This window comes from uncultured Flavobacterium sp., assembly GCF_951805225.1.
Classification (GTDB): domain Bacteria; phylum Bacteroidota; class Bacteroidia; order Flavobacteriales; family Flavobacteriaceae; genus Flavobacterium.
Genome location: NZ_OX638201.1, coordinates 1787816 through 1845486 on the forward strand (window position 1 = coordinate 1787816; position 57671 = coordinate 1845486).

Consider the following 57671-nt stretch of genomic DNA (forward strand, 5'->3'; position numbering starts at 1 on the left):
TTAAAACGGGAGATTATGAAAGATTGGTTTTTAATAAAGTTGTAGACATGAACGCTAACGGAATCCAGGCTCCGGACCTTATTGGCTGGGAAGGCGGACAACCAATTACATTAAGTGACGGAACACAACTTTCGATTGGTTTTAGCGGTTTTAGAGGCGCAACAGATTTAGAAATTGTAACCAAAGCATTCAAAAAAATATAACAATCATAATTAAAAAAACATGACTTATTTACCAGATTCAAACCGATATCAAAAAATGGAATACCGTCGTTGTGGCAACAGCGGATTAATGCTTCCAGCGCTTTCTCTTGGTTTGTGGCATAACTTTGGCGCGATCGATAATACCGAAAACGCAAGAAACATATTGCACACTGCTTTTGATAATGGTATTACACATTTTGATCTTGCCAATAATTACGGTCCTCCGGCGGGATCTGCTGAGACTACTTTTGGACAAATATTCAAACAGGATTTTAAACCTTTTCGTGACGAACTTTTGATTTCTACAAAAGCCGGATGGCCAATGTGGGAAGGTCCTTATGGAGATTTCGGTTCTAAAAAGCATTTGATTGCCAGCTTAGACCAAAGTCTGAAACGTATGGATTTAGAATATGTGGATATTTTTTATCACCACAGACCGGATCCAAACACACCAATGGAAGAAACTATGGCAGCGCTGGATTTAATTGTCCGTCAGGGAAAAGCACTTTATGTAGGTGTTTCGAGTTATAGTCCTTCCGAAACTCAAAAGGCTTTTACAATCTTGAAACAATTAGGAACTCCTTGTGTGATTCATCAGCCAAAATATTCGATGTTGGAGCGTTCTGTTGAAGATGGATTATTGGATGTTCTGGAATTAAATGGTATTGGCGGAATCGCTTTTTCACCTCTTGCACAAGGTCTTTTGACAAATAAATATCTAAACGGAATTCCCGAAAATTCAAGAGCTACAGCACATCGCGGAAATGGCGCAATCGAAGAAGACGCAATCACGCCTGAGAATATTGCCAAGGTTAAAAAGCTTAACGAAATGGCATTAGAACGCGGACAAACATTGGCACAAATGGCGTTGTCATGGGTCATGAAAGACAAAAGAATTTCATCGGTTATTATTGGCGCAAGTAAACCCGAGCAAGTAATTGATTCTGTGGGATGTCTTAAAAACACTTCGTTTTCTGCAGAGGAACTTAAAGCAATCAATCAAATTCTGATATAAAGCAATTACAAATTGGCGCAAGTTTTAAATAAAAAAATCAGCGCCAATCCGCTTAATCCGCAAAATCAGTGGGCAATTTACAAGAAACAAAAACTAACTATCTAACCCATAATTATGAAAACATACCATTTTACAACATGCCTGACCATCATGTTATCGGGATTTTTGACCAATAATCTCGTCGCTCAAAAAAGTCCTTCAAAAACGGATTATAAAAGCGTTACGGTTTATGTAACAGCAAAAAATACCAATAACAAACTAACAAAAACAGAAACTTTATCTTTTATAGACAAACCACAACCTATAGAAAAAGAATTTTCGGTATTTGTTGATCCTTCAAAGACTTATCAAACTATGTTGGGAATTGGTGGCGCTATTACTGATGCTTCCGCCGAAGTTTTCTACAAGCTTTCTAAAGAGCAACAAGCAGAAATCCTGACTGCTTATTATGATAAAGAAAAAGGTATTGGCTATACTTTAGCACGAACAAACATGCAAAGCTGCGATTTCTCAAGTGATATCTACAGTTATATTGCCGAAGGTGATAAAGACTTAAAAACCTTTGATATTAGCCACGACAGAAAATACCGAATTCCGTTAATTAAAGAAGCTATTACAAAAGCGGGCGGAAAACTAACTTTATACGCTTCGCCGTGGAGTCCGCCAGCGTGGATGAAAACCAATAATAATGTTTTGCAAGGCGGAGCTTTAAAACCGGAATACAACCAAAGCTGGGCAAACTTTTTTGTGAAATTTATAAAGGAATACGAAAAAGAGGGAATTCCAATTTGGGGTTACACGGTACAAAACGAACCTATGGCGGTGCAAAAATGGGAATCTTGCATTTTTACGGCGCAAGAAGAACGCGATTTTATCAAAAACTTTCTTGGACCAACAATGCAAAAAGCGGGTTTGTCTAAAAAGAAATTGATTATGTGGGATCATAATCGTGATTTAATGTACCAACGTGTGAGTACGGTTTTGGAAGATAACGATGCAGCAAAATATGTTTGGGGAATTGGATATCACTGGTACGAAGATTGGCATAAAAACGGAATGAACTTTGAGGCTGAGCGCCGTGTGGCAGAAGCTTTTCCGGATAAATCACTTATCTTAACAGAAGGTTGTGCGGCTGATTTTGACCAAAAGTTATTGACGGATTGGACTTATGGCGAAAAATATGGTATGTCGATGATTAACGATTTCAATATTGGAACGGTTGCCTGGACGGACTGGAATATTTTACTAGACGAAAAAGGCGGACCAAACCACGTTCAAAACTTTTGTATGTCGCCTATTCACGCTGATCTTTCAACCGGAAAATTGATTTATACAAACGGATATTATTATTTAGGTCACTTTTCTAAATTCATTCATCCGGGCGCAAAACGTGTGGCGTGCAATTCCAGCAGTAATAAACTTTTGTCTACAGCATTTGTAAATCAGGATAATAATCTTGAAGTTGTCGTGATGAATCAATCTGATGATAACGTAGATTATTTTCTTTGGATAAAAGGTAAAGCTTCAAAAATAACAAGTCTCGCACATTCGATCGCTACTTTAGAAGTAAAATAAATTTTCTAATACATAGGTTTCACGTTTATACCTAATCTATGTGAAGACGCACTGCTGTGCGCCTCTACGAATATTCGATGTCAATAAATATTGTTGACTACAGGGTTTTATCGTGGATATCCAAAACCGTACGCCTTGTTTGTGTTCAATATAAACCCGACAGGTTTTTAAAACCTGTCAGGTCTAAAAACGCAAAAATAAAGAAAGAAGTCATAGATTGTATTGTAGATATGCAAAACCGTGCGCCTTGTTTGTGTTCAATATAGACCCGACAGGTTTTTAAAACCTGTCGGGTCTAACAACACTAAAATAAAGAAAGAAGTCATAGATTTTATCGTAGATATGCAAAACTGTACGCCTTGTTTGTGTTCAATCCAGACCCGACAGGTTTTAAAAACCTGTCGGGTCTAACAACGCTAAAATCAATGCGTTGTAATAATCCAAAAAAGAATAATATGAAAAGAATATTAACAATCCTGAATATTTTCATTTTGATTGGCACATCGGCAATAGCCCAAACATCGGCTGAAAAGTCAAAACCAATGAAATTACAGCAGATTCCGGGAAAAATAGAATGTGAATTTTATGATCTTGGCGGGGAAGGCATTGCGTATCACGATACTGATGAAGTCAATAATGGCAGCGGAAAACTGAATCCCGTTAACGGAAATCCTTTGAATGAATTCCGAATAAAAGAAGCCGTGGATATTTCGTATACAAAAACAGATAGTATTGATGATACATCTTATACCAAAGTTCCTCTCAAGATGAAACAGCTTTATGTGGGCTGGACGCAACCTTCAGAATGGATAAATTATACGATTCTGGTTAAGAAATCCGGAACGTACAAAATTGGTGTTTTGTATACCGCAAATGGTGATGGCGCAATTTCTATCGCAGTAAACGGAAAAGACGCCACAGGAAATATGAAAATTGAATCAACACATGACGACAAAGATCCCGTTGCGTGGCGACAATGGCATCATTGGAATAGTTCGGAAAACATAGGAACTATTAAACTCGAAAAAGGCACACAATTACTAACCTTGCATATTGTCGAAAACGGGAACATGAATTTAGATTACCTGACTTTTACTCCCAATTAATTTTTTCACCATATAAGTTATGTAAGTTTATTTAAGCTGTACGCATATTTACAATTCAGCTTATATTTTCTTATATCACTTATATGGTGAAAATAACTTATATGGTGGAAATCTTCAAATCAAGTATTTCTACCTAAAACCAGTTCATTCTATCTTTCTAAATTAGCTCAATAAAATAATCGTCATTTTAATTCTCTTATAAAGATCTTATGAGCAATCCCATTTTTACCGCACTTTTACCAATCCAAAAAGAATTTTCGCACTATTTACCTAACAGAAATTTCCTTGAATTCAATGGAAAACCTGTTTATCAATATATGATTGAAAAACTACTGAAAATTGATGCATTCGAAAGTATTGTTATCAATACAGATTCTGACGATGTGAAGGAATATTGCAAAAGCAACGGAAAATTAAGGATAATCGACCGACCAAAATCTTTAATTGGCGAAGACATAAAATCGGATTTAATTACAGCTTATACTCTTGACAAAATTGGTGGAGAACATTTTATCGAAATTCAAAGCTTTAATCCATTGCTTACGCAATTTACAATAGAAAGTTTCATTAAAGAATATACGGATCTTATAGTGAACGGAGAATATTATGATTCGTTTTTTAGCATTCAGCGTTACGAGTTGAGAAATTACGATTTAGATAAAAGGGAAATGAAAGATGACTTCCCGTTTTCAATAATCGAAAACGGAATTCTTTACGGATTTAATCGTACCACTTTCCGTAAAAATCGAAAAAAAATTGGAAAAATGGCAACACTTTCTGACGTAAAAGAAATTGAGAATACACTTTTGGATTCAGAAACTAACTATGAATTAGTGAAACTGGTTTTTGCGAATCAGGATAAATTTCCAGCTATTTTTCATAGTGGCGTTTAGATAAAAGAAATAGAATTAAAAAAGGGATTATTTCATTATTAGTGAAATAATCCCTTTTTTTATAAAACCTCAAAAGCTATCTTCTCGAAATAATCTTAGAATTTAAATGTAACATTTGCTGTTATACGAGTTGGATTTTGAGCTGCAAGTCTGTAAGACCAATATTTTTCGTTGGTAATATTATCTACTTTAAGACCAAGTCTGTATTTTGGCTGATCGTAGAAAAGTGAAGCATCTAATACCGTATACGACGGAATAGAAAACTTGAACGCTGCGGTATTTGTCTGGTTATATTTACTACCATAAATACCTCCAAAACCAATTCCTAAACCTTGCGCGCCACCTGTCGTAACTCTATAACTTGCCCATAAATTTGCCGTAGTTGGTGATCCGGCCGTTGATGGTCGTAAACCTTGGAAATTAGGATTACTCTTTTCAAATTTACTATCATTATAAGTATAACCTGCAACGATATTTAATCCTGAAATTGGGTTGGCAATAAACTCCGCTTCGAAACCTTTACTAACTTGAGTTCCATCCTGAACTGAGAAGTTTGAATGATCCGGATCGTCACGAGTAACATTTGTTACCTGAATATCGTAATAACTTAATGTAGCCGAGATTTTATTAAGGTCAAACTTAAATCCTCCCTCCCATTGATTCGCCTGATTTGGTTTGAATGTATTACCATAAAAATCAGAACCCGAAACGTTGCTAAAACCATTCATATAATTACCAAAAACCGAAATTTTTTCTTTCATAATTTGGTAAACTAATCCAAATTTTGGAGATAAAGCCGTTTGGTTATAATTTCCGGCGATCGAATCTTTGCTTGGATAATAAGTTCCGTTGTTCATATAGCGATCCACACGAATTCCTCCCATTGCCAATAATCTATCTGTAACATTCAAAACATCCGAAACATAAGCACTATAGGTTTCTTCGTCATTCGATACATAATTAGTAAACTTAGCGGTAACAAACATTGGCGCCACTTTATCCACATTAAAATTATTATAAGCATCACCCGGTTTTTTATAATCCATTGCCGGCATGTTTACAATTGCATCATTACGTGTTGCGCGCAAACTATAATAATCAACTCCCGCTACAACTCTGTTTTTCAGCTTTCCGATATTAAATTTACCAATAAAATTTTGCTGAATATCAGTTCCGTAAAACGGAGATTCCTGATACGTAACTTGTTGTCTTAATGTCGTTGGTGATGTCATTTGCAATGCTACCACATAACCATCAGATGATGATCTTGTTCTAGATAAGATGGTTTGGGACGTCCATTCATCAGAGATTTTATACTTTAACTGCGCAAAAACATTGTATTGCTGACTTGTATAATTGATGGTATTATTGGCAAAAGATAATTTATAAGGAATATCAAGCGCTTCAATACTCGTTAAAGCTCCTTTTCCCGCAAACGGAGTAAGTCTGGTTGGCGAAGTTGCTTTGTATAAACTAAATTCGGCGTCGATTAAAAGCGTTAATCTCTCGTTGATTTCATAAGAAAAACTTGGAGCTATAGAAAAGTTTTTGTTGAATCCTGCGTCCTGAAAACTTCTTTCGCTATGAAAAGCCGTATTTACTCTCAACAAAGCCGTTTTATCTGCGTTAATTGGCGTATTAATATCTGCCGTAAAACGATTCAAATCCCAACTTGCTGCTGAGTACGAAATTTCACCTTTGAAGGAATCAAAAGGCTTTTTGGTAACACGATTAAATAAACCTCCAAATGATGATAATGTACTTCCAAAAAGTGTTGCAGATGGTCCTTTGATAACCTCAATACGCTCTAAATTTGCAGGATCAATACTCGTATAAGTAAAACTACCAACACCGTTTCTAACAACTTGAGGCGTTGCAAAACCTCTCGAAATAGAAGTTGTTCGGCCTTGATTTCTTACTTCGGCAATACCGGCTCCGGGAACGTTTTTAAAAGCACTATTATAATCTGTAATAACCTGCTCTTTCATTAATTCCTTGCTTACGACGATATAAACCTGTGAATTTTCAATGTTTTTTAAAGGCATTTTTGCTACATCAAAACTTTCTTTTTTAGCAAAACGATTTCCTCCAGTACGAATTACAACATCATCAAGATTCTCTACAGATGAGTTTACTCTTATGTCAACATCTGCAGTTGGAGCTTGTTCTGTAATCTCAGCAGTTTCGGTAGATGACGCATATCCTGCCATCGAAACTTCTAAAGTATATTTTCCAAAAGGTAATTTTTTGAAATCATATTTACCTGCTGAATTGGTTACAGCACTTTTATTTATTTCGATCAATTTTACCACAACTCCCTGACTTGCATTACCGTCGTTTGTGATAACAGTTCCGGAAATTTGTCCTGTAGTTGCTGTTTGCGCCTGAATAAATCCAACATTCAAAACTGAGAATATCAGAATAAGAAATGCTAAATTATATTTTGATTTTTGTTGTTTTTTTTGATTAATCTCCTTTAAAGAAGACATTATTAGTAATGGTATTTTCATCTGATTATTCTTATTTAAACTGATTCTAAATTAGATCGCAAATGAACAATATTTATTTGAATTTATTCGCATAAGAATATAATTTTTTTCGAAATAAATAATCTAAAATCAGTGTGTACAAACACACTGAAAAAAGCTGCAAGTTTATTCTGACTCTACAAACTTTTTCTTTAATTTTGAGAAGAGTTTAAATATAATTTGAGTCTTTGAGGAATTATTGAAACAGTCAAATTCGCAAAACACAACTGTCAAATACTTATCTGTAACTTGCTATTACAGATCTGTAAAACAGGTATTTTTACTTACATAACATCACTATTTTTTGAATACTTTCGATGTGTTCAAACACCGCTCTTTTACTACGCCAAAATCGGAAGATAATCTACACGCCGCGCCACAATAAAGCTAGAATTAATGGATTTCAATTTAGAAAATGCGATCCTTTTCAAATAATACATATTAACATTAGAATATAATTATGGAATCATCTGAACTTATTCTGAATTTACTAATTGGAGGAATCTTAGGTCTTGTAGGCCAAATGTTGAGATTTCTAGTTGGCTATAAAAAGCTATATGATGTAGCTGCAAAAGAAAGTATAGCGCCTTCGCAAATGTTTGATACCAGCAGGTTTGTCATTAGTCTTATTATTGGTTTTGTGGCAGGTATAGTTGGAGTTGTATCAATATCAGATTTTAAGTCAACTATTTTTAGTGCAACTCCAAAAGAAACCATAATGACGCTTATCGGAATTGGTTATGCAGGAACCGACTTTATCGAAGGTTTTATAAAAAAATCTATTCCCTCAAATACTACAGAATCCGTTGCCGATGACGGAAAAGCGCCTCGCCCCGGAGCGTCTGAACAACCAGGATAATTTGATACGAACCAACCCCAAAATATAACCAACATGAACAAAATTACAAAACTGCTATTTCTTTTAATATTATTCTTAAACTGTACTGGCTATGCGCAGCAAGACGACAACTATTTGAAAGAAGCTAATCTTATTAAAACGATCGCTAAAAGAGTTGCACTTAAAAGTAAAATAAATATCACACTTAACGATAAAGGCATACTTGAAGTAAAGTCTCAAGATATTAAAGCTTTTAACAAACTTCTTGATAATAAGACAACTCCAAAAAAAATAGCCCAGTCCGATTCAAAAAAGAAAAAAACCAAAAAGCAAAATGGTCCACCAGAAACCGGTGGTGGTGAACAACCGGCAGCAGATGATGATAACGGTACCAAAGACAATAGTAAAAACAGCAATAGCAAAATAAGTACAGCTGAAAAAGATGAATTAACCAAAAGCACAGAGGAAAACGAACTTAAATACATTCTTTTTATTGCCAATACAGATGATCCGAATGAATTACTAAAGATCGCTTCTACGTGTCCTAAACGATTTGAAAATTTAGAAAAACTCTCCAAATTTGGTGATTTGCAAACTGAAGGCGTAAAAACTAACTTCGCCTTTTCAGAAGCAGAAATAATATACGGTATTGTAGATTTTACCATCAGCCGGGCAAAAGAGCAAATGGTTGAAGTTTACCTTTCAAAATGGTATAACACGTTGAAAGAAGATCCTATAATTAAACAACTTCTTCCGCAAACTTTGGGAGTTTTAAATGCTTTCAATACTACCCAAAGCCTAAATCTTGCGCAATACGGTGATAAATGGAAAGCTGCATTTCAGGAAGATCTTCGCAATTTTCCATTACAACTCCAAAATGAAGAATTCGTTGCCCTGCTTCTAAATAAAACAAATTTAACTGAATGCTCAGAAGTAAAAGCATCAGAAATAAAAGCAACTATCACAGGAGGTAGCCGATTGGTTTATGATCTTTATCTCAAGAAACATCTGGTAAATATTCTTAGCGATATGAGTGCCGAATATCTTCTAAAACCTAAACCTAAAAATGAAGTTTTTAAGAAATTAGCCGTATTGTCTGATATTCTCCTAAAAGCTGGTGGCACAATGGATAATAACGATGTCTACATATCAACTACTACAGAAGATATCAATCGAATGGATTTTGCTTCTTGGAAGATTTTCGCTAAACTAATATATATAAGACATTTAGACGCAATAAACTATATCTCTGATGGCGAAAGCAATGATTTCTTAACCCAACTTTTAATAGATTCAAATCTTAATAAATTTTCTGGCTTATATCGACAAACCATAAATATGACTTCTACTTACCAAAATGCAGTTAATAATTCAGGAAATGTAAAAACAAACGAATTAAATTTTGAAGAAAGCAGAAAGCTTTTTGAACTAAGTTTTCAACTCACAGATCAAGTTGTAAATTATATTCCGATCGTTATAAAAGATGCCGCCGTCGCAAAAAAAATAACAGACACTCATGCTAAAATAAAACAGTACTATTCTGCACTATCCGAAATTGGAGAAGGTATTGCAAACAGACGTTATGGCGCTGTCGTAGATGGTACTGCAGGAATTATCAGAATGATGGGCACAAATGAAAAAATGGAAACCACATTAAGTAACTTTCAAATATATGGTAGTTTCATGGTTAATATAATTAATGCCAAAGACTCAGAACAGGTTAAATCTGCGTTGGATGAATTGATACCCCGAAATTTATATAAGTTAAAGAATACGCATAAATACAATATATCGCTAAGTGCTTTCCCGGGCGTATTGGGTGGAGCAGAAAGAATTTATAAATTTAAGGAGAATGCTGATGGTACGCCTCAAACAGATCAGCCAAAAGAAAGTAGCTGGGCTTTTACACCAGCTGTCTATTTGCCTATAGGAATTGATTTGAGTTTAGGAAGTAAGTGTAAAGAAAAGAATTTTATCAGTACAAACCTTTTCATCCAAATTCTTGATCTTGGTGCGGCATTAAATTATAGAATAACATCAAATGATTCTGATGAAGAACCTGCTCCTAATGTCACTTTTAAACAGATGCTTTCACCAGGATTAGCAATTATGCGACATTTACCAAACTCACCAGTAGTATATGGAGTCAGTATGAACTATACTCCATCGCTAAGAACTATCAATCAATCAGGTAACGAATATCAATCTAATGCTTTCAGAGTAGGTTTATTTATTGCTATTGATGTCACTTTTCTTAATCTATACACTTCAAACCAAGTACCATAATGGCAACAGTTATTTACAATACTATGCAAATATGCCGCGAAGGAGCTCTTGAAGCAGGCACATTGGGAGGCTTTTTCACCTTTGGCGGAAAGGATGTTTTTGCAATCTCCAATAATCATGTAATAGCAAACCTTAATAATTGTTCTGTTGGGGATGCTATTTTTCAGGCCGGTTCTGACGTTCAAATAGGAACGCTTCAATACTGGATCAAACTCAATAATCAAAAGAATTATCTGGATATTGCATTGTTTAAACTTTTACCCGATATCGAACCATGCTGGAAATTACCGGGTAAAATAATATATCCGCCTTCTATAGAACAAGGTGTTGAGGAACAAATCGTATATATAATAAAAAATAATGGATCAATCAGGAAAGGTAAAGTATCAACACTTTTTATAGATGAAGAGATTATTTTTACTCATTCCGGCAGAAACTTTCCTTTTACGGGGCTAACAGAAGTCGATCCTCTGGAGGGAAGGCCATTTTCTATTCCAGGAGAATCCGGCAGTCTCATTTATGATGAAGACTATAATGTTTTAGGCGTTCTCATTGGTGCAAATCAGGATAAATCCAAAAGTTATTACGTTCCATTTATTCATGATAATTTGGGAATTGACGCAAAATATGAACTTGAAATCTGGAGGAAGAAGCGTAAATAATTCTCTTTTTATCTATAAAACTTACTTCAACGCCTCATAAAGTATTTCTACCGGATGTTGCGCTTTTCGTCCTGTACCGTCAGCGATTTGATGTCTGCAGCAAACATACAATCAATATGTAGTTGTATTATATATCATCCCTTAAACCCATTCTTTCTAATCTCATCTTTCCGTAATCAGTTGAAAAATAGTCGAACATTTCATTACCGCATCTCGGACAAATATTAAGATTCTCAAATCCTAATTGTTCGCTCGGCAGATTCTCTTTTTCTCTTTTTTGTCTCTCCCATGTAATACCGAGTTTTGTGGTAAAATAATCCGAGGAAGTTGGTTGTTCCTCTGGATTAACATTGAGAATGACTCCTAAATTATTTCCGCCGAAATGATTTGGACATTGTATGTTTTCAAAGTTCAATCCAAGTCCGTACACCTCCCTAATCATCCACCAAAGACTAAAACTTGAAAGTCCTAAAGAATTATCTCTGTTTCCCCCTACATCACTATGATAACCTGGAAACCAATGTTGTGCAAAACTTTGTTGCGCCCCTTTTTTAAATAAAATTGGCCGAAATGAATATCTTCTTTCATTTATTGAAACAGCATGTCTAAAATGTAGAATTCCTTTTTCAAGTTTTGATGAATTTAAATGAAAACTATTATTTCGCAAAAGATATAAATAGTTGCCAGGGACGCAATCAAATAAACCCAAAAAATGAACTTCCTTTTTAACATTTTCACATGACTTATGGCAGTTAGCCAAATATTCTCTAAAACCATCCTCTATTCTTCCTTGATATGCACTTGTACCATATCTAACAATCATAGATGCAAGATGCCTTGCGGCAAAAGCACCTCTACTAAATCCAAAAATGTATATTGCATCTCCATCTTCATAATTATTAGCAATATCCTCCCAAGCTTTACGAACAGCTCCAAAAACACCTTTCCCAAATGCTCCCCATACAGCTCTATTTACTTTTCCAATATTCTCTCCAACTCCAACATAATAAAATTGGACTTGGTTAACTTTTGAAATTGAAAGCTTAAGTGCATTAATATTCGTATCACAATTTCCTTCAATACCATTATTCCATGTTCCATCAAATAAGATGGTTATTTTTTTAGGCATAGCTACAATATTTAAGATTATTAAAAAAAATAAGACTAAATTTTCATATGTAAAAAAAAACAAAAATCACTGATTATCAGTATTTTAAATTTTACGAAATTACAATAAAAAAAGACTGCATTCATTTAAGAATGCAGTCTTTTTTAAAGAAAAAACTTAACTAAATTATTTTATTCTCTTATAAAACCTACTTCAAAGCTTCATAAAGTATTTCTACCGGATGTTGCGCTTTTCGTCCTGTACCGTCAGCGATTTGATGTCTACAACTTGTTCCTGAAGCCGAAATCAATGTCGCAGCTTCTTCCGAACGAATCGTTGGAAACAAAACCAACTCTCCTATTTTCATAGAAATGTCATAATGTTCTTTTTCATAGCCAAAAGAACCCGCCATTCCGCAACATCCACTTGGAATATTCAGAACTGTATAATTCTTTGGCAACATTAAAATTTTCTTTAACGGAACCAATGACGACAAGGCTTTCTGAAAACAATGTCCGTGCATTCTAACTCGTTCTGTTTTATCTGTAAAACTATTTGATGAAATTCGTCCTGCGTCTAATTCTTTGGCTAAAAACTCTTCGATTAAAAAGGTTTTGGTTGCAAATGTTTTCGCTTTTGCTTTTAAATCTCCACGGCACAAATCAGGATATTCATCACGAAAACTCAATATCGCCGAAGGTTCTATCCCGATTAAAACACCATTTTCTGGAATTGAAATTTCGAAATCTCTAGTATTTTGTTCTGCAATTTCTCGTGCTTGTTTTAGCATTCCTTTCGAAAGATATGTTCTTCCACTGATTCCAATTTTAGGAATTTCAACTTCATATCCTAAACTATTCAGAAGCTTAACAGACGTCTGCCCTATTTCAACATCATAATAATTCAGAAATTCATCATTGTATAAATACACTTTGCCATTTACAAAATCTCCTTTTTGAAGGTAATTTTTCATCCATTTTTCAAAAGTAATTTTGTGCATCAAAGGCAATTTTCTTTCTGTAGCAAAACCAGTTGCTTTTTTAATCACATTGCCCAAAACCCCTTTTGTTGACAAATTATACATCCACGGAATTGCGGCAAACAAATGGTTTATTTTTGGCGTATTTCCAATCAATCTTGAACGGAATTTTACGCCATTTTTATCATGATATTGTTGTAACGTTTCGGCTTTTAGTTTTGCCATATCAACATTCGACGGACATTCAGATTTACAACCTTTACAACTTAAACACAAATCGAGAACATCAAGCAGGTTTTCATCATCAAACCTGTTCGCTTTTTTCGAAGTTGTAATCGTTTCTCGCAACATATTTGCTCTTGCACGCGTAGTATGTTTTTCATCGCGCGTTGCCATATAACTTGGGCACATTGTACCGCCGCTTTTCTCTGTTTTTCTACAATCTCCAGATCCGTTGCACATTTCGGCAGCACGCAGGATTCCGTTATGTTCAGAGAAATCAAAATACGTTTCCGGCATTGGCGTTTCCTGACCCGCCGTATATCTCAAACTAGAATCCATTGGTGGCGTATTGACAATTTTCCCCGGATTAAAAACTCCCCAAGGATCCCAAACTTGCTTTATTTGAATAAACAATTGATAGATTTCTTCGCCCAACATCAACGGAATAAATTCTCCTCGAAGTCTTCCGTCGCCATGTTCTCCGCTCAAAGAACCTTTGTATTTCTTTACCAAATGCGCAATATCTGTTGCAATAGTTCTAAAAATTGCGGTGCCTTCTTTAGTTTTTAAATCTATAATAGGACGCAAATGCAATTCTCCCGTTGCCGCATGCGCATAATGCACGCAGTTTAAGTTTCGCTCTTTTAATATAGCATTAAAATCTTCGATAAAATCCGGCAAATCATTAACATCTACAGCAGTATCTTCGATTACGGCAACCGCTTTTGCGTCACCTGGGATATTCGATAATAAACCCAATCCTGCTTTTCTCAATGCCCAAACCTTGTTCGTATCGTCGCCATAAACAATCGGGAAATGATATCCCAGGTTTTTAGAACGCATCAAAGCTTCCATTTCTTTTGCAACAGCGTCAATTTCTTCTTGCGAATCTCTTAAAAATTCAACCGCCAAAATTGCCTGAGGATCTCCTTTTACAAAAAAACGATTCTTGCTTTGTTCTATATTTTCTTTGGTACATTCCAGAATATAATGGTCAATTAATTCGACACTATCCGGATTAAATTTCAACGCTTCTATATTTGCTTTTAGCGATTCATTTATGCTTTCAAAATGTACACAAACCAAAGCTGCGTAAGGTTTTAGCGCATCAACTAAATTCAATTTTATAGCGGTAGAAAAAAACAAAGTTCCCTCAGATCCTGCAATTAATTTACAGAAATTGAATTTCTCGTCGAAAGTTCCAAAAGGCATCGAATCCGCCAATAAATCCAAAGCATAACCTGTATTTCTCCTCGGAATTGTTTTCTTAGGAAAATTATCATCGAATAAAATTCTGTTACTTTCAGAAGATAATATTTCTTTTGCCTGAACATAAATCGCTTGCTCTAAAGGACTCACAACATTGATTCCATTACATTTATCTTCAAATTCAGCATTTGTTAAAGAACCAAAAGTAACTTCATTTCCATCTGCCAAAAAACCTTTGATTTCCAATAAATGTTCACGCGTAGATCCATAAATAACAGATCTTGCGCCACAAGCATTATTTCCAACCATTCCGCCAATCATACAACGATTACTGGTAGAAGTTTCCGGACCAAAAAAGAGTTTATATTGCTTTAAATGAAGATTTAGTTCGTCACGAATTACGCCCGGTTCTACCCAAGCCGATTTATTTTCCTGATCAACTGAAATAATTTTTGTGAACTCTTGCGAAATATCAACAATAATTCCGTTCCCAACCACTTGTCCCGCAAGCGAAGTTCCAGCGGCACGAGGAATCACACTGCTATTATTTTCTCTTGCAAAGGCAATAATCTTCTGAATATCTTCCTTCGTTTTCGGAATCGCAACCGCCAAAGGCATTTCTTTATAAGCGCTGGCATCTGTTGCATAGAGCAAACGCATCGTGTGATCGTAAAATAATTTACCCTCTAATTGCTTTTCTAAACCTTCAAGATTAATAGAACTCTTGGAAAGGATATTATTGTTATTCATTTTGATATTTTGATATTTTGATATTTTATTATGTAATTATCGATGCAAAGCTTAAACACTATATTGTCATTTCGACGGAGGAGAAATCTTCGCGAGAAGCTCCACAAAGATTGGATTTGCGTTGCGGAGTTACTTGTGAAGATTTCTCCTCCGTCGAAATGACAAAAATGCGTTTAAAGCTTCGAATTATGTATTAAATATTTTTTTCTACAATTCGCTTAAAGCGATATCTAAAAATTTCACCATTTCGTCAGCATTTTGTTTACTGAAAGTCATTGGTGGTTTTATTTTTAATACATTATGTAATGGTCCGTCTGTGCTTAATAAATAGCCATTTGCTTTCAATTTTTCGACTACGATATCTATTTCCGGAACTGCGGGTTCCTTTGTTGTTCTGTCTTTTACCATTTCGGCACCAATAAACAATCCATGTCCGCGAACATCACTTATTATTGAATATTTCGACATTAAACCTTTAAGTCCATCCATTAAATGATTTCCAACTTCTAAAGCGTGTTGTTGCATTTCTTCCTCCTGAATAACATCCAAAACCGCTAAACCTGTTGTCATAGAAACGGGATTTCCGCCAAAAGTGTTAAAATATTCAAGTCCATTATTGAAAGAATCTGCAATTTTTTCTGTAACAATTACTGCTGCAAGCGGATGTCCGTTACCAATTGGTTTTCCTAAAACGACAATATCAGGAACTACATTTTGCAATTCAAATCCCCAGAAATGATCTCCAATTCTCCCGAAACCAACCTGAACTTCATCGGCAATACAAACGCCTCCGACTGCTCTGACATAATCGTAAGCGGTTTTTAGATAATTTTCCGGTAACGGAATTTGCCCTCCAACTCCCAATAAAGTTTCACAGATAAATACGGCTGGCGCTTTGTCTTCTTTCTTTAAATCTTCGATGATTCTTTGTACATCTTCGGCATATTTTTCACCTGCTTTTTCGTCGCCATATTTATACGGACCACGATACAAATCCGGATTTATCGCTTTGTGAATCCAAGGCATTTGACCGGAACCGCCTTTGCTGTCAAATTTATACGGACTCATTTCCATTGCTACAGTCGATGTCCCGTGATACGCATGATCGAGCACAATAATATCTTTTTGTTTGGTATAATGACGGCTCATTCTGATTGCTAAATCATTGGCTTCACTTCCTGAATTTACGAAGTAGCAAACGCTAAGTTTTTCCGGTAATGTTGCTGTTAATTTTTCGGCATATTCTGTTATGGCGTCATTCAAATATCTTGTATTGGTATTTAAAGTTGCGATTTGCTTTTGCATTTTTCGAACTACAACCGGATGACAATGTCCAACATGCGAAGGATTATTGACGCAATCTACAAAGGTTCTTCCTTTATCATCGTATAAATATTGCAAAGCTCCTTTTACAATTTTTAGTTTGTCTTTGTAGCCAATGCTCAGATTTCGACCAATTTTCTTTTTACGAATTTCTAATAAATCACTATAATCATCTTCATTGATTAATCCGGCAAAACCGCACGCTTTTCTAAAAGCATCCTGAGCTTTGATTGGGTTAATTTCGATTAGTTTATACAACAAATCCCAAGCTGGTTTTTCTGTAATAAAATGATGCTCGTTATTACTGTCTAATGAAGCATTATAAGCAGATTGCGTCACGCTTATGCAAAGTCTTCCGGCAATTAAATAGTACAACAAATCTAATTCCTGCTCTGTCAATGCGTACGCTTTGTGATATCCAGCAACAATTGATGCGGCAACTTCCAACGGATTTTCTTCGTCGAGCATTGCATACGTACAGGCAATTGCCAAATTATTGATGAGTGCGGTATAAACCATATCGCCAAAATCGATCAAACCGCTGATGCGATTTTCTTGTACTAATACATTGTAATCGTTGGCATCGTTATGCACATATGCGTGTCTTAAACGGTGAATTTGCGGTAAAACTTCAGTATCAAACTGTAACAGAAAATAACCTGCAATACGTCTTCTTTCGTGATTTAAAATGTGTTTCAGATTATCTCCCGATTCGCTCGCACGACTAATATCCCAAGTATAATTGCGATGCATTGCGGGATGAGAAAAATCCTGTAACGCATTGTCCATCTTGCCTAAAAATGTTCCTAGATTGTGGTGTAATTCGCTTGTTTTGTCTTCTACATCAACCCAAAAAGTACCTTCGAGAAAGTTTAAAATTCTAATATAATACGTTTTAGAATCTCTTACTATTTTAGTTAATTCTTCGCCTTGTTTATTGATGCTAAAATGCTGAAAACAATCAGATATATTGCTTTTTTTAAGGTGCTGAATTATATTTATCTGCGCTTCTAAAAAAGGAAATGGATGACTCTCATTGGACACTTTTAGAATGTATTTTTCATTTTTCTCATTCGATAAAAGAAAATTCAATTCATCATATCCATTTAATGCTTTTACGGTCACGATTAATCCGTAATGTTCTTTTACTAAATCCTGAATAGTTGCTTCTGAAAAAGTCATTGTTACTATATTAAATTATTATTTTTTCGCCACGAATTCCACGAATTAGCACGAATTATATTTTGTTTATTTGCGTAATCTTGGAAGTTTTTTCGCCACGAATTTCACGAATTTACACTAATACTATGCGCATATTATTTTAAAAAATTCGTGCTCATTCGTGAAATTCGTGGCTAACTCTTACTTTATCTCAAACTTTTATTTCCAAATAATTGCCTGAGCCGGTTGTAATGGATTTTGTCCTACCAATATTTTGCTTCCTTGCGGAATTGGCAAGTTTACAGGTTCGTTTGTATAATTTACGCCTACATAAAAACCGTCTCTCCATTCTACATATACGCCTCTTGGTAAGTCTTCAATGGCAACTTTTGCACGTTCGTAAATTGTTCTTACAACTTCTCTTTCTAAGTTTCCGTCTTTGCTTTCAGCGCCAATATACGTAATTGTTCCTTTGCCTAATTTTCTGGTAATTGCCGCTGCTTTTCCTTTATAAAACTGATCTGCATAAGTTGCTAAAACTTCTGTTCCTTGTTTTGGATTTAAAACATCTGCCCACGAATTCCATTTGTATGTATTCGTTCCAGCGGTTATAGTTCCGTTTACATCTTCGACAAGCATGTCAAAAAATTCTACATCAGCTCCAATTAAAGGCACGATTGGTGCGCTCCAATTGGCTTCAAAGAAATGTCCGTTTTTATCTTTTTGACCTGTGCGACAAGAAAGAATTAAGTTTCCTCCATTCTCAACATATTTCGTCCATTTGTCGACTAATTTCTGATCGATCAATTGATAAGCCGGAGCCACAATAAACGGATAAGCAGAAAAATCATCTTCTTCTGTAATAAAATCCATTGGCGCACCAGTCGATTTTACAGCCGATGTGTACGTATTTCTATGTCTCCATGTATTCCAAAATTCCGTTTGTTTCTGGTTTTCCAAATCCCAAAGATTTTCATGACTCCATAAAAATCCAGTTTTTCTTTTCGAAAGATTCTCCGGAATCACCGCTTTTGGATTGTATTCCTTACGAAGTAATTTCATGTCTTCGATTGATTGTACGAACTCTTTTCCGCCTTGTGACAAAGTTACGCCATCAGTTCCTACGATTCCGTCGTGGTACATTTCGCTGCTTCCCAACGGATGTCTGTATCTATACGTACATGTAAAAGAACAACCGCCGCCAAAAGCTTGCGAGATCCACATATGAACCGTTCCCGGAAGTAATTGCGGGTTTATACTTGCCCAGTTTACTTGTCCCGGCTGCATTTCCATAACGCCCGTAACGCCGTTTATAGATCTGTAATAATCATTGGCTTCCGAAATTTTATTAGGTTGTCCCATTCTAAAATTCTGTCCTCCCAATGTATTTCTTCCGCTTACGGGATACATTGTGTACGTTGCAAAATCCATTTTGTCTGTTCTTCTTGGATCTGCGCCGTAAACTACATTCGTATAATTTGTAGTAATCCATTGTTTTGGATCAACATATTTACGAAGTGTTTCTGCTTGCAAATTCAGATATTCTGCCTGAGAATCTGCTGTGAATCTTTTGAAATCTAAAATCGCATGCGGACTCAATTTATCTTCCGAATAAAGCTCTGCATTTGGAATCGCGATTTGCTCGAAATTATTATATCGAATACTCCAGAAACTTCCCAACCATTCGGCATTTAGCTTTTCGATTGTTCCGTATTTAGCTTTAAGCCATTTCTGAAACCCTTTTTGTGCAGACGGACTAAAATCATCTGGCGCGCCCGGCTCGTTATCCACTTGCCAGCCCATAATGTTTTTGTTTTTACCGTATCTTTTTCCGAGTTCTGTAACTATTTTTTCTACAAACTCTCTGTATTTTTCATTCGAAACAGACTGATTTGCTCTGTTACCATGTTCTCTGCGGCGACCACTTGCATCTACCAAATAAATCTCTGGATACTTCTCTCCCATCCAAGCTGGCGGAGTTGGCGTTGGCGTACAAAGAATTACTTTTAATCCTTGTTTTTCGGCTATAGCCAAAGCATCATCCAGCCATTTAAAATCATATTTACCTTCTTCAGGTTCCATAAAAGTCCATGCAAATTCGGCAAAATGCGTAAACTCAAATCCTAGTTTTTTGATGTTTTTTAGATCTCGTTCCCATTGTTCTCTCGGCCATTGTTCCGGATAATAATAAACCCCAATTTGCATTAAATCCGGCTTTGAGAAAAAACGCTGCGGATCTTTCTTTTCTGTAACTGTAGTTTTTTTGCTTTGAGCAAAAACAGGCACCGAATTGCAACTTGCAATAAGCAATCCTGTCAATACTATTTTTGAAAGCGATATATTTTGGTTGAACATACTTTGTAATATTGTTGTGTTAATCAAATTTAGATAAATAATTTCAGTTGCTGATTTTGTGTAGTCCCTACGGGCAATGTCATTAAGTTAAAGTTTTTTAATATTGTATCGAATAAATCTCACGCAAAGTCGCAAAGCCGCCAAGTTTAAACTCAATATTGTCATTTCAAAGGAGAGATATTCGTGAGAAGCTCGACAAATATTGGATTCTCGTTACGGAGTTACTTGCGGAGATTTCTCCTTCGTCGAAATGACAAAACCTTTGCGACTTCGCGCCTTTGCGAGATTAATTTTATTTCTAAAAGCTTAACTTAATGCCATTTCCCACTGATACTTTAAATTAACTTAACTATTTATCCTCTAAAAGCAGCATCAAATAATGAGACGCTGACCAGCTAAAACTAAAGGCTTCTAATCCTTTTCCTGTAACTGGCTGATAGTTTTCTCTTATTGAAGTGCCTTTGTCTAAAACTCCTTCGGCATTATAAATCAGTTTGTGCGCTAATTCGTTTGCTTCGTTTGTGCATCCGTATTTCTCTAAACCGTTTATTCCAAAATAGCTTTGATCTAACCAAACCGGTCCTCTCCAATATCCGCCTTCCGGTTTAAATTTAGGGTGATTTGCTGCCAATGTTGGTAACGGAACAAATGTGTTTAAGGAATTTGTATCCATCATATTTGTTTTGGCTGCTTTGGCTTGTTCTGGTGTTGCAACTTCTGCCCAAATTGGCAAATATCCTTCACAGCCCATTGCTTTTATCAATGTTTTTCCGTCGATTGTTGTGTCGTAAAACCAACCTGTTTCGGCATCCCAAAATTGAGTTTGAATTTTACCTTTTAAGGTTATACTTTCGTCTTTCCATTTTTTAGCTTCTTCGGTTAGTTTTAGAACTTCTGCCATTTTATTCAGATAGTTTTTTTCTGCATATAAAAAGGCGTTTAAATCAACACTTTCCTGATCTAATGAATATGCTTTTTCTCCATTTTTCAGGATTTTGCTATCATCAAAACGAACGGCGTTGTCCATTCCGCTTTCCCATTTTGCTGCGATTACAGTTCCGTCAGTTGAGCCAAATTCGCATAAACCATCTTGGTCGTGATCACGTTCTTTGTACCACCAATTGTGATATAATTTTAGCTTTGGATAAAACTCTTTTATGAAATTAACGTCTTTTGTTTTCTCATAAATTTTCCAGATTGCCCAAGCTGCAAGCGGCGCTTTTGTGTTTCGGTAATTGTTTTCTTCCAGAAGATTATTTCTATAAATACAATCCGGAATAAATCCGTTTGGTTCCTGATAATCAAACAAAGCTCGCATTTGATTTTTCGCTAATTCCGAATCATAATTAGCTACTGCAACGGCGTGTTTCCAACTGTCCCAAGCCCAAAAACCATGAAACCATTCGTAATTATAACTCGGGAAAAGTCCGCCGTGTTTTAATCCTTCTGCGGCAATTCTTGTATTATTTTGTAATGTCAATACTAATTTTGCTACTAAATCAGAATAAACTGCGTCTTTGTAAATGCTTTTCTTTCTGGCAATTAATTGTGCCAATTGCTTTTCTTTTTCCTTTTGCGTGTTGTTTAAAAGCGTATTAAATGCTGTTTTTGCTATTGCTTCGTTTTCGTTTTTCCATGAATATTGAGCAAAAATAAACGTTTGAGCAACTACAATTTCTTTGGTTTCATTTGGTTTTAAGACCAATTTTTCTGTTTGTGCTTTGTATCCTTGTTTTGAAATTTCAATTTCGGGATTGCTTTTCAAAAACTGAATATAACCTGTCGCTGTACTTTTCGTGGAAACGATTTTTAATGTGTTTCCCTCTTTCGATAATTGTAAATCATCCAGAAATATATTCGATTCATACGAAGGAAAAAGTGTTATTGCCTTTCCTGATGTATTGGTAATGCTTGTTTTTTGTAATGCGGAATGTCCTGATAAAAATACTAATTGTTGTTTTATCGTTAGTTTTTCATTTTTAAATTCTTGTTCTAAATGGCTGTTGTAGCTGTTTTGAGCAACTAATGCACTTTTCCAGTTGATGGCTTCTTGTTTGTTTTCATCCTTTAGCTGCAGCGAAACAAAAGATGGACTTAACCAAACTCCATTTTGTTCTGTCATTAAAAATGGTCCTGAAAATCCTGCCTGAACTTCTGATTGTTCTAAGAATCCGAAGGCAAACCATGCGCCTTTATCTGAAAATGCTAATGGTTTTCTGTCTGTAGCATTTGTTGGGTTTCCTTTGTAATTTATACTGTTTTTGGCTGATTCTAAGTTTGGAAAACTCTTTTGGGACCAACCATTTTGTAATATAAAAAAGGATGCAAGAATAAAAAATATTTTCTTTTTGCCCATGTTATTTTGTTTTTTTGATGTGTTTTTATTTAGATATAATATACTAAATGTTTCTTTTTGTTAAATACTTTTAGAAAAAAGTTCGCCACGAATTCCACAAATTATCACGAATTATTTTAAAAATAATCAACATAATAAATTAGTGGAAATTCGTGGAATTCGTGGCGAAAAAAAAACTTTAATTGAATTCTTTTTAAATTATTATTTCGTTTGCAATTCTGTTAAAGGAATTGGGTAAAAGCTGTTTTTTGATGCATCAAAACCTGTGCGTCCAACGGCGTCAAGTGCTGCTTTTGTTTTTCCCCAACGGCGTAAATCATAAAAACGATAGTTTTCTAATGGGAATTCTATGATTCTTTCGTGCTCGATTTGTGCTCTTACTTCGGCAGTTGTTGTTCCTGTCATTCCAGGCATATCTGCTCTTGCGCGAACTTTGTCGATATACGGAATCGCTTCTGCGCTACGCCCTAATTCGTTTAATACTTCGGCTTGCATCAATAATACATTCGCATAACGCATCAATGGAATGTTGATTGCGGTAAATTCCTGATTCATTTTTTCCTGCGTACTTGGGATATATCTTCTGTAAACAGGTTTGTCTGTACCTCCAAATTTTTCATCGTAAGTTGTTCCTAATACCAATGGATTATTTGGATCATTGAAATATGGATCTTTGAAGAAAATTGTGCTGTAAAGACGTGTATCGTAATTTCCTGTTGTTGCAATTTTTCCTTCTTTTTTGAATTCGCTTACAAGCATTGCACTTGGCAGAATTTCATCCCAACCTCCAAGTTCAGATGCTGCCATCCAATAATGAAGTGCGTTACGGTAGAATGCTCCGTTTGCTGTAGTTTCTGAAAATTGCAATTCGAAAATAGATTCTTTGGTGTTTTTCGTAGTTCCGTCAAACATAGAAACATAATCTTTCACTAATTCATATCCTTGAACTTTATTAAGCGCTGTAAGTGCTTCGTTTAAGAATGCTTGTTTTTGAGTTGTTTCTTCATATGCTCTTGTCAAATAAGCAAATCCAAGGTAACTATTTGCTGCTCCGCTTGTTGCGCGACCTGTTTTGTCTGCAGATTGTTTTGCAGGAAGTACATCGGCTACAGCCTTTAATTCGCTTGTAATAAAATCCCAAGCTGCTGCACGTGTTGCCAACGGAACATTTAGATCACTTTCTTTGGTTACATATTTATTTCTAATGTAAATCTGATCCCAATTCAAAAGCAATTTCATGTGATAATATGCGCGTAAAAAACGAGCTTCGGCTTCAATTTGTTTGCGATCTGTATCGCTTATTGTTGCTGCCGGAACTTGTGGCAATTTGTCAATAACCTGATTGGCATTACTGATTCCTCTGTAATTAATTTTCCAATAACTGGTAAACTGACTGTTTCCGTTTGTGTAGGTAAATGTCGAAAGTTCTACCCAGTTTTGGTAGTTTAATGCGTCACTTCCTAATTCGTTAATGTCATCGCGATACGCTTCAACCGGCCATTTTACTTCGGCGAAAGCCCATTCGTCAACGGCACATTCTAATTGAGAATAGGTTGATGCCAAAGCAGATTCCGCATCAGCTTTATTTCTCCAAAAATTACCTGAAGTAAGTTGATCCGGAGATTGTTGGTCCAAATAATCACTACAACTTGTGATGGTGAACAGACCTATTGTGGATAATAATAAAAATATCTTTTTCATGATAATGTCTTTTTTAAATCGTATTAAAATATATACTGAACTCCAGATACAAATGATCTTGTAAATGGATAAACAAAACGGTCAACACCCGTGTCTACTACTGAAGCACGTGAGAATTCAGGATCTATACCTGAATAATTGGTGATGGTAAACAGGTTTTCGACGCTTACATAAAATCTAAGTTTGTCGATTTTTGCTTTACCTAACATTTTGCTCGGAATAGTATATCCCAATTGCAATTGGCGCATTCTAATAAAATCTCCACTTTCAAGAAAACGATCTGATTCACGGCTGTTTCCGTTTGGATCCTGCAATACTGCACGTGGTATATTACTGTGATTTTCCGGTGTCCATGAATTTAATGTTGAAGCCAACATGTTGGTTCCTGAATTCATAGATTCGTAGAAATATCTGTTTCCGTTGTATAATTTATTACCCCAACCGCTTCCAATCAAAGCAGAAAAATCGAAACCTTTGTAACTTGCTCCTAAACTAAGGTTTACTTCTAGTTTTGGTAATCCTGTTCCGGCGTATTGTTTGTCTTTTTCGTCGATAACGCCGTCATTATTCAAATCTTTGAAACGAATATCTCCGGGTTGTGCATTTGGCTGTAGTAAAACTCCGTTTTTGTTATGAGCTGCAACTTCTTGTGCATTTTGGAAAATACCATCTGTTTTGTACAAATAGAATCCGCTGATTGGACTTCCTACGCGAGCTTGAGTTGGAAAGTGTTCGTCTCCATATTTCAATCCTTCTCCGTAAATTGTTTGTCCTTCGTTTGCTAATTCTACCACTTTATTTTTAAGTGTGGTAAGGTTTAAACCTGCGTTGTATTTGAATTCGTTAACCTGATCGCGATAGTTTACTTCAAATTCAAATCCGCTATTGCTAATTTTACCTACGTTAAGAATTGGATCGTCGATTCCGGCAGATGGAGCCAGTTTTTTGGTAATCAACAAATTGTCTGTTACATTATGGTAGTAATTCATCGAACCGCTGATTTTTCCTTTCAAAAGGGTATAATCAAGTCCAATATTCTTAGAATCTGTCGTTTCCCATTGCAGATTTCTGTTTTCTAATGCTGTTGCAATACTTCCCGGCCAAGGGTTGCTTCCAATTCCTTGTACATAACCATTACCTAAAGTATTTCCGGTTTTAATCAATGTATTTGCTGAGTAATATCCTAATGCAGCTTCGTTACCCAATTGTCCCCAGCTTGCACGTAATTTTAATGTAGAAAGGATCATATCTTTTGGGAAGAAATCTTCTTGTTCGATTTTCCATCCTAAAGCAACAGATGGGAATGTTCCCCAACGGCTGTCTTCTCCAAATTTTGAAGAACCATCTTTTCTAACCGTAACCTGAAGTAAGTAACGATCATTGTATGAATAGTTTAACCTTCCGAAGAAAGATACACGATTGTATTGAAATTTTGAACCGTCTGCAGTATATGTTCCGCCTCTTCCTGCTCCAATAGTTTCGAAACCAGGATCAAGAAATCCAGACGGACGATCGATTGAAACTAATTGTCCATTTTCTACCGTATAATCCGTTGTTTTACCTTCTACGCTAACTTGATTCCAGTTTGAAGATTGACTGTTGAAAGTATTACCAAGCATTAAACCGAAAACATGTTTACCGAATGTTTTATCGATTGTGATAATATTGTCTAATATTTGCTCGTTCCAGGTTGTTCTTAATTCGCTTTGCAACGGATAAAGATGCACCTCTTTTGGATTTGCTATATAAGGTGGAAAATGAACCATTTGCTGGTTATTTTTCACACGATAAGAATACGCTAATTTGTATTTTATCCAAGGAGCAATATTTGTTGTAATAGCGATATTTGCAGTTAAATCCTGTCCTACGTCATTGCTTTTTCTAAAGTGTTCTTCGGCAACTGGATTTGTTGCTGCCGGTAAACCATTTTTGTCTGCCAATCCGTAACCGTATGGTTGTGTTTCGTCATAAACCGGAACTAAAGGCGCCATTGTATAAACTTCTTTTAACTGAAAGTTTGGCAATGCATTTTGTGTTCCGATGTAAGCCATTTTCCCGTCTACATCAAAAATCGTTTTTTTGAAACTAACTCTTGCGCTTGCTGTTTGTTGTCCAAATTCGTTGTCAATTACGATTCCTTTTTGCTTTACTAAATTACCGTATAAAGCAAATTTAAAATCACCTTGTCTTCCCTGAACTCCTAAACCGTAATTTTGGGTAAATCCAGAACGGAAAACTTCATCCTGCCAATCTGTATTTACATTAGATGGCGCTGTAATATAAGCCGGAAGCGGTTTTGGCGTAGTTGCATATTTATTATATTCATCATACATTCTTTTATTAACCGTGCGATATCCGTCAGCGTCTAATAAGTCTAATGTTTTTGATGGATTTGTAATGCTTAAAAAGGAACTGAAATCAACTTTTACGCCTTCTTTCTGACCATTTTTAGTCGTTACGATAATTACACCATTTGCGGCTACAGATCCGTAAATTGCAGCTGCAGCACCATCTTTAAGAACCTCCATAGATTCTATATTGGTTGGGTTGATGGTATTAATAGATCCTTGAAATCCGTCAATAATATAAAGTGGTTCTGTTGCTCCAAAAGTGTTAACTCCACGAATTTTTACACTTACAGAAGCTCCTGCAACTCCACCGCTTTTTTGCACGTTTACCCCTGCAACTAAACCTTGAAGTGCCTCGGCCGGACTTGTTGTGGCTCTGGTTTCAAGACTTTCTTTTTTAACGGTAGAAATAGCTCCGGTCACGTTACTCTTTTTCTGAGATCCGTAACCTATAATAACGACTTCATTTAATTTATTGGTTTCTTCCTGCATAACCACATTAAATTCTGTGCGGTTATTTACGGCTTCACTTTTTCCTATGAAACCCATATAAGAAAAAATGATAACGGGATCTGTAAGACTTGAGGAATATACCAGCGTATAATTTCCGTCGATGTCTGTTGCTGCATTGTACTTTGAGTCTTTGATAGAAATACTAACACCTGGCAATGTGTTGTTTTTATCGTCTGTAACTTTTCCTGAAATTGTCTTTTGTGCTTGTGCGAAGTTGATGCTTGGCAACCATAGACATAGCAGTAAAGGAAGCAAATTTAGCTTCCTAACTAGTAGTTTTTTCATTCTGGTAATGGTTTTAGTTAGTTAAAATTTTCTTTTTTTTGTTGTTTTTTATTTAATATGACGCAATTTATTTAGTCAGTGGCGGTAAAACACTGACCAAATAAATTACGGTACTGTTTATGACTTTTGGTGTAAGCTTTAGTTCTAATTCGGCTTACAAGTCAAATTTTATTCCTTGTGCTAGTGGCAAACTAGTGGTGTAATTAATTGTATTGGTTTGTCTACGCATGTAAACTTTCCAGGCATCAGATCCGGATTCTCTTCCTCCGCCTGTTTCTTTTTCTCCACCAAAAGCACCTCCAATTTCGGCGCCTGAGGTTCCAATATTTACATTGGCAATACCACAATCAGATCCTGTAACAGACAAGAATAACTCGGCTTCTCTTAAATTATTTGTCATAATTGCCGATGATAATCCTTGTGCAACACCGTTTTGGATTGCGATGGCATCTTCTACAGTTCCTGAATATTTTAATAAGTACAATACTGGGGCAAAAGTTTCGTGTTGTACAATTTCAAATGTGTTATCAGCTTCTGCAATTGCAGGTTTTACGTAGCAACCGCTTTCGTATCCTTCTCCAGAAAGTACGCCGCCTTCAACAAGGATTTTTCCTCCTTCGGCAACTACTTTTTCTAAAGCCTGATTATACATTTCGACAGCATGTTTATCGATAAGCGGACCAACATGATTTTTTTCGTCTAATGGATTTCCAATGCGTAATTGTTTGTAGGCAGAAACAATTGCATCTCTAACTTTATCATAAATACTTTCGTGAATGATCAAACGACGCGTCGATGTACATCTTTGTCCTGCAGTTCCTACGGCACCAAAAACGGCACCAATAACAGTCATTTTAATATCTGCATCCGGCGTTACAATAATTGCATTGTTTCCACCTAATTCTAATAATGAATTTCCTAAACGTCCCGCAACTACCTGCGCAACAATTTTACCCATTCTTGTAGAACCTGTAGCCGAAATTAATGGCACGCGTTTATCGCTTGTCAACAACTCTCCTATTTTATAATCGCCATTGATTAAGCAAGAAATTCCTTCCGGAAGGTTGTTTTCTTTGATAACTTCGGCAATAATATTCTGGCAGGCAATTCCGCAAAGAGGTGTTTTTTCAGAAGGTTTCCAAACGCAAACATCTCCGCAAATCCAAGCCAAAGCGGTATTCCAAGCCCAAACTGCAACCGGAAAATTGAATGCCGAAATGATTCCAACAACTCCCAAAGGATGATATTGTTCGTACATTCTGTGTCCCGGACGCTCTGAGTGCATTGTTAATCCGTGTAGCTGACGCGAAAGTCCTACTGCAAAATCACAGATATCGATCATTTCCTGAACTTCTCCATAACCTTCTTGCAAAGATTTACCCATTTCATAAGAAACCAGTTTTCCTAAAGCTTCTTTGTTCTGGCGTAATTTTTCTCCAAACTGACGTACAATTTCTCCACGTTGTGGCGCTGGCATTACTCTGAATTGTTTGAAAGCAGCTGTTGCCGATTCCATTACTTTTTCATAATCTGCAGCAGTCGAAGTTTTAATTTTTCCAATTAATGCTCCATCTACCGGAGAATAACTTTCTAAAATTTCTCCGTTCGAAAAATTGTTTAACCCTGTTGAAGTTCCTTCATTAACATCCTTTATTCCTAATTGGTCTAAAGCTTCTTTAATTCCGAATCCTAATTCTGTTTTTGTCATTCCGACCTTTTTTATTTATTATTTTGTCTTTCTCAATCGTTTGCGGATAATTCGAAAATTTTTTTAACACATAGAAACATAGATTTTCTTCTTAGTAAAAGAGAATTTTTAAAGAAATTCATTTCTTTCACATAGTCATATATGTCTATTTTAAATAAGTGAAATGCCTTTTTAAGGATTAATCCCGATAGCTATCGGGACTATGTGTTAAAATTTACGCCTAACGAATTTTAATTATTTAGTTTCCTGCAACTTTACATCTGTACTTTCAAAGATTTTATCAGCAGATGATGCTACAAATCCTTGGTACAATTCTCCGTTTGCCATTGGGTAACGAAGTGCAAATTCATAATAGCAAGACGGAATTTCTACTTTTCCTTCTTCAAAATCTACTACATATAAATCTGCCAATGTGCTTGATTGTTCTAATAATTGCTCTGGCGTTCCTTTTATTTTTCCACCAGAAGCGTTTAATTTCCAACCGCTTTCTTCTAAGAAATTGTTTAATTCTTCTAATGTTTTAAAGCCTTTTAAAGCATTAGTATTTATCGTGAAGTGATTTGCTCTAAAACCGTAAACGTACATCCACGCAGCATATTCAGATTCTTCTAATAATGATTTGTAAATCTTTTGAGAGTTTCCTTTCCAAACAGAACCGCTTAAAACCAATTCTGGATCGTTGAATACATTTTGGTCACAACTGTCCAAAATGTTCTGTACTGTTTCTTGTAATTCAGCTGAACATTTTTCTAATTCTAATTCAGAGATAAAGATTCTTGGAGCGCTTTTATCAGTAGCGTGCTCATAATGCTTTGCATATAATTTTTTGGTTTCAAAATTATACTCGCCTTTTGCCTCATAACCAACATTGATAAAAGGCTTTTCTAATACTTCTATATTAACACGTTTGTCATTGAAAGTACGAATCGCGATATGGTCATTTTGAATTTCTTCGCCTTTATCTTCTAATAATTCGTGTATTTTTTTTGCAGATGGAGTAATATCAGCATATTGCTCCCATAGTTTCGTAAGTAATTGATCTTTATTCATGTTTGGTTATCTTAAAATAATGTTATTATGACACAAATCTATGTATTATACTGTTAATATAACATCCTGTAGATACGATTATTGAAATCTAGACATTTCAGAAGGTTTTTTTTGTAATTTTGACATTTTAAAATCAAGTTTTACCATTAGAATTGTCAAAATAATAGAATCTATAAACTATCAAGAGCTATGGCGAGTATCAAGAAGAATGAAAATACTGACTATTTAGATCGCGAAATCATGCAAAAACTTAGTGAGAATGGGAGAATACCATTTTCTGATCTTGCGAAGGAATTAAATATATCAAATTCGTTAGTGCATTTAAGGGTCAAAAAATTACAGGAAGCTGGTGTAATTACAGGTTTTGGCGTCAAGCTAAATGCTAAAGAACTTGGTTTTGAAACTATTACCTACACCGGAATCGTTACTAAAGAAGCTCGATACTCTTATTCTATTGCCGAAAAGTTAAAGGAAATCCCAGAAGTAATCGAATGTCACTGGGTTTCGGGGAAATATGCTTTATTCATCAAAATTGTTTCTTTTAACAACGAAGAACTTCGTAAAATTCTATACGAACAAATTCACCAAATCGAGGGCGTTGGAAGTACGGATTCGTTTTTCTCTTTTGGGGCGGCTTTTGAGAAGAATTTACCTGTTTAAGACTTGAAGAAGCAAGATTATAGAAGAAAGATTGGGTTAATCTCTTGAATTTATTTTATTTTCTAATATTTCAGCGATAATGTTTAGTCCCTACGGGACATTTTTTCTGGATGGGATAATTTTATTTCTACCAATATATAACTCCTAACGGAGTATATCTCGTAGAGATTAAATATTGGTAAAATACAATATAGTTCCTATTTAAAAAATGTCCCGTAGGGACTAAACCTTTAAAAATTAAATAAGAAACGAAACACGTAAAATGAAAAATTTGCCCTTTTTATGATGTAAATTCTATTAATAATTATTAAATTTATGTTCTAAAATCGTTTTTTATGAAAAATTACATCTTACTTTTTGTTGCTGTTTTAGCACTATCATTTAATTCTTGTACAACGATGAAGAATACCACAAGCTCTTCTGATCTTTACAATACAACTTGGGAATTAGAATATATTTCTGGTCCGCGTATTGCTTTTGACGGTCTGTTTCCTACCAAAAAACCATTTATTAAATTTGACGAAAGTAAAGGTCAGGTTTTCGGAAATGCTGGTTGCAACGGTTACAGTGCTCCTTATACTTTAAAAGGAAAATCTCTTAGCTTTGGTGAGCAAGGTCCTGCTACATTAATGTTTTGTGAAGGTGGCGGTGAACAAGTTTTTACACAAATGATCAGAAAAATAGATTCTTATTCTATTGATAAAGATGGTAAACTTAATTTGTTGGTAAAAGACATTCCGATGATGAGATTTAAAAAAGTGGCTGATAAATAAAAGTCATTATATCTAATATAAAAAACCGCTTCAATGTAAAATTTGAAGCGGTTTTTTTTATTGCTGTATCTTTTTTAAACAATTTTCGAAAACAATTTATCCGAACTCTTATTCTATTTTTTGACGCTGATTTAAGGAAGATTTTCTGTGTTTAATATTATAAAAATCAATGTCTAAAATCTCTTAAAACATACGAATTTACTGCTATAAAAGGCGAAATAAAAAAAGAAGTTGTCTCATAATTGAGGCAACTTCTTTTTTTTATTTTAGGCATAATTATCATCCTTTATTTACAACTATCTAAACATCAATAAATTAAAACAGGTATTTTTACGCTAAATTCTTACATATATAGTTTTTAATTTTACTACAGCAAACTTAGCCTTATAAGCCAGATCAATTTGTACAATTCTCCCTGTACGCAATAAAAATCACCCAATTCAATCCTCAAAAAAAAGTGGAATCCTGAAACCACTTTAAAAAACGGGGCGACTTCTGAAAAGCCATACGAGTAGGACTAACAACAAAAATAAACTAATATTATGGAATCAAAAAACACAAAAGAACAAGATGATGTTGCTGTAATCAAAAACGCAAACAGCAATTTTCAATTTAGAACACCAGCCGGTATTCAGGATTTTCAAGGAGATTCTGCAAAACAAACGGCATTGAATAATCTATGGAGTTCAAATCTGGATGAATTTACACAACAAGGAATGTTAAGCAATCCTTGGAATTCCTCTAATACGCCTCCAACTACAAACTATTATAATCCGGTACAAAACAATCCTCAAAGTTCGTATTCACCAGTTAATTGGTTAGCTTTTCCAGGAAGATTAGCTTTTAATTTTCCAAATGCTTCACAAGATCAATTGAACCAAATGGCAGATACCGGTAACATTCAAGGATTGATTAGCAGTAGTCCATGTGATAGTAGCAATACTACAACTATTCCTTATTTTCCGTATGGTCCAAGAGGCTGGCAGGATGAATATTGTGAATGGGCAGTAACTAGAAATTCCGATAACAAAATTATTCGTATTGATTTTACATGCGAAAATCCGGAATACTGGAATAGTCTATGGCTTATTGATCCTAACAAAGTAGTTACGCTTTATCAATCTATATTGAATAAACCGCAAATTACCTTAGAAGATTTAAGTTTGCCTGGTGCAGTAAATCCAATTACTGGACAACCTATTTACAATCCGTTGAATAAATGGAACAGCGGACCAGTATCAAGTGATACATTAGGCGGCGCTATACATTTGACAAGTACGCCAAATACTTTGCAAACAGAAATTGGATTGGCAACTGCGGCAACTGTACAGCGCAATAATCCATCTGGAAGTACAGGAAATACTGCATGGCCTTCAAGATCATTTAATACGCTGCTTTGTGATGCTCAATACGGACAAAAAAATCGTAACAGTGATCCAACTATTGGCGGTAATGTAAACAATCTGGTTACTGGTCCTCCAGCTACGCAAAAACCTTCTCAGGTTGTTACGCTTGCAAATCCACCGGGATTGTATATCCAAATGCCTTCTTTTGGCGGTTATAGTACTCCTGATGGCACAGACGCTTCTACATTCTGGAACATTGTACGCGGATCTAAAACTCTAAATGATGAATATGGTACTCAGATGCCGGGTAATTTTATATTACACGCTGTATTTGAAGTTCCTGCTGATAAAAACTATACAATTAGCGATATAAAAATCAGTGGCGAAAATATTGCATGGGCATCTCAGGTTGCTTCAACTTTTAAAATGCAAATTGTTGCCAGTAGTTATGATAGTCCAACAACTCCTCAGGGTTATGACGCTGTTGGTACGCCTTCTACTCTTTTTGCTCAGCCTTTGCAACTTTTTTATCAGGATTATTTTAACGCGATGTACAATACCAGTGTGCCTAATCCGGTGAATAATCCAATTTCACTTTTGAGTAATAGTACTTTCATTCCGCCAACAATTTTTAATTCGGCAAACGGAGCCAGTATGGTATTAATTTGCGACACCTGCACTGCTGTAAACAACGATCCTTCGACTTATCCGGACGTAACTTTTGATGATCCTAATATTATAGCAGTTGTAAATTCTGTTCAAACTGGTATTAGCTATGCTGTACCGGGAAATAGTTTGCCAAGTACTTATACGGCTTTGTTTATTACTATAAGTGTTGGTGTAAATGCTGCTGCAGGTCCTCATGGGGTTTTCATCACAAACGTTGGACAAAACCAAAGTACAGCAATGCCGGCAATGTTTACTGTATTGCCTACAACAATACAAGCGAATATTAAATGGCAAAATACGGGTGTAATTATTCCTTCTGGAACTACTGTTAATATCGCATATCAAAGCGGTCTTTGGACAGCAAATCCAGATGACAATAACGGACAATTGTATAATGCAAATGGAAATCCATACTTTATAGCTGGTCAGCCAGGTTATACAATGCCGGGTCAAAATGAAGGTGCACTTATAGGCAAAGTTGGAGATACTGTTTTTCTTGTTGGTATGGGCGCTACTGTTCCTGCAAATCTTCAAGGCGAATTGCAGTTGTGTATTAATGATGATTTAAATGCGATCTACGGAGCTGGCTTTGCAGATAACATTGGTAGTATATCGGTGAAAATTACAATTGGATAATCATTACCGAGTTCAATAATATGGGGAAAATATAAGCATTGAATTTACTTCAACGCTTTATAATTTCCCCTTTTTCTTTCCTTCAAATACTCAAAACAATGAATTTAAAAACTACATTTTCAAAAAAAATATTCTGGATAGGTCTTGCCATAATTCCATTGGCTGTTATTGCTTCAAAGACAGAACTTGATCACACAAAATCTTCTTATCAACCTATTCCTTCATCGCAAACTAATACTTGTAATTGTTATTCTCCAAGTACAAGCGGCATTACGATTCCTATTACTTTTAATAATTTAGTTCCAACTGATTTATTTTCATTTACGTTTCAGTCACAGGCAGATTGTTTTGCTTGGCAGGAATTCATTTCCTTAAACTGGCCTTCTTCGCCTAATGCAAGTTTTGGTACGCCAAATGATACTAACTTTGTACAATGGGAAACCTATATGCCAAGAGAAGTGCTGTTTCCTGACGATGGCTCAAAACCGCCTGTATGGGGAACTTTAGTATCAGATGAATATAGCGGACTTTTTAAATCACAAAAGTTTCTGCTAAAAAAGACACAAACCAAGCTGCTTACCTTTGTGAGCAAAATTGAAGAAAACGATGCCACAATAAATTTTAGTCCAAATCAGGCAGCACCATTTAACAAACCAAGTTGGATGGGCGCACAAAACAGTACCAATGTATGGTATGAAATTATGCTGAACAAAGACTATTATGATTTTATTGTCCAAAAAGGATTCTACAACGCACAAGTACAACACGATACTGTTAAACAAAACCAGCCCATTAATTTTCCTCAGGGCGCATATGGTACTACAACTGTTGGTGCAATTGAATTAAAAGCAGCATGGATGGAAGTTACAGATCGAAAGTCACCTAAATGGCTAAGATATAAACTATCGAATGCTACAGTTTTAGATCCAATCACAAAAAAACTTCGAAATACTGTTGTGGCACTTGTGGGACTTCATATCTTGCATAAAACACAAAATCAGCCTACATGGCTTTGGGCAACTTTTGAACAAGTAGACAATGCTCCAGATAATAATAACCTAACGGCTACTCCGCCTCCATATGGTTATAATTTTTACAATGCTAATTGTACAAATCAAAATGTAGTTATTAAAACAAGTGCGGGAGATTCTACTAAAGTCGTCACATGTAACCCCAATACATCACCGCCCTATTATCTAAATCAGGCTGGTCCTGTTCCAACTCAAACTACACGAATGAACAATATTGATCCAACTGATGCAGCTCCAATCAATACGTTGATGCAGCAAAATATCAAGAAATTTTATCCAAATTCGGTTTGGCAATATTATGAGCTAGTAGATGTTATTTGGACACAAAGTCCAGTTCCAGATCCTACAACGCCAGTCAATATACCAAGAAATATAAATGCCTCTTCAATGCTTAGCGGGACGCATATTGTCGCAAATTCAACGATGGAAACATACGTGCAACAAACCAAAACATGCTTTCAATGTCATGTTTACAGCACGATAGCTCCTTATCCTCCGGATAGTACTAACAATAATAAATTTGGCGATTTTAGTTTTGCACTTTCTTTTGCAAAATATCCTACGGCAAATGCAAATCAAAAGAAAAAATCCGTTAAGAAATAACCAATTTTATATAGGTCCATAAAAAGAGATTCCTCGATATTGAGGAATCTTTTTTTTATGTAAACGAATCGTTAAAATAAGAATATACTGAAAAAAAACAGTATTATTACTTATCATTATATTGTAATTATTTTATAATTTTACATACCAAATAAAAAAATAAACTTCTTTTACAAGCCTTGTAGAACTCTTTTATCTTATTTCCTGATAAAACCATTTCACTTTAAATTTGAATCTATTTGATAACTCTTTTTTCGAAAAGAAATATCTCATACAAAACTCGATTTCATGACAGGAAAAAACCATTCTATGGCATATTTTAAATTCTGTAGTCAAAAGATATTTAATTTTAAAACAGATTAAAACACAACAACCAGGCAAAAAAAATACTCCCCAGAAAAAATGCTTGAAAAGAAAACAATATTGATTGGATGTGATGATACTATGGTATTAACCAAAGTATTGCATATTTTGTCGACCATAATAGATTTTACTATTTCGACCGTTTCCGTTTCAAGAGCTGCAGATTTAAATCGTACCGCAGAATCCTTAAATCCTGATCTGATTTTTTTATGTTTCAAAAAAAACCAGACTATTATAAATGATCCGAATTTTAATTTCTGCAAAAATGATATTCCAATTCTCTGCTTGACAAAAAACGACGAATGTGAATCTTTATGCTGGTCAAAAAACTGCATCGTTTTTACGTATTCTTATAACCATTTAAATAATGCCGAATATCTAATCTATAGAATCCGATCTATTTTTTTACTGAAAAAAGGAGAAACCCAAAATACTATTCCAACATCGTTTGTCGAAGCAGCATTTCAAAAGAATAACTCCAATAAGTTAAGCCATTACGTAATGGAACTTGATCAAAAAGTTGAAGTTCTTTTAAAGGTAAAAGAACGCATTTCTTACCTCTATCCTAATGTTGACGATAGTACGAGAATTGAATTAATGTCGATTGTAAATTCTATAAAAACAGTCGCAAACGATAAAAAACTCTGGGATGATTTTAAAATTTATTTCGAACAATCAAATCCGAATTTTCTTTTGGCTCTAGCCAAAAAACATCCTTCATTAAGCTCCAAAGATTTAAAATATTGTTGCTATATCAAAATGAATATGAGCAATAATGACATCACAAATCTCCTTGGAATCAATCAGGAAAGCGTACGAACTCACAAATACCGCCTGAAAAAGAAATTGACCCTTAAAAAAGAACAAGACATTATCTCGTACTTGAGAACTGTTTCTTAAAAAATCACGCGAAAAACACGCAAAAAATTACCTTCGAAAATCTTTGTCAAAGTTTAAAACTTTGACAAAGATGAAACGCAAAATATTGCGAATATATCTCATACATTTCAACGGATTAAAATCCGTTGCTACAAAATAATTCATTCCTCCGGAATTTTACGAAAGAGTTCCGGAGGAACGGCGTATATTGTAGAGATGGATTTTAATCCATCATACATAATCATACGCGATCATAATCATAAAAATGTGGAAATCCGTAAAATCGAAGAAATTTATTGTCTACGTCACAAATAGACAAAACATTTTTTGTCTACAAAAAACGTTTTCTGTCTACATTTTGTCTACAAAAGCGTAAAATATCTTTTGATTATGTACACGAAAAGTATATTAATAATTTTATGTACAAATCTAATTCTCAACTACTTTTACAATAGTTATAGGTAATTTATTTGCCTATATTCCCCAAATCAATTAAAGAATTAGACAAGATGATCAATCAATCACTTCAATTTACGAAAAATTTGCTCGGACAGTTTTTAAAAAACCGATTTGGTTTGGATGAAGACAAAACAGTCCTGAATTATCTTATTGAACCAAGCGGTACTTTGCCAAAAGTGAATCAGAATAAAGTCGTTTTATCTTTAATTAATATCGAAAAAGAAACCAACCAGCCTTTTTACATTAGAAATAAAAAATTAGAAGACGGAAGTTTTTCTAATTTCAATCCAACAGAAAAATACAACATCGACTTATTAATTAGCAGCAACTTCGACGATTATACAGAATCTCTAAAATTTCTGGATGCCGTTATCGTCTTTTTTCAGATAAACAATTATCTCGATGCTTCGTCCTCTTCTTCTATTCCTGATGGTTTGAGCAGATTAGAATTCGAATATGAAAAAATCTCTTACCACCAAATGCACAGTTTGTGGACGGCGATGGCAGCAAAATATCAGCCTTCGATAATTTACAAAATGAAGCTGATAAAAGTTCAGGGTCACGAAATTATGGAAATTATACCGTCTGTAAAAAGCACCAGCAATACTATTGGAAAATGATACAGAATAATTACATAAAGATCTTTGGCACTGCAGCTTATCATACTTTTTTTGATAATGGCAAATGCAATTGTCTTCATTTTATTCCGAATCATAAAACTGATCAGACATTAAAGAAATTCGGATTTAGAATGAATCACGTTTCAAACGGATTCGATTTATATTCTAATACAAAATCTTCGTTATCAGACTTATTAGATTATATTTCTAAAACTACGCAGCAAGATTATTTCGAATTTGATATCAAATGCAGTAATCCCAATTTCATTCTTTTTACGACATTACCCATTAACTGGATTGGCGCCATTAATTACTCCAGTCAGGATCCTAAAAACATCAACAATAATGGTAAAATAACGCTCAACCAAAGCTTAGAAAACAAACCTATATCGACGCATTTTGGTCATTTAAAAATTTATTTCGAAGATATTTTAAAAGAGCAAAACACAAATGATACTGTACTTTTCGAAATAAATTTTACTGCAAGAGCAACACAATGGCAATATTATTTTATAAATAAAAATGCTGTTCAGCTCAACAATCCTTCGATTACCGAAAAAGAAAACATACAATTTGATGGTCCGAAAACCGTAACAATTCCAACCGGAGAATCGGCATTATTGTTTACTTCGAATAAAACCTATATCACACTGAGCGAAAAACCTAAATATAAATTTGACTTGATAAGTAGTTCAACTTCAACAAATCAAAGTAATACAAAACCCAAAGTAATTATAAAAGGGCTTCCTGTTCCTGACGTTTCCCGAATAGGATTAATCGAAAATAACGACCAAAATCAGGTCGCATCACCAATGTATATCTATCTATAAAAAACTATTAAAAATGAACATTAAAAACTAAAATCAATGAATTTATCTACCATCCAAACTCCTGGTGTTTACATTCAAGAATTAAATGCTTTTCCCAATTCAGTTGTTGCAGTTGCTACAGCCGTACCAGCATTTATAGGGTACACACCTCAGGCCTCTTACGAAGGAAAATCGTATACGAATGTGCCGGTAAAAATCACATCATTTGCTGATTTTCAGGCTTTTTTCTGTTTACCGGATCCACCTGCACCTGCAAGTCCGGCGAAGCAATACAGCCCTGAATATTATCTGGTAGCCGAAAAAAGTCAACCTTTAAGGGGAGATTACATGCAAATCGGTACAACGTTTTATTCAATTGTTCCGGATCCTAACACGGTTTATTATTTGTACAATAGCATAAGGCTTTTTTACGAAAATGGCGGTGGAGATGCTTATATTGTTTCTGTAGGTTCTTACGGACCTGCGTCTGGAAAAGCAGGAACTCCGGGAATTCCTGTTGTAAACCCAAATGTGCAATTGACTGACTTGACAGGCGGTCTTGCGCTATTGAAAAATGAGCAGGAACCAACAATGTACATTTGCCCTGAAGCAACTTTGTTAAGCGTAGAAAACAATGGTACACTAATGCAGGCAATGCTTCTTCAGTCGACACAAATGCAAACGGCAATGTGCTTGTTTGACATTATTGGCGGCGACGATCCGGACCCAATCTTGTACACGCAGGATATTGCAAATTTCAGAATGAACACGGGTTCAAACGGGTTAAACTACGGAATGGCGTATTATCCTTTTGTGGGAACTACAATAATGCAAAATTCTGATATTGATTACACTAATTTATTTGGTGGAGATTTAAAACAACTAGAACCAATAATTAATCCTCCAAGTGCTCCTAATCCAGCCGTTGCAACAATTATTGCCAACATGCAAAGTCCTACAAGTACTTTGACGGTAACGCAAAACAATAATGCACTTTTGATTGCGAGTCAAACGTATTCTTTGATGATTAAGCACATCTTGTCTGATGCTAATATTCTTCCTCCAAGTGGTGCTATGGCAGGAGTTATTACTACTGTAGACAACGCAATTGGTCCGTGGGAAGCTCCTGCAAATACTTCTATTGTTGGAGTATCTTCTTTACCAATTTCTATTTCTGAGAGTCAACAAGGCAACTTAAACGTTGATGCTGTTTCGGGTAAATCGATCAATGCCATCAGAACTTTTAACGGTTTAGGAATTTTAATCTGGGGATCGAGAACACTGGACGGAAACAGTCAGGACTGGAAATATATTCCGGTACGCAGAACGATGATTTTCTTAGAGCAATCTTGCAAACTGGCGGCTCAGGCTTATGTATTTCAACCTAATGACAAAAATACCTGGGAAGCTGTTATTTCAATGATTAGTAGTTTCCTTAATTCTATCTGGAAACAAGGCGGTTTACAAGGCGCGAGTGCTTCTGATGCATTTTCAGTTGCTTGCGGATTGGGTTCTACAATGACTGCAGATGATCTTTTAAATGGTTTTATGAATGTAACTGTAAAAGTTGCAGTTGTTCATCCTGCTGAATTTATCGTTCTGACATTTCAACAGCAAATGGCAACTTCTAGTTAATCAAACAAAAACTCAATTAAGTAAATTTTTTAATTTAAAAATAAAATAATATGGCAACAGATGACGGAAGCGTACAAGGCGCAACATGGCCCATGCCAAAGTTTAGATTCGAAGTAGATCTTGGAACTGAATTAACAAAAGTAGCTTTTCAGGAAGTTACAGGAATGGATGTCGAAAATCAAATTATAGAATATCGCAAAAGTAATAGTCCACTATTTTCTGTAGAGAAAATGCCGGGAATTACTAAATACGGAAACGTAACAATGAAGCGAGGAATCTTTGTAAATGACAATTCTTTCTGGGATTGGCATCAACAAGTCGTAATGAATACGATTAAAAGAAGAACAGTTCTGATAAAATTATTAGACGAAAAAGGCGGTGTAACCATGCAATGGACTCTAAATAATGCGTGGCCAACAAAAATTACCAGTACAGATTTAAAATCTGATGGAAACGAAGTTGCAGTAGACACGATAGAAATTGCGCACGAACAACTGATCATAAAAAATGGCGGTAAGTAACGATTATCCCGTTAGCTTTTATTTTACACTCTCATTTGCGGGTGTAGATGCGGCTTTCAAAGAGGTATCCGGAATATCTAAAGAATTAAGCGTTGAAGAAATTGTTTGTGGAGGCGAAAATAGATTTAAATATCGCCTCCCAACTATTTCTAACGGTCAAAACTTAGTACTTAAAAGAGCCATGGTGCCTGCAGGATCTCAGTTGGTAAATTGGTGTGCCAACTGCATCGATCAGGGATTATCAAACCCAATCAAGCCTAAAAATGTAATCTTAAAATTGCTCAATGCTTCTGGCGTTGTATGCATGCAATGGACTTTTAATAATGCCTATCCGGTAAAATATGCCGTTTCTGACCTAAACTCTCAGGAAAGCAATATTGCTATTGAATCTATTGAACTTGCCTACACCTATTTTAACATTTCTAAGGATACAACATTTGATAAACTTTTTACCTAAACAATTATGCCAATCGAAATAAGAGAACTCATTATCAAAACAGAAATTGTAACTACAAATGGCAAAAATTCGGCTGTAGCCAAAGAAAGAGAACTATCAATTTTGAGAAAACAATTACTCGAAGAATGCAAAAGATTAATTGCCGAGAAAAATCAGGAAAACAGCTATAAACGTTAAAGCCACAGATTAAAGGATTAAAAAGATTAAAAAAAATCTGCTCAATCTACAAAATCTGCGAGAGAACTTTTATCAAGAAAAAAATCAGTTTTTATCCGCGTTTTCGCGATAGCGAATCCGTATAATCCGCGTGATTATAACTTCAAAAAGTATAATTTATATGCTCAAAAAACTCTTTTAGAATTAAAATAACAAACCAATGGCAAGTTTAGCATTAATGAAAATAACGGGATATACAGACGAGGAATTTCAGAATAAATTCTCCGGAAATCCCTATTCTTTCATGATAAATCCCGATAATATCAAAATACAAAAAAGCATAGAATACAACGAGCAGCAAGCTCCGGCAACAAGCTCAGCATCGCAAAAGTACAAAAGTACGCCAAGCGACAAGTTAAGTTTTGAAATGGTAATAGATTGTACCGGTATCGTCGATGCAAAACGTATCGATATGTCCAAAGAAATGAAAGCTTTAGAAACGATTATTTATACGTATAACGGTAAAATTCATCGTCCTAATTTTGTAAAAATACAATGGGGTCAAAACATCACATTCAACGGAGTTCTCGATTCTATCGACACCTCTTATACCCTGTTTAAACCAGACGGAAGTCCACTGAGAGCCAAATTATCTTTGTCTTTTAGCCGCTATATTTCTCCAAAAACGGTAACCAGAACTGATGCTCCGGAATCTCCGGATCTTACTCATATCGTAACCGTTTCTGAGGGAATGTCTTTGCCGCAATTGTGTCAGAAAGTATGGAATGATGATTCCTACTACATACAAGTTGCGCAATTTAATAAACTGAACAAATTCAGAAACCTGAATGGTATCGACAAACTAATTTTTCCACCTATAAATCCTTCTAATTAATGGGCGCTTCAACCGAAATAAAAAGTGGCGGAATTGCAACATTCGTAGTCAAAGTAAATGGTACGGCAATAGCCGATGAACTAAGTGTGCTTTCTGTTCATATCGAAAAAAAAGTAAACCGAATTGCTTCTGCAAAAGTTACAATTCTGGACGGAGAAGCCAATACTGGTGAGTTTCCTGCAAGTTCATCATCAGTTTTTGTGCCTGGCGCTGAAATTAGCATAGAAGCTGGTTATGACAACAATAATGTCGTTGTTTTTTCCGGTTTAATTATGAGTCAAACCATTCGAATTGATAATTTGGTAGGATCAGCATTAGAAATTGAATGTCGTGACAAAGCCATAAAAATGATCGTAGGTCGAAAAAGCCTTACGTATTCCAAACAAAAAGACAGCGCAATTATATCTTCCATAATAGGAAACTATTCAGGAATAACACCAGATATTACTGCAACAACCACAACCTGGCCGGAACAAGTACAATTTTATGTTACAGATTGGGATTATATTTTGGCTTTAGCCGAAGCAAATGGATTGATCGTAACCACTTTAAACGGAAAAATTTCTGTATTTCCTCCAGACAAAAACTCATCATCAGTACTTACTGTAACTTATGGAGATAGTTTATTAGAGTTTAATGCCAAATTAAATGCCGTTACACAATTAGGAAGCGCAACCGCAAACAGTTGGGATTTTAAAACTCAGGCAGTAGTAAATGGTACTGCTTCGGCAAATGTTGCAGGATCCGGAAATTTAACAACAAAAAAATTATCCGAAGTTATTGGGCTTGAAACCTATCAATTGCAAACTTCGGCACCTCTGGAATCTGCCGATTTAACCAATTGGTCAAAAGCACAAATCATTAAAAGTGAATATTCTAAAATAATGGGTGAAGCCAAATTTCAAGGCACTAATTTAGTCGATCCCGGAAAATATATGACCTTCGACGGTATTGGAGATCGCTTTAATGGAGATTACTTAATTGGTGGCGTTGTCCATGATTTATCGCAAGGAAACTGGATTACAGAAGTTACACTTGGATTATCGCCGTTTTGGTTTACCGAAGAACCAGATGTTATGGCACCGCCCGCTTCAGGACTTGTTCCCGGAGCAAAAGGTCTCTTCAATGCAACCGTAAAAAAGATGTACGAAGATCCCGATTCTCAATATAGAATTTTAGTTGATGTTCCGTTATTAGATCCAAATGGCGAAGGAATCTGGGCACGAATGACCAATTTTTATTCGACAAGCGGAGCCGGAGCTTTTTTCATGCCCGAAGTTGGAGACGAAGTTATTCTGGGTTTCATAAACGAAGATCCGCGTTATCCAATAATCCTGGGAAGTCTTTATAGCAGTACAACCATAAAACCCTTTGCAGGTTTAGATCCAAATCAAAAAAATACAACAAAAGCTATCGTTTCCAAATCAGGAATTTCAGTGCAATTTGACGACGAAAAGAAAATATGGACCGTAGCAACGCCCAATAAAAACACCATCATAATCAGTGATGAAGACAAGAAAATCACGATTAAGGATGAAAATGAAAATAGCATCGTAATGTCAAGCAGCGGTATTGATTTGTCAAGCCAAAAAAACATCAATATCTCAGCAAATCAAAATGTTACCATAAAAGGAAATCAAGGCGTTAGCATACAATCAAGTGCCGGAGACGTCGCCATAAAAGGCCTGAACATCAAAGAAAATGCAGACATGCAATACAGCGCTCAAGGCGGACAAATGGCACAAGTTTCCGGAGGAATGCAGTTGACGTTGAAAGGCGCAATGGTAATGATTAATTGATTGTTAATTGTTGATTATTAATTGTTAATGCTTGGTTTGTGATGATTGATTGCGATTAAGCTTTGTCAAAGTTTTGAACTTTGACAAAGCTGTTGAAATAGATTGTAGACAATAGTCTATAAACAATAATCTATACGGTATTAATCGCATTTTGTGTCATCCTGAGCGAAGTCGAAGGCACAAGTAGCTCGACAAAGATTGGCGATTATAGCAACGGAGTTTCTTGCGGAGATCCCTCGTCCCTCGGGATGACAAGATTGAGAGAATTATTTTGACATAACAACAAACGATTAAACAACAAAACAATTAACCGATTAAACCAAAAAACCAACAATTAATAATTAACAACTAACAATTAAAAAATTATGCCTCCAGCAGCAAGACTTACAGACTTTCACGAATGCCCGATGATTACACCGGGATTGCCACCAATACCACATGTTGGCGGGCCAATTGTTGGTCCGGGTGCGCCAACTGTTTTGATCGTAGGATTACCGGCAGCCAGAGTTGGCGATATGTTGGTTTGTGTGGGACCGCCGGATTCTATTATAAAAGGATCATCAACGGTTATGATATGCGGTATGCCAGCCGCGAGAATTGGAGATTCAACCGCTCATGGAGGATCAATTGTCCTTGGAGCATTTAATGTTATGATAGGTGGATAATAATATAGAACATACAAACACAGCTTTTTTAGGTTCAGGATGGGCATTTCCGGTGTCTTTCTCTGTAGATAATTATCAACTGAATTTGTCTGCTAATGAAACCAATATCAACGAATCTATCAATGTGATTCTAAATACCATAAAAGGCGAACGTACTCTAGAAGCTGAATTTGGCTCTGGAATACAGCAATTTATGTTTAGAAAAATTGATAATACGCTTAAAGGCGAAATTATAGAAACCATCAAGTTTGCCTTATTGCGCTACGAACCAAGAATATTGGTACAAGACGTAACAGTGGCTTCGACAGATATATTAAACGGAAAAATAGAAATATTGATCACTTATATCTACTCAAAAACCAATACAAGACATAATTATGTGTTCCCATTTTATTTAAAAGAAGGAACAAACCTAGATCGTAAAAAATGATTTTAATTGATCAAAATAGCGCCATAAATTCACTCAACGAAGCACTCGTTCCAAATCCGCATTTGATAGACGGAAGAACAGAGCAAGACTGGTTGTACTTTTTGACGGAGTTTAGCAAATTGATTAATTTCTATAATGACAGTAATACGATTGACGGAAACTGGAGTCCGTTTTTGCTAAAAGATCCTGTTATTTTGATGGCTTCAATTTCAAAAACAAACTACAAAAGTCTCTACTCCGACTATAAAAATGGCTGTAACGAAATTCAAAGATTAATTAAAAAAGAAAACGGAGGAAATCCGTACTCGAGAGCTTTAAACAACTTATTTGATCGTATTACGGCGATTTATAAAATTATAGAACGCTGGACACATTATATGCTAAGCAATACCGAAATATACGATCTCAAAACCTATATTTTGCAAGAAGTAAAAACCAGATTAAGTATTGACTTTTGGGCGATTCAATCCTTTAGAGAATATTTATATAAATTGTCGATCGATGGTTTATTTGTTGTTCCGGCGCCAATTCAGGAATTTAATTCTTTTGATAAAAATATCTGGTTTATCAATAAAGACAAGACACCTTTCTGGCAAGTTTTTGGGTTTGAAGCAGAACAGGCAATTTTGCAGGAAACAGCTTCGATAACGTCTTTTAGTTTGGAAATTCTAACCAAAATTGGCGATAAATTATTTCAGTTTTTAGAAACGATAATTCATCATGCTTCAAAAGAATTTAAGAAATTAAACCTTAAAAAAGTCCCATTTCCGGATACTGTTCTCCTACGCTCTTTTGTAAATATTCTAAAAATTCAGCAAAATCAATTGAATGGTCTTTCTGAGAAACATCTTGATTTTTATTATAAAGATATTTTAAAACAAACCAAATTACCTGCCATTGCAGATCATACTTTTTTGTGTGCAACACTAACAAAACCAACACAGGCTTTTACTTTACCGGCAGAAACTTTGTTCAACGCAGGAGTTGATGCACAAAAAAATCCGATTTTATTTGCTTCTCAAAAAAATGTAACCTTAAATCCTGCAACGATTACAAGTGTACATACGCTTTCTTATCAGGCGCAAAACACACCATCTTTTAATTTGCAATCTATTGCAAAACCAACAACTATTCAATTAGATACCGAAAATAAAGTAATCAGTTGGGATACATTTGGTTCCAGTAATCCAGTTGTAGATCCTGTAGCAAATCCTAATTTAACAGGTATTTCGTTTGCTTCGCCAATGCTATTATTGCGTGAAGGGGAAAGAATCGTAACGTTAACGCTGGAATTTGATGATTCAATAGAGCTACAAACTCTGGAAGAAGCAAATTATTTTTTGAGTACACAAAAAGAATGGTTGAAACTCAATTTAGTTCCTGAAAATTTTACACAGAATACTTCCAATAATTGCGTAATCAGTATTAAACTTGATCCAACTGTTGAAGCGATTGAGCCTTTCCTGATTAATCCTGACGGATTAAAAAGTGACTGGCCAATGATGAAAATCTTATTTCAGAATATTCCGAGCTCCTTTAAGGCACCAAAAATTACTTCGATAACTATTGCATTAAAAGTAACAGGCGTTAAAACGTTTCAATTGTATAATGATTTTGGAGAGTTAAGTCCCAAAAATCCCTACACTCCTTTTGGACCAATTCCGTTGGTGAATGCCAATTTTATTATCGGAAATAATGAAATACTGAGTAAACCTTTGGATAGCTTTATCGTAGAAATTGATTGGGACAAAAGACCTGCAAATTTTGACGCTTATTACAAGCAATACAATGATTATTTGTATCCACCCGAAAAAACCAGCGATTCAATAGTTGTAAAAACGATTAGAAGTATTTGGCCTCCAAAACAGGAAGAAGTTATATTGCCATCTGTTTTCTCAAACAATAGTTTTACTGCTAATTTTAATATCATGCAGGATAAAGCTTGGCAAGGTATCAAAATGACAAAAATTGAAAGTAGCGACGTTGATAAAGTTTTTGTGCCTATTGATACTGTTCCGTTACCGGTTTGTTTATTCGATCCTCCATCTTCAAATAGCATCAATCCTATTCTTAATACATCAAGTAGTTATTATGTTTATTCTAAAGCAGTTTCTACTTCAAATGCAGATATAAATACAACTGCAAGTACAATGCAAACTGTAACTCAAAGCTGGCAACCAGACCCAAATATTCAAAAAGAACCTTTAAAATTTACGGAAGAAAGTTCGTCAGGATTTTTAAAAATGACATTAATCAACCCAGTTTACGGCTTTGGATCTGAATTATATGGAAATGTCGTTTCGAGTATTGCGCTACAAAATGGCAATAAACTTGCTATAGCAAAAGACACCGAAGTCAAAGATTTTCTGGCTTCTGCCAATATTCCTTTTGCGCCAAAAATCCAAACGTTTTCTGCCATTTATAAAGCTAGTGTAACCTACAAACTTGATGGAACGGCAGGAGATTATCCGCTGCAATATTTTATTTATACTCCATTTTTAAACCATGTTGTATTTGATAGCGCAACAGTTGATCAAACCGATAATAAGCTGTTCAACACATCAATAATAGATAAATCTTCCAATAATCTTGAAGAAGGTTTTCCGCTTTATCCAACTTGCGATTATAATGGAAATTTATTTATAGAACTTGATAATTTGATTTCCAACAGTACTTTAAACCTATATTTTGAACTCGCCAGAAACTCAACGGCGCTTACGACTTACAATCATGTTCAATTTTATTATTTAAGCGATTCAGGCTGGAAAATAGTTGAACCAATATCAGATGGAACAAACGATTTTAGATGTTCCGGAATTATAGAAATTCCAATTCCAGAAGATTGCAATAATAACCAAACAATAATGCCCGGAACCAATAATTGGATTTCTATTGTGACAATCGGCGATATAGATTCGTTTTCTAAAACCATTTTTATGCAAACAAATGGTTTTAGTGTAAAAAGAACAGGAACTACATTTTTGACCGATACACAAAGTCCGCAAATTGATGCAAATGTGATCACAAAACCAGAAATCAAAATTCCGGAAATAGGCACAATAATTCAGCCTTTTGCTTCTTTTGGAGGAAAAGCCGCCGAAGACAAAACCGACAGAAATAAAAGAGTAAGTAATACAATCAAGACTAAAAACAGAGCAAGCACATCGGCAGATTATTATACTTTGATTGCCGAAAAATTCGATACCGTTTATTATTCAAAAGTCGTTACTAAAAAAAGTGACAACAGCACAAACGTCTATTTGGTAAAAAAAGTAGCATCAGATACAGATTCAAGCGCGTTTGTTCCTTTGGTTACAAATTCTCTTGAAATTGAAATACTAAAATTTTTAAAAGCCAATTCGTCGCCATTTACAAACCTGAAAGTCTCCAATTTTAATCTCGAATATGTTTCTATTAATGCGACATTTTCAATTAAAAGCGGTTACCAAAAAACTCCTGTGGGTAATACAGTAAATCTGGCGCTGAAAGAATATTTATCGCCTTGGATCTCCAATTGTCCTTCTCAGATTGAAATTGGACAACCACTTATTAATGCCAAAGTGAGCACTTTTATTCAAAATATTGAAGGAATTGCCGCAGTTGACAGTGTTACATTTTCGAGCTATTATATCAATCCAAAAACAGGACAACAAATCCCATTAAAAACAAACAAAAGTGCTTTAATGCCTTACGGACAATCGACACTTTTAGTTTCGGCACCAAATCATAATTTTATTTTTCAGCTATAAATGGATACAATTAATCAAATAACGAAAGTACAGCTTCCGCCGCATCAGGATTTTAATTTCCTGAAAGACGAAGCTATTGATTATATCCAAAAACATATTGGCGACCAGTGGACAAACTTTAATCCAAGCGATCCCGGAATGACAATTCTCGATCAGGTTTGTTATGCACTTACGGAATTAGGCTATTGTACAGATTTTTCTATTCCGGATATTTTGACAGATTCTACCGGAAAATTAGAAATTGAAAATCAGTTTTATTTACCTTATAAAATCCTCACAACTGCGCCTTATACAATCGATGATTACAAAAAATATATCATCGATGGCATCGAAGATGTTTATAATGTTTCGATCACAACTTACAACAATAATATCCAGGTTTTAAGCCGAGTTTATCAAATATATCTGTATATAAATCCGGATATTACAGATACAATTCAGTACAATAATATTTGCAAATCTGCCTTTTATTATCTTAATCAAAGTCGAAATATTGGAGAACTTTTTAATATGCCAATGGCGCTTCAGCCACAAAATTGCTGGATTGGCGGTAAAATAGAACTTGAAAAAGAAGTCGATGAACACGCGGTTTTATTAGAACTTCAAAATACAATTCGCACTTATATCTATCCGAAAATAGCGCAGGTAAATTATGAATCTTTAAAACAAAACGGATATGATTCTGCCGAAATATACGATGGTCCATATCTTAAAAATGGCTGGATTTTAAATGAATCTTTAACCGATAAAAAAGACACCATAAAAGCCATTGATTTAATTCCGATAATTGAATCAGTTTCCGGAATTGTATCAGTTTCAGGATTGCAGCTTTATCAGAATAACAATATTGTACAAGAATTGCAATCAACTATAAGTCAGATATTAAACATAGATATTATGGCTTCTTATACAGAAAAAAAACTTCTGTTAAGCAGTAACGGAAAAGATATTGCTCTTGATCCTTTTGGTTCGTTGCAGATTAATATTAGTAAATATCAGGAAACTCCAACAAGTTTAAATAACAAGCCAAGTATAAAATTGCCAAAAAGCAGTTTTAGAGACATCAATACTTATTATTCGATTCAAAATACATTTCCGCAGCAATATGGCATTGGCGATGACAAAATCGAAGACGATTCGGCGCCAATTCAAGTTGCACAATCCCGTCAATTAAAAGGATATTTAACCTTATTTGATCAGGTTTTGGCGAATCAGTTTTCGCAATTGGCAAATGTTTCACAGTTATTTTCATTTACAAATTCGGTTTGTGGAGCGCCTTCAGACAATGATACTTTTTATGCATTGAAAGATAATTTTGAGAAAAAACATTTAGAATATCCCGTTCCATACAAAATGTTTTCGCCAAGTTATTTTTATCAATCTTTGTATAATACTCCACATATCAAGCCTTTATTAAAAAACAATGATGTCTTTGAATATACTTATGGCGACGAAACCAAAAAGGAACTGAAAGAAAAAAGTTGGCTTGAATATCAGCAAGATCCTTACAATACGTACATTTTTGGGATGATGAAAATCATGGAAGAAGAACATGTAAATCTGGATCGACGCAACAAAATACTGGATCATTTACTTGCCAGACACGGCGAAGCGCCAAAGATTATCGACGCAATTATCGATGGTACAATTTATACAGGAAATAAGAAAAAAGATCAGATAATTCTAAAGAGTTTGTATTTGCAAAACCTTGATTTATTGTCTTATAACCGACTAAAAGGATATAATTTTCTGGCTGCTTCAAAAATAACTTCATCACATAATCAAAATAACGATGGAAGTTTATTGAGCATTAAAAACGATCATTACGATCATATACGCGAAAACACAACTGATTTTGTATTCAAATCAAACCAACTCAATAAAAAAGAAAAACTGCATAAAACTGATTTCATTAATTTTTCGGGATTGCAATTAAAGCTGAATTTACTATTTGGATTAAGAAATATATACAACAATTTTATTACGACTCAATTCGAAATTTCTCCAAATTCTATTGAAAGTCAATTGATTATTAATAAAAGCATTCAAAAAACATATTGGTTTAAGAAAAAATTAAATGGCAGTATTTTTATCGAAACTGCAATTCTTTTAAGCCAATTAAAATATAATATCGAAATCGTAAAACAAAGCGACAATACTTCTTATAGCATTCAAAATACAGATTATCAAACGATTACTAATGTAAATTATATTTTTAATACTACAAGCCAAGCGATTCTCGATATTGAAATTGCAAAAGGTTATTTGGAGTTTTCGAACGAAAAATATCCTTTAGTTTCTGATGAATCTGAAACCGTAATTGGCAGCGATTATACAAAAAATAGTTTATCAGATTATGTATTTAAGATTACAGTTGTTTCCGGAAACGGCACGATTACAATTAACGACGAGCTTTTTAGAAAAAATACAATCTTATTATTTCCAGAATTTATTCCGGAATTCAAAAAGCCTGAATTCAAAAAACGCTTAAAACAGTTTTTAAATATCAGCCTTCCAACAGGCATAAAATGCGAATGTTTGTTTGTAAGCCTTTCGGAATTAGAAACTTTTACACCCAATTATATTAATTGGCATGACAGTTTAATTTTTAAAGCGCCTCAGGATTTATTTGTTAATCCGCAGATGGTAAAAGTTTCAGATCCTGCACTTTCTGCGGCGAATTTGATCAATAGTTTAACCTCAATTTTAGAAACAAAAAATGGAAGAAATAAATAGCCATATTGTATCGAGTCTAAAGTGGGACACAACTTTTGACCAAAAAAGAGAAAGTCACAGACTTCAGGAACGTTTAAGTACCTGGAGCAAAATTTCTTTGCCCAGAGAAGTCGCCAATATTTTTAACGAATTGTGTCCGCCGGAACAAAGCTGGCGAATCGAATCGCTGGAACTTGATCTTGGTTCTTGCGATTATAGCGATCTTGAATTTGATTTGAGTCGAAAAATACGCAATTTATTACGAGAGAAAATTGCCGAATTAATTCTGTATCAAAACAGTCAGAAGCAAAACGGAATTGCGGTTTACAACAAAGAAAAATCGATTCTCGAGAATCTTATGGTATTTTTATTGGAAGGTTATTTGCCGTGGAATTATCAAAATAAAGAAGGTTCTGTAAACCAAATTATGGCAGAATTACTCCAAAATAATCTTGCCGAAGTTATTGCGATTATCAAGGAAACCGGAATGACGCACGAGGAAGTCAGAAAACGAATTTCATGGCAATTTGATGAGAAAAATATAACCAAAATAATCGCGGCACTTGAACCTAATAATAGCGGATCTATTATTGAGTTTAGCTCGATTATGACTAATATTCAGGTCAAAGAAACTATCATTCAGACAAGTACGGCAAGTTTCAAAAAGAATTTGTGGTTCTTTATTCTGAACTTTTTATTGCTGGAACGCGGAACTCTTTTCAATAAATTGGCGTTCATGAAAAGCAGTATTCTGCAAATGGCGAATCATTATAATATCGCTTACGCGGAACTTATTCTTTTGATCGAAAATACGATTGTAAAACTGTCTGATAAAACGTCTCAGAATAACAATTTTATCGCTTGCCTTAAAATATTGACTCAGGAATATGAAACTCAAAAAAGCGAAAATTATCAACCTGAAACGAACACAAATTATTGGAATGTTCTCGAAAAATTGCTAAAAAACAAAAGCGATCGAAGATTTAAAGCGGACAAAAACAATCTAAACGAATTGATTGTTGCATTAAATAATGAGAATCAAGCCAAATTTAATGCGCTTATTCAGCCTGTTTTAAAAGACGAAAGTTTACTTGTTTTGTTACTTCAGGATTTGAACGAAACTTCGATAAAAATACTTTTTTCCAGACTGGACGCTACTCCATCATTGCTTCACATGGAATCTGTAATTTACTTGAATAAACTAAGTCAGGCTTTTAAACTAAAAACAAACAGCAAGGTTTTATGGGAAATTGGAATTCTTTTTCTCATCAAAAATAAAAATGCTGATAATGCTACATTTCTGCTTTTTTGCATTAAGGAATTAAGCAAAAGAAACAATCTGAATCACGAGCATTTATTGGCAATGTTTACAAATGCAAAGATTCCAGCAGCGGTAAAAAACAATAATTCTGCAACAATATATACGAACTTAAATGCTATTTATTGCAAAGAAATAAACAGCAATAACTCTAATTATCCTGCAATTCACTTTAAGAATCTTGTTACAAAACTGGAACTTGAATTGCAAAAAAATGCTACTAAAAGTATCTTTTTCATTGACTTGCAAAGATCGCTGATCAAGACTATTTTACTGCATCCCAAAATGGCTTTTGAGGTTATGCTTTCGTACGGAAATAAAGAGGTTTTGAAGAAAATACTTCCGTTGATTCTAAACCGCGAAATGTTACAATTATTGGTAAAAACTGCCAATTACAAAAAAACTAAACTCGTACAAACAATTCAAGTTGTCTATGAAATCCTGAACGAAAAAGACAAATATGATTTTCCAGAAGAATTAATGACGGATAATTTATTGTTGCTTGGAATGCAGGAAATATTATTTCATCCGGAACATAACTCGTCTTTATTTCTGGAAACTATAATTGTGCAATTGTCCAAAAAAGTCACCGATACAAGACGTGATGATTATTTTCAGTTTATCGCAAAACTAATTCAGTCCAAACGAATTAAATCTTTTGGCGTTGCGATCAAAAAGACTTTTCTAAATCAATTAAAGAATACAAAATCTATTGATACACTTGCGCTTGCGTTGCTTATTCAAAATACATCGCAAGAAGATCAGCTTGAATTAGCGCAATTATTGTCGGCTAATTTTAATGATTCGGGATTTGTTTTACTTCGAAAACAAGATCGAAAAGAAAGCGAAAATATCTTGCGTTATTTCCTGACAAACGGAAATGCGCTGAAAAAAAATTGGATTCAGAAAACGTCGGAAACTATTATTCGAAATGTAAAATCAGTTTCAAAAACTAAAATGACGCAGGAATTAAACGAACTTTTTTGGAAAACGATTCTGAAATATTCGGCATATAAAGGCAATGAAGTTTTATTTGAAAAATTGCTTCAAAAGGAACTGAAATCGTATTTAAAAATTAATGTTGTGAAGGAAAAATTTCAGCTTCAAAACGAAATAAAATCTTTTGAAGCCTCAAATTCAGTATCAGAATTTGATCACTTTTTCGAAAATAACAGTATTTCTAATTATACGGTTTCTAATGGAATTTTGGAATCTATCAACAACAATATGCTGTTTGAAATTGAGAAATTATCGGAGAAAGAAAAATACGAATGGATTTCATCGATTATCATAGAACGAAAAATTCCATCAGATTTTATTATTTCTAAAACCATAGAAATCAAAGATATTCTGAATGTAATTATTGTAAAAGAACCGAAGATTTTCTTTAGAATACTTAAAAAAGAAATTATTCCTGAGGCGCAAATGGATTGGCTTTGCCGAAATATTAGCTTTCATAATTTGTGCAATGCAATAAGTCAACTGGATAAAAACAGGGAATCGTATTTGAGGATTCTGGAGAAATTCAATCATGTTTTGGGTTCGGTCGAAATCAAAGGTTTGGCTTCTAAAGAAATGCAGCATCTCTTGTTGCGAAAACTTCTAAAAGCTGCCACAAATGACAATTGGAGACTTATTGCGATCGATAAAATCTGGAATGAACTGATCTGGGAAGTTGTTGCCAAAAAAGGGATTTCGAAGAAAAGCTTTCTGTCTGATCTTGAAAAATATATTTACCAGTTTCCGCCTGCTTTGCAACTTGGTTTCAAAGAAATTCTGAGGTCGGAAAAACAATCTGCTCCTATTTTAAAACAAACTGAAATATTTTCGAAAATGGAATTAAATAAAATTAAAACAAGCCCAAAAACGAGCCTTAAACAAGGTATCGCAGTTAGAAATGCAGGAATTGTGCTCTTGAACAATTATATATCGATCTTGTTTGAACGATTGAATCTTGTTGCCGAAAATAAGTTTATAAGCAATGAACATCAGGTTCGAGCTGTACAATATCTACAATATGTAATTACGGGAATGCAGGAAACGGAAGAGGTTTATTTGCCTCTGAATAAAGTTTTGTGCGGTTTGCCGTTGACGGATACGGTGCCGGATTTTATTGAAATACCGGATCACGAAAAACAATTGATAAACGGTTTGCTGCAAGCGGCGATTTCGCATTGGCCGGAAATTGGAGATTGCTCCACAGATGGTTTTCGGGGAAACTGGCTTGTTCGCGACGGAATTCTGGTTGAACAGGAGGATAAATGGGAACTTACGGTTGACAAAAGGGCGTATGATATATTGATTAACAGATCTCCTTTTGCTTTTTCGATTATAAAATACCATTGGATGGATAAGCCTTTGCATGTGCTGTGGCCTTATTAATCTGAACATTGGCAAGCTTTGTCAAAGTTTTAAACTTTGACAAAGCTGTTGCAGAACATTAAAGATTGGCGATAATATAGAACGCGGATGACGCGGATTCGCTTTGCGAAAACGCGGATTAAAAACGGATTTTATCAGCGTAATCTTGTCATTTCGACGGAGGAGAAATCTCCACGAGTGGCTCGACAAAGATTGGGTTTGGATTGCGTATGATGGATTAAAATCCATCTCTACAATATAATTTGTTCCTTCGGAACGCTTTATAAAATTCCGGAGGAATGAAATGTTTTGTAGCAACGGATTTTAATCCGTTGGATAATGTGAATCGACAAAGAATTGACAAAGAATTGGGTTTCGATTACGAATAATGAATTAGAAAATAAAAAACCTTGAATACGATCTTGAAATATAAATTAATCAACTAAAAAAAACTATTATGAACAGCTACAATGAAAATCTGCATTCTAGTGTATTGTCTTCATTAGAAAGTCAGGAGATGACCAAAAAACAATTGAGTACGCAATTGAGCGCCTCAATGTTTACTCTTTATTATGCCGAAGGCGCCGAAATTGTTGCTCAGGAAAAACTTGATGCTACAACAAAAATGTACGAAGAAAAACAACGCATAAATAATGTCGTTGTTAAGAATAAGAACATGGCAGATAATCTGTTATTGTCTGCAAATCAGCAAAAAACGTATGTAACACAATCGGTTACAAATATGGCAGTTTGTGCTTCGAACATTCAAATTGCTTCAAATTCGATTGTGCGTTTGGCAAGTGATATTGGCAGTATTTACAGTATTATTAATGCTGCTGATTATGCAACTGATATTTATCCGCAAGCTCTTGAGGCTTATAATCTGATTAATAAAACGGCTTATGATGCCGAGAAAACTTCGCAATATGCTATGGAAGCAACGGCCGCAATTTCTGAAGTTGCTACAACTACAGTTGCTGATGGCGCTAAACTAACCAATACTTCTGTCAACAATTTATTGCAGGTTGCAACTGCTGATTTAACAGCTATTACAGCGGTATTAACGGTAGACAATGACATAAAATCTAAAGCAAGTATTGCAACGAGAGCTGCAGAAGGTGTTATAAAATGTAGTGAAGTTGAATATGAAGCTTCAAAAAAAGCGTACTCGTATAATAACAAACATTTCAACCAAAACATAGTTGTCGAGGTTCCTAATCCTTTTGATCCATCTGATTCCGGTTCTTTTAATGTATTATTTGATGGCTTTAAAACTCCTTTTGCTTCTGAAGAAAAAGATGCTTCAACTGAAAGCAGCGGATTAAAAAAACCTGTGCAAAGCTATAATGTGATTCTGGTAAAAGACAGCAAAAAATCATTCTTTAGTGTTTCTAATGCAGAAGATTTAGTAGGTAATTCGGCTCAGTGTAAAAGTGTTCCTCATAATGCATCCGGAAAATATTCTGCGTCTATAGCTTACAAACAATTTAGAGATTCTGATAATGATCCGTTGATTCTTGGCGAAAATTATGTTGCTTTTCTTTTGATCGTTTTTACAGAAAGTTACAAGAAAGAGATCAACACTTTTGATGAATATCTGTCTGCTCCTTCTGAAACATTTGAATTGACTTATACTTTACAAAATGCCAGCGGAATTGTGGTTTCAAGAGAAACTGGTTCTAAAGATTTGTCTAAAATCACTTTTAGCGTTAAAAATGAAGAGGTTTTAAAAACAAATGAAATTGATTACAGATGTTTCTTCTTGCCTTATCCTGATGATATATTAACAAATGAGGATTTGGATACGCTTGAATCTAAAATTGAAACTCTTGAGTTAAACGAAGAAATTAAAAATGTTGAAGCAGAGATTAAATTCTTTAACGAAGAAATCGAAACTTTGAACAATTCTGCAAGTCAAACAACTCCTGATGCAGCTAAAAATGCTAAA

General features: G+C 34.9%; 37 protein-coding genes (2 of these 37 running past the window's edge). 27 read left to right on the forward strand and 10 right to left on the reverse strand.

Features of this window, described 5'->3' with window-relative positions; all coding sequences use genetic code 11:
• The 5 genes from WN975_RS07610 to WN975_RS07630 all read left to right on the forward strand — a co-directional run.
• Window positions 1–203, forward strand: the final stretch of a protein-coding gene (locus WN975_RS07610) for a heme-binding protein (RefSeq protein WP_337965991.1). It extends 238 nt beyond the left edge of the window; the window shows 203 of its 441 coding nt (coding positions 239–441); its start codon lies beyond the left edge, outside the window; the stop codon is at window positions 201–203.
• Between the two features lie 19 nt (window positions 204–222).
• Complete coding sequence (mgrA, locus tag WN975_RS07615; RefSeq protein WP_337965992.1) at window positions 223–1218, forward strand: L-glyceraldehyde 3-phosphate reductase; 996 nt, start codon at window positions 223–225, stop codon at window positions 1216–1218.
• Between the two features lie 114 nt (window positions 1219–1332).
• Window positions 1333–2793 carry a glycoside hydrolase family 30 protein gene (locus tag WN975_RS07620; protein ID WP_337965993.1) on the forward strand — a complete coding sequence of 487 codons (1461 nt, stop codon included), beginning with the start codon at window positions 1333–1335 and terminating at the stop codon, window positions 2791–2793.
• A 455-nt stretch (window positions 2794–3248) separates the two neighbouring features.
• Window positions 3249–3899, forward strand: a complete 651-nt coding sequence (locus tag WN975_RS07625; protein WP_337965994.1) for a carbohydrate-binding protein — start codon at window positions 3249–3251, stop codon at window positions 3897–3899.
• A 209-nt stretch (window positions 3900–4108) separates the two neighbouring features.
• The gene (locus WN975_RS07630; protein ID WP_337965995.1) at window positions 4109–4792 is read left to right on the forward strand and encodes a hypothetical protein; all 684 of its coding nucleotides are present in this window, start codon (window positions 4109–4111) and stop codon (window positions 4790–4792) included.
• Window positions 4793–4887: 95 nt separating this feature from the next.
• Here the strand turns inward: WN975_RS07630 and WN975_RS07635 are convergent, their stop codons facing one another.
• Window positions 4888–7302, reverse strand: coding sequence for a TonB-dependent receptor (locus WN975_RS07635; RefSeq protein WP_337965996.1), 2415 nt, complete (start codon window positions 7300–7302; stop codon window positions 4888–4890).
• A 478-nt stretch (window positions 7303–7780) separates the two neighbouring features.
• On the opposite strand from WN975_RS07635, the gene WN975_RS07640 reads away from it, so the two are divergent.
• The 3 genes from WN975_RS07640 to WN975_RS07650 are packed head-to-tail and all read left to right on the forward strand — an operon-like array spanning window position 7781 to window position 11106.
• Window positions 7781–8179, forward strand: a complete 399-nt coding sequence (locus tag WN975_RS07640; RefSeq protein WP_337965997.1) for a hypothetical protein — start codon at window positions 7781–7783, stop codon at window positions 8177–8179.
• A 33-nt stretch (window positions 8180–8212) separates the two neighbouring features.
• On the forward strand, window positions 8213–10444 hold the full coding sequence (locus WN975_RS07645) for a hypothetical protein (protein WP_337965998.1): 2232 nt from the start codon (window positions 8213–8215) through the stop codon (window positions 10442–10444).
• Window positions 10444–11106 (forward strand): hypothetical protein, encoded by a 663-nt coding sequence (locus tag WN975_RS07650; RefSeq protein ID WP_337965999.1) that lies wholly within the window; start codon window positions 10444–10446, stop codon window positions 11104–11106. The genes WN975_RS07645 and WN975_RS07650 overlap by 1 nt, the downstream gene beginning before the upstream one ends.
• A 127-nt stretch (window positions 11107–11233) precedes the next feature.
• On the opposite strand, the gene WN975_RS07655 is transcribed toward WN975_RS07650, so the two are convergent.
• The 9 genes from WN975_RS07655 to WN975_RS07695 form a co-directional block, all read right to left on the reverse strand.
• Complete coding sequence (locus tag WN975_RS07655; protein ID WP_337966000.1) at window positions 11234–12235, reverse strand: DUF2235 domain-containing protein; 1002 nt, start codon at window positions 12233–12235, stop codon at window positions 11234–11236.
• 187 nt (window positions 12236–12422) lie between these two features.
• Complete coding sequence (locus WN975_RS07660) at window positions 12423–15374, reverse strand: FAD-linked oxidase C-terminal domain-containing protein (RefSeq protein ID WP_337966001.1); 2952 nt, start codon at window positions 15372–15374, stop codon at window positions 12423–12425.
• A gap of 207 nt (window positions 15375–15581) precedes the next feature.
• Window positions 15582–17879, reverse strand: coding sequence for an aminotransferase class III-fold pyridoxal phosphate-dependent enzyme (locus WN975_RS07665; RefSeq protein ID WP_337966002.1), 2298 nt, complete (start codon window positions 17877–17879; stop codon window positions 15582–15584).
• Window positions 17880–18077: 198 nt separating this feature from the next.
• Window positions 18078–20213: a beta-galactosidase gene (locus WN975_RS07670; protein WP_337966003.1), complete on the reverse strand. Its 2136-nt coding sequence runs from the start codon at window positions 20211–20213 to the stop codon at window positions 18078–18080.
• A 349-nt stretch (window positions 20214–20562) separates the two neighbouring features.
• On the reverse strand, window positions 20563–22569 hold the full coding sequence (locus tag WN975_RS07675) for a trehalase family glycosidase (RefSeq protein WP_337966004.1): 2007 nt from the start codon (window positions 22567–22569) through the stop codon (window positions 20563–20565).
• Window positions 22570–22770: 201 nt separating this feature from the next.
• Complete coding sequence (locus WN975_RS07680) at window positions 22771–24270, reverse strand: RagB/SusD family nutrient uptake outer membrane protein (protein ID WP_337966005.1); 1500 nt, start codon at window positions 24268–24270, stop codon at window positions 22771–22773.
• Between the two features lie 23 nt (window positions 24271–24293).
• Window positions 24294–27416, reverse strand: coding sequence for a TonB-dependent receptor (locus tag WN975_RS07685; RefSeq protein WP_337966006.1), 3123 nt, complete (start codon window positions 27414–27416; stop codon window positions 24294–24296).
• Between the two features lie 154 nt (window positions 27417–27570).
• Entirely contained in the window at window positions 27571–29124 is a 1554-nt protein-coding gene (locus WN975_RS07690; RefSeq protein WP_337966007.1) for an aldehyde dehydrogenase family protein, read from the reverse strand.
• Between the two features lie 234 nt (window positions 29125–29358).
• A complete protein-coding gene (locus WN975_RS07695; RefSeq protein ID WP_337966008.1) occupies window positions 29359–30174 on the reverse strand; it encodes a DUF1338 domain-containing protein in 816 nt (271 codons plus the stop codon).
• Between the two features lie 189 nt (window positions 30175–30363).
• Between WN975_RS07695 and WN975_RS07700 the strand changes: the two genes are divergently transcribed.
• The 19 genes from WN975_RS07700 to WN975_RS07790 all read left to right on the forward strand — a co-directional run.
• Window positions 30364–30834, forward strand: coding sequence for an Lrp/AsnC ligand binding domain-containing protein (locus tag WN975_RS07700; protein ID WP_099708086.1), 471 nt, complete (start codon window positions 30364–30366; stop codon window positions 30832–30834).
• Between the two features lie 335 nt (window positions 30835–31169).
• On the forward strand, window positions 31170–31607 hold the full coding sequence (locus WN975_RS07705) for an META domain-containing protein (RefSeq protein WP_337966009.1): 438 nt from the start codon (window positions 31170–31172) through the stop codon (window positions 31605–31607).
• 542 nt (window positions 31608–32149) lie between these two features.
• Entirely contained in the window at window positions 32150–34258 is a 2109-nt protein-coding gene (locus tag WN975_RS07710) for a hypothetical protein (protein WP_337966010.1), read from the forward strand.
• 98 nt (window positions 34259–34356) lie between these two features.
• Window positions 34357–35892, forward strand: a complete 1536-nt coding sequence (locus WN975_RS07715) for a hypothetical protein (protein WP_337966011.1) — start codon at window positions 34357–34359, stop codon at window positions 35890–35892.
• Between the two features lie 402 nt (window positions 35893–36294).
• Window positions 36295–37155 carry a LuxR C-terminal-related transcriptional regulator gene (locus tag WN975_RS07720; RefSeq protein WP_337966012.1) on the forward strand — a complete coding sequence of 287 codons (861 nt, stop codon included), beginning with the start codon at window positions 36295–36297 and terminating at the stop codon, window positions 37153–37155.
• A 488-nt stretch (window positions 37156–37643) separates the two neighbouring features.
• The gene (locus WN975_RS07725) at window positions 37644–38213 is read left to right on the forward strand and encodes a Pvc16 family protein (RefSeq protein ID WP_337966013.1); all 570 of its coding nucleotides are present in this window, start codon (window positions 37644–37646) and stop codon (window positions 38211–38213) included.
• Window positions 38210–39043, forward strand: a complete 834-nt coding sequence (locus WN975_RS07730) for a hypothetical protein (RefSeq protein ID WP_337966014.1) — start codon at window positions 38210–38212, stop codon at window positions 39041–39043. Before WN975_RS07725 ends, WN975_RS07730 begins: the two co-directional genes overlap by 4 nt.
• A gap of 36 nt (window positions 39044–39079) precedes the next feature.
• Window positions 39080–40657, forward strand: coding sequence for a phage tail sheath C-terminal domain-containing protein (locus tag WN975_RS07735; protein ID WP_337966015.1), 1578 nt, complete (start codon window positions 39080–39082; stop codon window positions 40655–40657).
• 50 nt (window positions 40658–40707) lie between these two features.
• Entirely contained in the window at window positions 40708–41178 is a 471-nt protein-coding gene (locus WN975_RS07740) for a phage tail protein (protein ID WP_337966016.1), read from the forward strand.
• Entirely contained in the window at window positions 41165–41635 is a 471-nt protein-coding gene (locus WN975_RS07745) for a phage tail protein (RefSeq protein WP_337966017.1), read from the forward strand. The genes WN975_RS07740 and WN975_RS07745 overlap by 14 nt, the downstream gene beginning before the upstream one ends.
• Window positions 41636–41641: 6 nt before the next feature.
• Window positions 41642–41812, forward strand: coding sequence for a DUF5908 family protein (locus WN975_RS07750; protein WP_337966018.1), 171 nt, complete (start codon window positions 41642–41644; stop codon window positions 41810–41812).
• 199 nt (window positions 41813–42011) lie between these two features.
• Window positions 42012–42686 (forward strand): hypothetical protein, encoded by a 675-nt coding sequence (locus tag WN975_RS07755; protein ID WP_337966019.1) that lies wholly within the window; start codon window positions 42012–42014, stop codon window positions 42684–42686.
• Window positions 42686–44485 (forward strand): type VI secretion system tip protein VgrG, encoded by a 1800-nt coding sequence (gene vgrG / locus WN975_RS07760; RefSeq protein ID WP_337966020.1) that lies wholly within the window; start codon window positions 42686–42688, stop codon window positions 44483–44485. The genes WN975_RS07755 and vgrG overlap by 1 nt, the downstream gene beginning before the upstream one ends.
• Before the next feature lie 365 nt (window positions 44486–44850).
• A complete protein-coding gene (locus WN975_RS07765) occupies window positions 44851–45150 on the forward strand; it encodes a PAAR domain-containing protein (RefSeq protein ID WP_337966021.1) in 300 nt (99 codons plus the stop codon).
• Window positions 45143–45580: a GPW/gp25 family protein gene (locus WN975_RS07770; RefSeq protein WP_337966022.1), complete on the forward strand. Its 438-nt coding sequence runs from the start codon at window positions 45143–45145 to the stop codon at window positions 45578–45580. The genes WN975_RS07765 and WN975_RS07770 overlap by 8 nt, the downstream gene beginning before the upstream one ends.
• Window positions 45577–49329, forward strand: a complete 3753-nt coding sequence (locus WN975_RS07775) for a hypothetical protein (protein WP_337966023.1) — start codon at window positions 45577–45579, stop codon at window positions 49327–49329. The genes WN975_RS07770 and WN975_RS07775 overlap by 4 nt, the downstream gene beginning before the upstream one ends.
• Window positions 49330–52065, forward strand: coding sequence for a hypothetical protein (locus tag WN975_RS07780; RefSeq protein WP_337966024.1), 2736 nt, complete (start codon window positions 49330–49332; stop codon window positions 52063–52065).
• Complete coding sequence (locus tag WN975_RS07785) at window positions 52049–55744, forward strand: contractile injection system tape measure protein (RefSeq protein ID WP_337966025.1); 3696 nt, start codon at window positions 52049–52051, stop codon at window positions 55742–55744. Before WN975_RS07780 ends, WN975_RS07785 begins: the two co-directional genes overlap by 17 nt.
• A 436-nt stretch (window positions 55745–56180) precedes the next feature.
• Window positions 56181–57671, forward strand: partial view of a hypothetical protein gene (locus WN975_RS07790; RefSeq protein WP_337966026.1) — the 5' portion only. It continues 453 nt past the right edge of the window; the window shows 1491 of its 1944 coding nt (coding positions 1–1491); the start codon lies at window positions 56181–56183; its stop codon lies off the right edge, out of view.

Excerpts from the sequence above, each read along its gene's own strand:
- mgrA (WP_337965992.1), top strand. The coding sequence starts at position 223 with ATGACTTATTTACCAGATTCAAACCGATATCAAAAAATGGAATACCGT.
- WN975_RS07620 (WP_337965993.1), top strand. The coding sequence starts at position 1,333 with ATGAAAACATACCATTTTACAACATGCCTGACCATCATGTTATCGGGA.
- WN975_RS07625 (WP_337965994.1), top strand. The coding sequence starts at position 3,249 with ATGAAAAGAATATTAACAATCCTGAATATTTTCATTTTGATTGGCACA.
- WN975_RS07630 (WP_337965995.1), top strand. The coding sequence starts at position 4,109 with ATGAGCAATCCCATTTTTACCGCACTTTTACCAATCCAAAAAGAATTT.
- WN975_RS07635 (WP_337965996.1), bottom strand. The coding sequence starts at position 7,302 with ATGAAAATACCATTACTAATAATGTCTTCTTTAAAGGAGATTAATCAA.
- WN975_RS07640 (WP_337965997.1), top strand. The coding sequence starts at position 7,781 with ATGGAATCATCTGAACTTATTCTGAATTTACTAATTGGAGGAATCTTA.
- WN975_RS07645 (WP_337965998.1), top strand. The coding sequence starts at position 8,213 with ATGAACAAAATTACAAAACTGCTATTTCTTTTAATATTATTCTTAAAC.
- WN975_RS07650 (WP_337965999.1), top strand. The coding sequence starts at position 10,444 with ATGGCAACAGTTATTTACAATACTATGCAAATATGCCGCGAAGGAGCT.
- WN975_RS07655 (WP_337966000.1), bottom strand. The coding sequence starts at position 12,235 with ATGCCTAAAAAAATAACCATCTTATTTGATGGAACATGGAATAATGGT.
- WN975_RS07660 (WP_337966001.1), bottom strand. The coding sequence starts at position 15,374 with ATGAATAACAATAATATCCTTTCCAAGAGTTCTATTAATCTTGAAGGT.
- WN975_RS07665 (WP_337966002.1), bottom strand. The coding sequence starts at position 17,879 with ATGACTTTTTCAGAAGCAACTATTCAGGATTTAGTAAAAGAACATTAC.
- WN975_RS07670 (WP_337966003.1), bottom strand. The coding sequence starts at position 20,213 with ATGTTCAACCAAAATATATCGCTTTCAAAAATAGTATTGACAGGATTG.
- WN975_RS07675 (WP_337966004.1), bottom strand. The coding sequence starts at position 22,569 with ATGGGCAAAAAGAAAATATTTTTTATTCTTGCATCCTTTTTTATATTA.
- WN975_RS07680 (WP_337966005.1), bottom strand. The coding sequence starts at position 24,270 with ATGAAAAAGATATTTTTATTATTATCCACAATAGGTCTGTTCACCATC.
- WN975_RS07685 (WP_337966006.1), bottom strand. The coding sequence starts at position 27,416 with ATGAAAAAACTACTAGTTAGGAAGCTAAATTTGCTTCCTTTACTGCTA.
- WN975_RS07690 (WP_337966007.1), bottom strand. The coding sequence starts at position 29,124 with ATGACAAAAACAGAATTAGGATTCGGAATTAAAGAAGCTTTAGACCAA.
- WN975_RS07695 (WP_337966008.1), bottom strand. The coding sequence starts at position 30,174 with ATGAATAAAGATCAATTACTTACGAAACTATGGGAGCAATATGCTGAT.
- WN975_RS07700 (WP_099708086.1), top strand. The coding sequence starts at position 30,364 with ATGGCGAGTATCAAGAAGAATGAAAATACTGACTATTTAGATCGCGAA.
- WN975_RS07705 (WP_337966009.1), top strand. The coding sequence starts at position 31,170 with ATGAAAAATTACATCTTACTTTTTGTTGCTGTTTTAGCACTATCATTT.
- WN975_RS07710 (WP_337966010.1), top strand. The coding sequence starts at position 32,150 with ATGGAATCAAAAAACACAAAAGAACAAGATGATGTTGCTGTAATCAAA.
- WN975_RS07715 (WP_337966011.1), top strand. The coding sequence starts at position 34,357 with ATGAATTTAAAAACTACATTTTCAAAAAAAATATTCTGGATAGGTCTT.
- WN975_RS07720 (WP_337966012.1), top strand. The coding sequence starts at position 36,295 with ATGCTTGAAAAGAAAACAATATTGATTGGATGTGATGATACTATGGTA.
- WN975_RS07725 (WP_337966013.1), top strand. The coding sequence starts at position 37,644 with ATGATCAATCAATCACTTCAATTTACGAAAAATTTGCTCGGACAGTTT.
- WN975_RS07730 (WP_337966014.1), top strand. The coding sequence starts at position 38,210 with ATGATACAGAATAATTACATAAAGATCTTTGGCACTGCAGCTTATCAT.
- WN975_RS07735 (WP_337966015.1), top strand. The coding sequence starts at position 39,080 with ATGAATTTATCTACCATCCAAACTCCTGGTGTTTACATTCAAGAATTA.
- WN975_RS07740 (WP_337966016.1), top strand. The coding sequence starts at position 40,708 with ATGGCAACAGATGACGGAAGCGTACAAGGCGCAACATGGCCCATGCCA.
- WN975_RS07745 (WP_337966017.1), top strand. The coding sequence starts at position 41,165 with ATGGCGGTAAGTAACGATTATCCCGTTAGCTTTTATTTTACACTCTCA.
- WN975_RS07750 (WP_337966018.1), top strand. The coding sequence starts at position 41,642 with ATGCCAATCGAAATAAGAGAACTCATTATCAAAACAGAAATTGTAACT.
- WN975_RS07755 (WP_337966019.1), top strand. The coding sequence starts at position 42,012 with ATGGCAAGTTTAGCATTAATGAAAATAACGGGATATACAGACGAGGAA.
- vgrG (WP_337966020.1), top strand. The coding sequence starts at position 42,686 with ATGGGCGCTTCAACCGAAATAAAAAGTGGCGGAATTGCAACATTCGTA.
- WN975_RS07765 (WP_337966021.1), top strand. The coding sequence starts at position 44,851 with ATGCCTCCAGCAGCAAGACTTACAGACTTTCACGAATGCCCGATGATT.
- WN975_RS07775 (WP_337966023.1), top strand. The coding sequence starts at position 45,577 with ATGATTTTAATTGATCAAAATAGCGCCATAAATTCACTCAACGAAGCA.
- WN975_RS07780 (WP_337966024.1), top strand. The coding sequence starts at position 49,330 with ATGGATACAATTAATCAAATAACGAAAGTACAGCTTCCGCCGCATCAG.
- WN975_RS07785 (WP_337966025.1), top strand. The coding sequence starts at position 52,049 with ATGGAAGAAATAAATAGCCATATTGTATCGAGTCTAAAGTGGGACACA.